The following is a 50,453-nucleotide window of genomic DNA, read 5'->3' as shown; positions in this document are numbered from 1 at the left end:
GACGCCGCCAACGTCGTGCTCTCAGCAGTCGGCCACAACTTCCGCCGTATCCTCGCCTGGCTCAGAGAACTCTTGTGCCTCTTCCTGATCCAGCTATCGCATACGCTTGCCTGTCCGCTCCCGCTCAATTCGGCTTCTTAACGGACGACTACCGAACGACCGATCTTCGCCAAACCACTCCCTGTGGTGATGGGTCCTGGCTTTCGCCAGGACGACACCGAGAGTGCGGCGGATCGCTCCGCCTGCACTGACGTTTCCCTTACGCCGGCGTCAGCTTCGCCACTTCGCCCTTCATGTCGTCGAGTACGCCTGATATCGCCGTAACCAGCTCGTCGATCTGGGCCTTGGTGACGATCAGCGGCGGGCAGATGGCGATGGCGTCGAGCATGTTGCGCGAGATCACGCCGCGCTCCTGCAGCATGCGGCTGGCCATGCCGCCGGCGGCGCCCGGCGTTGTCGCTGCGGTCTTGCGCGCCTTGTCGAGTACCAGTTCGATCGCTGCGATCATGCCGACGCCTCGGACTTCGCCGACCAGCGGATGGCTGGTGAGTTCACGCAGCTTGCCTTGCATGTAGCCACCGAGTTCGGCGGCGTGCGCAACCAGGTCCCGCTCCTCGATGATCTTCAAATTCTCCAGCGCAATCGCCGAGCCGACCGGATGGCCGCCCGCGGTGAAACCATGGCCGAGCACGCCGATCTTGTTGCTCTCATCGGCGATCGGTTCGAACATGCGATCGTTCATCATGATGGCCGACAGCGGGAAATAGCTCGAGGTGATCTGCTTGGAGACCACGATCGCGTCGGGCTTGATGCCGTAGGTTTCGCAGCCGAACATCTTGCCGGTGCGGCCGAAGCCGCAGATGACCTCGTCGGCGACCAACAGGATGTCGTACTTGTTCAAAACCTTCTGGATCTTGTCCCAATAGGTTGCCGGCGGCACGATGACGCCGCCCGCGCCCATCACCGGCTCGCCGAAGAACGCCGCGATCGTGTCGGGGCCTTCCTTTTGGATCAGCGCATCGAGCTCCTCGGCTCGCCGCGTCGCGAAGGCTTCCTCGCTCTCGCCGGGCGCGCCGTCCTTGTAGAAATGCGGCGAGCCCGTGTGCAGGATGTTCGGGAGCGGCAAGTCGAAAGAGCGGTGGTTGTTCGGCAGGCCGGTGAGGCTGGCGGACGCAATGGTGACGCCGTGATAGGCGCGCATCCGGCTGATCACCTTCTTGCGCTGTGGTTGGCCGAGCGCATTGGAGCGATAGGCAATCAACTTCAGAACGGTGTCATTGGCCTCCGAGCCCGAGTTGGTGAAGAACACCTTGCTCATCGCAACCGGCGCGAGCGCGACCAGCTTCTCGGCGAGATCGATCGAGGGCCCGTGCGATTTGGCGGAGAACGTGTGATAGAACGGCAGCGCCTGCATCTGCTTGTGCGCAGCCTCGACCAGCCGCTTCTCGTTGAAGCCGAGCCCGACGCTCCACAGGCCTGCCATCGCCTCGAAATAGCGCTTGCCCGAGGCGTCGAACACGTAAGGGCCCTCGCCGCGTTCGATCACGAGGGGACCGGCCTGCTGATGGGCGCGCGCGTTGGTATAGGGATGGAGCTGATAGGCCACATCCCGGGCCTCTTGCGAATTGGGTAGCATGGACATTTGCAGGCATCCTTGAAAGCGTCACGTCGCCGGCGCGGCCGGCGTCATCACTCGATGATCCAGCTCCTTGGCTATTGCCACCGCGCAAAACTTGCAACGTCAATCCGTGGGCGGCAAGCGCTCAGCAGCGTTGCACAAAGCCGCACATCGGGAAGCCGTCACGCCGCGCCGTCGTCATTCCCCTCGTTATCGGCGGCAGCGGCCTCCCGCACCTCCACCAGTGCCATCGAGAGCAGATACACCGTCGTGGGCAGACCAAGACGGCGCGCCGCCTCGGCGGCATGCGACAGGTCGCTTGCCAGCTCCTCGAGCTGATCTCCCCGTGACAATGTCCCACTCCATCCGTCGATCGCGGCCGCCTACACCGCAACGGCGCCGCTGGTTCTGATCAGTTCGGCGCTGGACTGGATTGTAGCAAAATTCCCGATCACATTCACTACCGCATGCTTGTAGGCGGCAGCATCGCCTGTCCCCGGCTGCCGGCAGGCCACCGCGTCGGCCACTATCTGGTAGCGATGGCTGCGGTGAAACCCGTCGATAGCGGTGGCCAGAATGGTTTCATCCAGGGAAAAGCCCGCGAGCACGCAACGGACATTGCGGATATTGGACATGTAGTCCACAAACCGCGACGAGCTGTAGGCCGACGGCAGCGGGTGCTCGAACGTCATTTCTCCCGGCCGCGGCTTCGCCTCCGCGATCCAATCGGTCAGCCTGGATGCCGGATTGAACCAGGCCGCCTGCGCGATGCGCTTCAGGTGCATCACCGGCCAGAGATTGACGCGCCACAGCGTCAGCATTTCCACGCAGCGCGCCGTGGCGTCATCGCCGTCGAGGATGACGTGGCGACGTCCTGGGGTCAGGTATTCGACCTGGAGATCCGCGCAGACCAGGATCGGCGGATCGTCGGTGATGGAAACCAGCATGGTTTTGCGCGCAGCTGCACCAGTTTCAACGGCCGGCGAGCGCGACGTCCCGCAGCGGCGACGTCACGGCCCGTCCTGCCGAGGCGTCGAGCACGCCCGGCCGGTCCCAATCGCCCTCGGGGCGGATGATCACGTACGGATCGCTGTCCAGCGTAATGGCATCCGGGCCCGGTTCGATCTCCAGCAGCATTTCCGTGTAGGAGAAGTCGGAGAAAGTGATCTTGCGATTGTGGCCAAGCGGCTTGGCGCCGAAATGGGCCCAGAAATCGACCAGACGGTCCTGCGCCTGGCCGTAGATCTTGCGAAAGCCCTTGCGCTTCACATAGTCGACGCTCGCCTGTACCAGCTTGAACGAGACGCGCGAGCGCCGATATTGGTGCCGCACCGCAAGCCGTTCCACCTTGGCGAAATCGCCGAAGAACCGCACCCTCAGACAGCCCGCAGGCTCGTTGCCGACATAGCCGATGAAATGCGCGGCGACCATGTCGTTGCCGTCGAACTCCTCATCGAACGGGCAATCCTGCTCGGCGAGATAGACGGCTGAGCGGATCGAGGTGACCAGCATGAGATCGCTGAGATCGCGTGCGAGGCGAACGGTGATGGCGCGGGAATCGGGCTTCGCGAGAGGAATCCTAGTACCGTGCATCTGCAAAACTCCTTGCTTGAATGATCGCGCCGGGCATGCGCATCGGCTGCCGATGCCAAGGCCGCTCGTAGCACCACAGATCGGGTTGGAAGCTTGGAACAGGCTCGAAGCCTGTCGCCTTCATGATGTCGCGTCCGGCCACGGTTGACGGCTGCGCATAGCAATCCGAGTTGCGAAACCTTAGCTGTCTCAGATGAGCCGCGGCTTTGCCGAGACCGGCGACGCCGCGCCCCGTCGCCGCGATCGCCCAGATGTAGATGGCGGAAACGTCCTCGTTCGCGGACGCGAGATGGCGCGTCTCCGGCGCGGTGAGGCAGATCTCGTCGAGCAGCAGCGCATCATGCCCGCGATCATTGAGAAACAGGAAAGCCATTCCGCCGACGAGGTTGCCCTTCCGGCTGAAAGTCAGGATGCTGTCGGGATCGAAGGCGAAATATTTTGCAAGCTCAGCCGCCCCGATCCGAACGCCCGGCACCAGCCGGTGCGCCAACTGCGAAAGCGCGGCTATTTCGGAAAATTGGGCGCGACGGACGTCGACATCCGGACTGAGCGGCAGCGCGTCGAAATCATGCCTTGCGGCAAACGAGCCCCTTTCCATACCCATGTCACCCCTCTATCGTTCGCGGCTTTCGTGCCCCGCTATGACAAAGAGCTTAGCGGCTGGGGATCAGGCGTATGCAGCAGTTATTGCACCGGGGTGCTGCGATGATGCAGCACCGTGAAGAAGCCCTGGACATGTCCTGGGACGATTTGAAACTGTTTTTAGCTTGCGCAAAATATAAAAGTTTCCGCAACGCCGCCGAAGAGCTCGGGCTCACCTCCACCACCCTGATGCGCAGGATCGACCGGCTCGAAGAGAGCATCGATTGCAAGCTGTTCCTGCGCGACCAGAGCGGGCTCACGCTCAGCGACGAAGGCAGCGCGATGATCGCCGACGTCGCGCACATGGAGCGTCATGCCTTCAACGTGTTCCGGCGTGCCTCGCGATCGTCCAATGACATGTCAGGCACCGTACGCGTCGCGGTGACGGAAGGCCCCGGCAATTTCTGGATCCTGCCGCGACTGATCGACTTCCAGAAGACCTATCGCAAGATCACCGTCGACCTGCGCTGCGCGATGGAACAGGCCGATGTCGCGCGGCTCGAATCCGATATCGCGATCCAGCTCGAGCCACCGACCAATCCCGATCTGATCGTCGCCAAGCTCGGCCGGCTGCACATCTATCCGTTCGTCTCCAAGGAGTACGAAAACCTCTACGGCGTGCCCGCGAGCCTGGCCGAGCTGAAGAACCACCGCATCATCAAGCAGAGCGCCCCGCAGGTCGACGACGGCGCTTATGCCCGCGTACTCGGACTTAAGTCGCTCGAGGGCATCGTCGGGATCAAGACCAATTCCTCGGTCGGCGTGCTCTACGCAGTGGAGCGCGGCGCCGGCATCGGATTCCTGCCGACGGTCTCGATCGCGCTCGGCGCCCCGCTCATTGCCGTCGATCTCGGCGTCAGCCACCACGCCGATCTCTGGCTCACCTATCACAAGGAGTTCCGCACCTCCGAGCGCCACAAGATCGTGGTCGACTGGCTGAAGAAAATCTTCGATCCCAAGAACCATCCCTGTTTCCGCGACGAGTTCATCCACCCGAACGCGCTTGCGCCGATGATGACGGCCGCGCGCGAGGGCTTTGGATTGACGGGATATGTCGCGGCAATGCCGACGTAAAGCTTGAGCGTGATTTTTTCGGAAAACCGCTTCGCGGTTTTCCGGATCCTACTCTGGGCGGACGTGGGCAGGCTTCGCCTCACCAACGATATTCGAAGCCGACCGTGCCCTGATGCGACATCAGTTCGTTGCGGAACTTGCCGTCGTAATTGACGTAGAGCCGCGCCGTGTTGGTCAGGCTGAGCGAGGCCGAGGCGCCGGCATCCATGCCGTAGCGGCTCTCGCCGATGCCGGGCACGACGATGCTCTGGGTCCCGAGGCTGACCTGCACCGATCCCAGGTCCTGATGGAAATTGTCGACGAACTTGCCATAGGCGGACAGGTCCAGGATCTTCTGGTCGAAGATGAAGTAGCGCCCGATCTCGGCTCCGATCATGACACGCGCGCGCGAGAGCGCCGTCGAGCCGACATTGAGTGGATCGAGGCCGCCAACCTCCTGGAATGCGACGCTGGTGGCGCGGACATATTCCAGTGCGCCCTTGGGCACGATGCGCATCTGGTCCTTGGTCCAGTAATAGCTGATCTCGGTCAGCGCGCCGTCAACTGCGGCGCGATAACCCGCGGTCGCCAGTCCCAGGCCGGTGTCCCGGCTGGAGCGGACCTTGCCGAAGCCGTGCACCACCGCGAACGCCCAGGTCCAGGGACCCTTGTCGACCGAGCCGCTGAAGCCGAGTTGCGTCAGGTCCAGCGTCGCGGACTGAAGTGCGAGCGGCACGTTGATGTCGGTGTGGCTCTGGTCGACGGAGAAGCCGAGATTGACACCCGGCGCGAGCCGCGCGCCAAGACCTGCGACACCGCCAAACGTCTTCCGCTTGTCGCCGACAAAGTCTCCTTGCGCATCCGTCCGAACCGTGATGCCGTAACCCTCGAACCAGGTGCGGTAGCGCGGGTCTTCCGTGCTCGCCGACGCGCCGCCGCCGCCGGGATTGGTCCGGAACGCCCGGTTGACGCCGCCAGATGCCTGGTTTCCGAGCCGCTCCAGGAAATTCGAGCCGAGATTGAGCGAGCTGTTGCCGGCCGACTGGTCGTAATTGGTCGCGGTCGGCATCGGCGTCGGTGACGGCGTGGGTGTCGGGGTCGGCGTGGGCGTCGGGCTTTGCGCAAAGCCTGATGTCGTCGACAGCACCATGATGAGCGCAAACGCCACGGCAGCCGCGATCCGGCGGACGCGGTTCAGCCTGATCGCCTGCCGTGTCTCTGAGGGCTGCGACGTGCAGCACATGGCGACAAATCCCGAAGCAAAGGGCGGCGCGCAAAAATGCAACAGGAGCGGCGCACGCGTGCCGCGATTTGTGCCGAACTGTTACTGAGGGTCAACCGGCTGGCGCGTCAAGGCAAAGGCATTGCTTTCGATTGTGGTTCCGCGGCCACAGGTCGCAAATTGCGGACGGGCAGTCCGGTCGGACTCTTGAAATTCGCGCGCGGCTTGCTAACGGGCGATTTTCATGTTGCAATATCGGACACAATCGGAATTGGCCGCTCGACTGTGCGTTTCGCGACATTGAGACTCAAGACTCGAACAGACTACCGGATGCCCGTTTGTGGCGTGGCACGCGAAAAGCGGCCGCGTCGTTTTTGTATCTAGCGGAGGAGACTGAGGATGCCGCAAAAGGGCACCGTCAAATGGTTCAACCCGACCAAGGGCTATGGGTTCATCAAGCCAAACGGCAGTGACAAGGACGTCTTCGTCCATATCTCCGCCGTCGAGCGCGCCGGACTCTCGACCCTCAATGAAAATCAGGTGGTTGAATACGACCTCGTGGAGAACCGCGGCAAAGCATCCGCGGAGAACCTCAAGGTCTCCTGATTTCTCTCGCGGTCTGCGCAAGAGATCATGACGTTGCCCCCGGCTCTGCCGGGGGTTTTTGTTTGGGATGAGACGTATTCCGAGTGCGATGGCGCTTCACCGCACCAACGGCGCTATCAGAAAATTCTCCGACGGCCCGCCGCCCGCGGTCTTGCAGACATCGCCCTCGATCTGGACCTTGCCGGTCGCGAGCAGGCTCAGTGCTGCGGGATAGATGCGGTGCTCGACTTCGAGGATGCGCTCCGACAGCGTGTCCGCCGTGTCGTGGTCGCTGACGGGAACCGCGCCCTGCATCACGATTGGGCCGGCGTCGGTCTCGGGGATCACGAAGTGCACCGTCGCGCCGGAGAGCTTGACGCCGGCGCGCAACGCCTGGCCGTGTGGGTCGAGACCGGGGAACGACGGCAGCAGCGAGGGATGGATGTTGAGCATCCGCCCGTACCAGGCCCTGGTGAACTCGGCCGTGAACAGCCGCATGAAGCCGCCGAGGCAGATCAGCTCGATACCGTGCTGATCGAGCGCTGCTTGCAGCACCTTCTCGAAGCCGGCGCGGTCCTTGCCGAATGGCTTGCTTTCGATCACCAGTGTCTTCACGCCGCTCGCTTTGGCCCTTTCCAGCCCCAGTGCGTCGGCCTTGTTCGAGATGACGAGCGAAATCTCCGCCGGAAAATCCGGCGCGGTCGCGCCCTTGATCAGCGCAGCCATGTTGGAGCCGCGGCCGGAAATCAGGATGGCGACGCGGCGTTTCATCACAGCGCCGGTCATTACAGCGCCAAATCGAGATGGCCGTTATAGACGACGCGGTGCTCGCCCTCGGCCGGGATCACGGTACCGAGCTGGGCCACGGTCTCACCGGCATCGGCGAAGACCTCCACGACCTCGTCGACCTTGTCCGGTTCGACGATCGCGATCATGCCGATCCCGCAATTGAAGGTCCGCAGCATTTCGAGTTCGGCGATGCCGGCCTGCGCGGCCAGCCATTTGAACACCGGCAGCACTGGCAGACGCGCCAGATCGATACCCACGCCGAGATGCTTCGGCAGCACGCGCGGAATGTTGTCGGTGAAGCCGCCGCCGGTGATATGGGCAAGCCCCTTCACCGCGCCGGTCTCGCGGATCGCGCGCAGGCAGGATTTGACGTAGAGCCGCGTCGGCGTCAGCAGCGCGCCGCCGAGCGTCATGACGGGCGCAAACGGCGCCTGCGCTCCGAAGCCGAGGCCCGATTGTTCCACGATCTTGCGCACCAGCGAGAAACCGTTGGAGTGCACCCCCGACGAAGCCAGCCCGATCACGGCATCGCCGGCGGTGATGTCCTTGCGCGGCAAGAGCGTGCCCCGCTCCGCGGCACCGACGGCAAAGCCGCCGAGGTCGTAGTCGCCGTCCTTGTAGAGGCCGGGCATCTCGGCCGTCTCGCCGCCGATCAGGGCGCAACCGGATTCGCGGCAGCCTTCGGCGACACCGGCGACGATCGACGCGGTCGCCTCCGGATCGAGCTTGCCGCAGGCAAAATAGTCCAGGAAGAACAGCGGCTCGGCGCCCTGCACCACGAGGTCGTTGACACTCATGGCGACGAGGTCGATGCCGATCCCGCCATGCAGGCCGGTCTCGATCGCGATCTTGACCTTGGTGCCGACGCCATCGGTCGCGGCCACCAGGATGGGGTCCTTGAAGCCGGCGGCCTTGAGGTCAAACAGGCCGCCAAAACCGCCGATTTCGGCGTCGGCGCCAGCACGCGCGGTGGCGCGCACCATCGGTTTGATCAGGTCGACCAGGCGGTTGCCCGCGTCGATATCGACGCCTGAATCGGCGTAAGTGAGGCCGTTTTTGCGGTCGGTCATGCCCGATTTCCAGTGGGTTTGCGGCTGGTTACGTCGAATTCCGGGGACACGCAATGGCTCGCATGGCGCGCCTCCGTATACTATGTAGAGATATCAACCGGTTCAGCCTCCAAAGGGCCGAATTCGAGGTCAGGCCGGGTGCCGGGAAGCGCCGTGTGAGTATACCGAACATCATCACTCTGGGCCGCATCATGCTGGTCCCGATCATCGTCTGGGCCATCGTGTCGAGCCAAATGGAGGTGGCGTTCGCCGTCTTCCTGATCGCCGGTATCAGCGACGCGGTCGACGGCTTCCTTGCCAAGCGCTTCAACATGACCAGCGAGCTCGGCGCCCTGCTCGACCCGCTCGCCGACAAGGCGCTGCTGGTCTCGATCTACATGGCCTTGGGCATCTGGGGCGCGATTCCGCGCTGGATCGTCATCCTGGTGGTCTCGCGCGATATCATGATCGTCGCTGCCGTGATCATATCTTGGCTGTTCGACCGCCCTGTGGAGATGAAGCCCTCGAAGGTATCCAAGCTCAACACTGTGGCCCAGGTGGCGTTCGCGGCGCTGGTGCTGGCCGCCCTCGCCTTCGGCTTCAAAGCCGGTCCTTATGATATCATCCTGATGGGCCTCGTCACGGTCTTCACGCTTTCCTCCGTATCGCTCTATCTCGTCGAGTGGTTGCGGCACATGAGCACGATCGAGGCCAAATGAGTTGGGAAGCGGCCCCGCAAAGGACCAACTCCCGCTCGATTAAGTCGCATCTCTTGAAACGAAGCCGGCCCCGCCGGCACGGAGCAAAGCAAGCGTGCCAGGCCGCGTTCATCCCCGACAATTGGCGTTTTCGCTTCCGCATGCGGAGAGCCTGAGCCGGGACAATTTCCTCGAAGGCCCCGTCAATGCCGCCGGTCTTGCCCTCATCGACGCCTGGCCGGAATGGCCGAACCGGATCATGTGGCTGGCCGGCCCGGAAGGAAGCGGCAAGAGCCATCTCGCCGCGATCTGGGCCGAGGCCTCAGGCGCCCGCTCGACCACGGCCAATGGGCTGACCGCCGAAGCCGTCCCGGCTGCGCTCGCCACCGGCGCGCTGGTGGTCGAGGATCCCAAGGCCGGGGAATTCGACGAGCGCGCCCTGTTCCATCTGATGAATCTGGCCCGCGAGGACGGCGCCTACGTCCTCTTCATCGGACGCGAGGTGCCCGCATCTCTCGAGATCGAGCTCCCTGACCTGCGCTCGCGGCTCCGCGCCGTCCCCGTTATCTCGCTGTTGCCGCCTGACGACCAGCTCTTCCGCGGCCTGATCGTCAAATTCTGCGCCGACCGCCAGCTCGCGGTGGACGAGAGCGTGGTCAGCTACCTCGCCACTCGCCTGGAGCGGTCCTCGGCCGCCGCCCGACGGGCTGTGGACCTGCTGGACAGCGAGGCCCTGCGCCTCGGCCGCCCCGTCACCCGGGCCTTGGCCGCCGAGCTGCTCCGGGATGTCTGACAAGGCGGCTTGACGCGGCCGGACGGCGGAACATCAATGTCATCGAAACGTCATCGCTCTAACACATGCTCCCGCGGGTTTTGCGCGTAAGTCGCAAATTGGGGCGAACTGGATGGACCGACTTCTGATGGATTCTGCGCAAGCTGTTGAAGTTAAAGAAAAAGCTCCGGAAGCCGAAGGCCCGCCGGCGATCGCCTCGAACCCCGAGCGGTTCATCAATCGCGAGCTCTCCTGGCTGCACTTCAACCGCCGCGTCCTGGAGGAATCGGTCAATCCCAGCCACCCCATGCTGGAGCGGGTGCGATTCTTGTCGATTTCAGCGAATAATCTCGACGAGTTCTTCATGGTCCGCGTCGCCGGCATCAAGGCCCAGGTCCGCGAGGGCATTGCCGAGCGCAGCCCCGACGGTCTGACGCCATCCGAGCAGCTCGCGCTTATCAACCGAACCGTCTCGCAGCTTGCCTCCGACCAGCAGGCAATCTGGCGCGACCTGCGCGGCACGCTCGCCGACGAGGGCATCGTGCTGGTCGAGGGCAAGGAGGTCACCAAGGCGGAACGAACCTGGGTCGAGGACTACTTCCTCAGCAACGTGTTCCCGTTGCTGACACCGCTCGCGATCGACCCCGCCCACCCCTTCCCGTTCATTCCGAGCCTCGGCTTCACCATCGCGCTCCAGCTCACGCGCGCCGCCGACGGCAAGCAGATGAACGCGCTGATCCGCATGCCCGGCAAGATCGACCGCTTCATCCGTCTGCCAGCTGACGGCAAGGTCGTCCGGCTGATCTCGCTGGAGCAGGCCACCGCGCTGTTCATCAACCGCCTGTTCCCCGGCTACAATCTGCACGGCCAGGGCGCCTTCCGTGTCATCCGCGACTCCGAACTCGAAATCGAGGAAGAGGCCGAGGATCTCGTCCGACTGTTCGAGACCGCGCTGAAGCGCCGCCGCCGCGGCTCGGTGATCCGGCTCGAGATCGACGCCAAGATGCCGGAGCAGCTGCGCAACTTCGTGCAGCACGCGCTGTCGACCGCCGACGACGAGGTGTTCCTGGTCGACGGCGTGCTCGCCATGAACGAGCTCTCGCAGCTCACCCGCCTCGACCGGCCCGATCTGGAATTCACCCCTTATGTGCCGCGCCATCCCGAGCGCGTGCGCGAGCAAGGCGGCGACATCTTCGCCGCGATCCGGCAGAAGGATCTCGTCGTCCATCACCCCTACGAATCCTTCGACGTCGTGGTGCAGTTTCTCCAGCAGGCGACGCGCGACCCCGACGTCGTCGCCATCAAGCAGACGCTCTACCGCACCTCCAGCAACTCGCCGATCGTGCGCGCGCTCGTGGAAGCCGCCGAAGCCGGCAAATCGGTCACCGCGCTGATTGAGCTGAAGGCGCGCTTCGACGAAGAGGCCAACATCCGCTGGGCACGCGACCTCGAACGCGCCGGCGTGCAGGTCGTCTACGGCTTCCTCGAATTGAAGACGCACGCGAAACTCTCGATGGTGGTGCGGCGCGAGGGCGGAAGCCTCACGACCTACGTCCACACCGGCACCGGCAACTACCACCCGGTGACCGCGCGCATCTACACCGACCTCTCCTACTTCACCTCGGATCCGACCATCGGCCGCGACGCCGCGCGCGTGTTCAACTTCATCACCGGCTACGCCGCGCCGAGCGACCTGGAAAAGATGGCGGTCTCGCCGCTGACCTTGCGCAAGCGCATCATCGAGCACATCCAGGGCGAGACCGCGCATGCGCGGCACGGCCGGCCCGGTGCGGTCTGGATGAAGATGAACGCGCTGGTCGACCCCGACATCATCGACGCGCTCTACGAGGCCTCACAGGCCGGCGTGCAGGTCGAGCTCGTGGTGCGCGGTATCTGCTGCCTGCGACCTGGCATTCCCGGATTGTCTGAGAACATTCGCGTCAAGTCGATCATCGGACGCTTCCTCGAACACGGCCGAATCTACTGCTTCGGCATGGGCCAGGGCCTGCCGAGCGCGAAAGCGGCTGTGTATATCTCCTCAGCCGACATGATGCCGCGCAACCTCGACCGCCGCGTCGAGGTGCTGTGTCCGCTGCAAAATCCCACGGTGCATCAGCAGGTTCTCGAACAGATCATGGTCGCCAACCTCAAGGACAACGAGCAGAGCTGGCAATTGTTGCCGGACGGGTCCTCAACGCGTATGAAGACCGCGAAGGGCGAGGAGCCTTTCAACGTCCACAACTACTTCATGACAAATCCGAGTCTGTCTGGCCGTGGTAAGTCGCTCAAGGAATCCTCGCCGCGCCGCCTCACGCGCCGTAATGAACGTCATCAATCCTGATCCGGGATCGTCGACGTGAAGCGGCCGCGCAAGCGCGGCTCGAGCGTCGCGGTCATCGACATCGGCTCCAACTCGGTCCGTCTCGTCGTCTACGAGGGACTGACGCGGAGCCTGATTCCGATCTTCAACGAGAAGACGCTGTGCGGGCTCGGGCGCGAGGTGCAGAGCACGGGCCTGCTCGCGCCTGACGCCGTCGACAAGGCGCTGACCTCGCTCAAGCGCTTCCGTGCGCTGTGTCGAGTCATGCAGGTCGGACGGGTGTTTGCGATTGCGACCGCCGCCTGCCGCGACGCCTCGAACGGCCCCGACTTCATCGCGAAAGCCGAGCGCATCTGCGCGGTGAAGATCGAGATCCTGTCGGGCCCGCGCGAGGCGCGGCTGTCGGCGCTTGGCGTGATCTCCGGCATCCATCATCCCGACGGCATCGTCGGCGACCTCGGCGGCGGCTCGCTCGAACTGATCGACGTGCGCAAAAACACCGTGCGCAGCGGCGTGACGCTGCCACTCGGCGGCCTCGCGCTGCAGGACCTCGCGCATAAATCCCTGAAACGCGCCGACCGCATCGTGCGCGAAGCGCTCGACGGGGTGCCGCAGCTCAAGGCTGGGAGCGGCCGCAGCTTCTACGCGGTCGGCGGCACCTGGCGCGCGCTTGCGCGCATCCACATCATCCAGAGTGGCTATCCGCTCCAGGTGATGCACGGCTATTCGATTTCGGCTGCCGAGGCGCTCGACTTCTCGCGTCGTCTTCGCCGGCTTGCGGCCGCCGGCATGCTCGCCGACATCGAGATCGTCGCCGATGCCCGGCGCCCGCTCCTCACTTATGCCGCACTGGTGCTCGAGCACATCATCCGGGTGGCGAAGCCGAAGACCATCGTGTTCTCGACCTTCGGCGTGCGCGAGGGCCTGCTGCACGAGAAGCTGCCGGAGTCCGAACGCAACAAGGACGGACTGATCTGCGCGGCCGAGGAGCTGAACCAGCTGCTGTCGCGTTCGGCAAAGCATGCACGCGAACTGATCGCCTGGACCGACCGCCTCGCGCGCGTGGTGAAGCTGCGCGAGACCGAGGAGGACCGCCGCCTCCGCCACGCCGCGTGCCTGCTGTCCGACATCGGCTGGCGCGTGCATCCCGACCATCGCGGCGAGCAGACGCTGAGCCTCGTCGTCAACGGCAATTTCGGCGCGATCACCCACACCGAGCGCGCCTTCGTCGGGTTGTCCGTGTTCTATCGCTATGCGGGCCTCAGCGAGGAAAACCAGCCGCCGGTCGCCATGCAGGAGCTGCTGACGCCGGCGCAGCTCGAACGCGCCCGCCTGCTGGGCGCGGCCTTCCGCGTCGCGCATCTGATCTCGGCGGCGCGTCCCGGCGTCTTGCCCGCGACGCATTTCCGCAGCCTGGGCCGCAAGCTGTTGCTGGTGTTCGAGCACCGCCTCGGCGACCTCGTCGCGGATCGTGTCGGCAGCCGCTTCCGCGCGCTCGCCCGGCTGATCAACCGCGCCGGCTCGATCGTCCGGCGGTAGATCAGCTAGCCTAGCCTGATCCTGCCCGGACGTTTCTTGAGCCACATGATCCCGCCGCTGATGAACAGAACGAGGGGAGCGAAGCCGGCTGCGAAGACGAACAGACGCCCGACGAGTCCGAACGTCGCACCGTTGTGGATCCAGAGCTGTTCGGCCAGATAGCGATCGCCCATCGACGTGGCGCCCGAAGTGCGATCGTGCACCACCGCGCCGCTCCATGGATCGAGCCAGATCGCCCCCCGCGCACGTACCGCGGGATCAGCGCCTTCGGCCCGGAACTGCACGCGCCAGGTATTGCGCGTTTCGGTTGGCGGATTGAACATGGCAATCGTCGTATCCGGCCTGGCCGCTTGCACGCTTCGCACGATCGCATCGGCTGAGAGCAGCGGCGTCCCTGCAGCCGGCAGTTCGATCCGCGGCGAAGGATCAGGTGTCGGTTGCGACACGAGCCCAACAATGGGACGCACTACGCCGGGAAAAATGATCCCTACACCGGTGATCGAGATCATCGTGAGCGCGAGCAGCGCCCAAAAACCAGCCATGCCGTGGACGTCGAAAACAAATCGAAAAAGAGAAACGTCCTTGCGCACCGATACTGACCGCCAGAACCGCCCCGGTCTTGGCCACCACAGGAACAGGCCTGACATGGCTAGGCCGAGCAGCACGAACCCGACAATGCCGACCAGTTCTCTGCCCCACCACTCAGAGAGCAGCAGCGTATAGTGGAGACGGTAAACCTTGAGGGCGAACGCGTTGATGTAGTCACGCCGTCCGAGGACCTTCCCGTTCGACGGATCGACCATGGTCGTCCAGCGATTGGGGTATCGACCTGTAGTGGTTTCGTGTGCGTGTATCACGACCCAGACCGGCCAAGTCCGGTCCGGAGCCAGGATTGTGGAAATCGGCGCAGTATCCGCCGCCGCGGCGGCGCGCATCACCTCGCTCAAGGTGACCTTTTGTTCGGGGCCGGCGGGGACGTAGAGCGCGGAATTCAGAGCGGCGTCGATTTCCCGATAGAAAACGATGAAGCTTCCCGTAAGGCCTATCAGCACCACGACGATGCCGCCGGTCAACCCGAGCCATCGGTGAGCCCAGAGAAGCGTGCGCCTTGCGCGTCCGGGCCGCTTCAACTCAGAAATCCGTGGACATCGACAACAGCAGGGTCCGCGGAGCTCCCTGCGAGAGCGCGGAGAAGCTTGCCACGCCCGACCAGTAATTTTTATCGAACACGTTCTGGACCAGCGCCCGCAGCGTGACAGGCCGGTTGTTGATGCGCGTGTTGTAGCGGGCACCGAGGTCGAGCCTCGTCCACGCCGGAACGACCTGCGTGTTTGCCGCATCCAGATACTGGTACCCCGTATAGATGGTGCTTGCGACCAGCGTCAGCCCGGGCGCGAATGGGGTGTCCCATTCGGCGGACAAATTGGCTTGCACCTGAGGCACACCGATCGGCGTCTTGCCGAGATTGGAAGGCGTGCTCGTCTTCGTCAGCTCCGGGTCGACCAGCGTCACGCCGCCAAGCACGCGAAGGCCTGTCTGCACCTCTCCGAATACCGTGAACTCCAGGCCGCGATTGCGCTGTTCGGCGTCGGCCCGGAAGACTTTGTCGACACCCAACTGCCCCGATGGCTTGGTGATCTCGAACAGGCTGATCGTGGTGGCCAGCATGCCGAAATCGATCTTGACGCCGGCTTCGTGTTGCTTGCTGAAATAAGGTGCAAGAACTTCTCCGGAATTGCTCGCCGTCGTTGGTGCGACATCCCCTTTGCTGAGTCCTTCGATGTAGTTTGCGTACAGGGAGACGTGGCTCCAGGGCTTGACGACCAGGCCGACCATCGGCGTGAGCGCCGTTTGATCGTAAGAAGCGCTAACGGCACCCGTGGCGGTGTTGTAGTTGTTCGACTTCACGCCCTGTTGCCGGACGCCGACGGTCAGTTGAATGCGCTCCTGAAAGACCGACAAGATGTCGGCCAGCGCGAGGCCGGTCAATTCGGTATCGGAAAGCTTTGGAACAGTCGCGGGAGCCGGAACGAACTGCTCCGGACGGGCGATCGGGGCATAGATATTAGACAGCACCGGCGTGCCGGAAACAGAACCTCGCGACAATTGATCGGTGTAGTAGCTCCCTTGGAAGCTCACGGCATGATGGATCGCACCGGTCTCAAACCGGGCGCGCACGCCGGCGTCGGCGACGTTCCTGTCGATATCGAATTTGAAGCGGCCGGGTGTCGAACTGGTATTGCCGACCGAGTTCAGGATCGTCGGCGTACCAAACAGACGATCGACCTGGGTCCTGCCGCCACCGCCGTCGGCGAACACCGTCACGGAATCGGTCACGTCGTATTCGGCGCGTGCTAGCAGCGAGTTGTCATGGACCTTGGCGAACTCCCAGGCCTGCGTGACATTGCGCCTCCCGACCGGAGCGGTCGGGACAGCGACGCCTGTCGCGACCAGAAACGGCCTTGCGGGCGCGTCGAACTTTTCTTCCTGGTCGATGAAGTCGAGCGAAGCCCTGAACTTCTCGCCGCGATAGTCGAACGCCGCAGAGCCGACATGCGCCTCGCGGCTCTGGTTGTCGAGCGGCGTATCGCCGTTGTGATAACTGCCATTGACGCGAATTCCGAATTCGCGGTTCTCGCCGAACCGTCGGCTCACGTCGAGATGCGTGCCGAACTGGGAGTTCGTCGCGTAGTCGGTGGTAACCCGCGTGAGATCGACGTCACCTGCGCGTTTCGGAACGATGTTGATGGCGCCGCCGACGCTGCTGTTCGGAGCCATGCCGTAAAGGAGCGCGGTCGGGCCTTTGATGATTTCGATGCGTTTGACGTAGTCGGTGAACACACGGTAGTTTGGTGCAACACCATAGACGCCATTGAAGGCAATTTCTCCGACATTCCCCTCGCCGATCGGAAAGCCGCGGATGAAGAAGGAGTCGAGAATGCCACCGGTCTGGCCCGTGAAACGGACCGAAGGATCGTTGCTGACGACGTCGGCGACCGTGGTGGCCTGTTGATCTTCGATCTTCTTCGCCGTGTAACTGGTGATGTTGAACGGGGTGTCCATGAAGTCCCTGTTGCCCAGCAAGCCAATCTGCCCTCCGCGGGCCACCTGCCCGCTTGAATAGGCCGGCGGCAGCGTGCCGGCCTTCGGCGCAGCGGGAGTTCCTTCCGCTTGCGTCGTGACCCGCCCAACTACAGGCGAGCTTCCGCGGGCTGCTCTTCGGCCGGGATTCGAACGTGCGCGTGCGCGCTGCTTCGGCACGTCTGCCGTAACGGTCACCGCCGGCAACGTTGTCGCCCGCTCCGTCTCCGGCACAGCGCCCTGCGCGTTGCTGCCGTGAAGGAAGCCGTCGCTGAACAAGGCGATGGAAATCACAGAGGCCGCGAAAGCTGTCGGTCTGGAGATCCTCGGTCGGGATCTGAAGGCAACAGCAAGAACAGCAACAGGGCGGCAAGTGACTCTCGGCGGCATCTCTTAACAGCTTCCGGTTTGATTAAATGAATACCGGAGCGACGTGCAGCGGGAACAGTCACCGAGTCAACGAAAACGGTTTTGTTTTCAGTACTTTAGAATAAGACAACGTCTAATTATGGAAGGATCGCCATGGCAATGCTGCGCCGTTCCAGTCCGGCGCGGCTTCCGTAGGCGACAACAGGCTTGGTGCGGACGGAGGCTGCCGCAGAGATCACTCCGCCGATGCCTTGGCGTGGCGTTCGGAGGACTCCAGAGCGGCCGCGCTCATGCTGCGGCGGCGCCAGATGGAGCCGACGACCAGCACGACGACGACGCCGAGAGCTGCGCAGAGATATTCGCCGCCTCCGCCGCCATGGGCGAATTGCGGCGGGATGCGCAGGGCGCCGAGCATGTTGTCGAGCGAGGCGCCGAACGGACCGTCGAACAGCGTGTGCAGCCTCGGCGCGATGCCGGGATCGGTCGCGATCACCTCGCCCGCGATCCAGCCGAGCAGCGCCGCGCCGGCCCACACCAGAACCGGCAACTTCGCAAGCAGCGCCATGATCAGCGCCGCACCGGCGACGATCAAGGGCACGCTGATGGCAAGACCGAGCACCAGCAAGGGCGCGCTGCCATTGGCGGCCGCGGCCACCGCAATGACGTTGTCCAGGCTCATGACGATGTCGGCAACGACGACGATCTGCACGGCCTGCCACAGATGCGAAGCCGACTCGACGCCGTCCTCGTCCTCCTGTTCCGGCACCAGCAGCTTTGCCGCAATCACGATCAGTGCAAGACCGCCGACCAGCTTGAGGTACGGCAGCTCCATCAGGCTCGCGACGATGCCCGTGAAGATGATCCGCAGCAGCACCGCGGCGCCGGCACCGAAGATCATGCCCCACAGCCGATGCCGCGGCTTGAGGCCGCGGCAGGCGAGCGCGATCACCAGCGCATTGTCGCCGGACAAGAGGATGTTGATCCAGATGATCTTGCCGACCGCGACCCAGAAGGTCGGTTCGGCCATCTCAACGCGGAACTGGGTGAAGAATGCCCCGATCGTAGCGGGATCGAAGATCTGCCAGAGCCAGTTCACACTACGTCCTTTCGCCGCGTCTCGTTAACTAATCGGCTGACGGATCAGCCGACGATCTCGTTGCCCGAAAAGAACTGCGCGATCTCGATCGCGGCAGTTTCCGGGGCATCCGAACCGTGCGCGGAGTTCTCGCCGATCGACTTTGCGTAGAGCTTGCGGATGGTGCCGTCAGCTGCCTTGGACGGATCGGTCGCACCCATCACGTCGCGATACTTGGAGACGGCACCCTCGCCCTCCAGCACCTGGACCACCACGGGGCCCGACGTCATGAAGTCCACGAGCTCGCCAAAGAAGGGGCGCGCCTTGTGGACCGAATAGAAGGTCTCGGCCTGTTCCTTGGTCATGCGGATGCGCTTCTGCGCGACGATGCGCAGGCCCGCCTTCTCGATCACGGCGTTAACCGCACCGGTGAGGTTACGCGCGGTGGCGTCGGGCTTGATGATCGAGAAGGTGCGTTCGATGGCCATGATCATGTCCTTGAAGAGAAAACGGTGGTTCGGAGTTGCCGGGCTTATATCGGCGCCTTCGCCATACGGCAAGCGACCGCCAAAACCGACTCGGGGGCGCTTCGCCGCAGGCCAGGCGCCCGAATTCCAGCATGGATTACAACGATTCCACCCAGATGAACCCAATCTGAAGGCCTCGTCAGGGTTTGGTTCAGCCTCGCTCGGATAACCTCAGGTCCATCGAAACCAAAGCCTCTGCCCGAGGCGGACCGTTTCGGCGGCCTTTCCATCGACGCGATAGCCCCGCGCCGGCAGTTTTGAGGAGATCACCATGTTGAGGAAACTTTCGCTCGCCGCGGTCGCCGTGGTCGCGCTCGGTGCCGCGCTGGCGCCGACCTCCGCCTCCGCGCACTGGCATGGCGGCGGCTGGCATGGCGGCGGTGGCTGGCACCACGGCCACAGTTGGGGTGGACCGCGCTTTTATGCCCGCGGCCCCGTCGTCTCTTACGGCTATGGCGGCTGCTATGTGCGCCGGCTGGTCCCGACCCCCTGGGGACCCCGCTGGCGGATGATCAACCGCTGCTACTGAGCCCGACAGCACCTTTCCAAGAGCACCAACCAAGGGTACCTGTGCCCCCCAAGGTACCTTCCGAGCGAAGCCCCGGCGTCCCCCAGCGCCGGGGCTTTGTATTCGGAGCGGAATATTGCACGGCTTCACACAATTTTTGCTAGAATGCCGCGCAATCGCCGCGAGTGGCGAAACCATTTGGGGGCCAAGGACTTGGTACCGTGTCGCTTCTATGAGAACACGGAACCCTGCGATGGTTAGCCTTTTCGCCGATGACAGCGAGCAAATCGACCGGCGCACCAGCCGCTCGATCCGCGATGCGGTGGGTGAACGGCTCCAGCAGAGCCTGCGGCCCGAAGCCAGGCTGCCGACGCACCTCGAGCAACTCCTCAATGAGCTGAAGCAGCGCGACCGCGATTCGCACTGACTTCGCAAGAACCGGCTTGCGGACACGGAAAAACGGGTTGCGTTTGATCGCGGGTGCGGTGACAAGGCCGCATGCTCTCCATCACCGACCTCTCCATCCGCCTCGCCGGACGCCTTCTGATTGACCAGAGTTCCGTGCAGATCACGCCCGGATCCCGCGTCGGCATGGTCGGTCGCAACGGCACCGGCAAATCGACCCTGTTCAAGGTGATCCGCGGCGAGCTTGCGGCTGAGCACGGCACGGTGACCCTGCCGCCCCGCTGGCGCGTCGGCAGCCTCGCGCAGGAAGCGCCGAACGGCCCAGAGAGCCTGATCTCGGTCGTGCTCAAGGCCGACCTCGAACGCGACGCACTGCTCACCGAAGCCGAGAGCGCGACCGACCCGCACCGGATCGCCGAGATCCAGACCCGGCTGGTCGACATCGACGCACATTCGGCACCAAGCCGTGCCGCAGCCATCCTCTCCGGCCTCGGCTTCTCGGCCACCGACCAGCTCCGCCCCTGCGCCGAATTCTCCGGCGGCTGGCGCATGCGCGTTGCGCTCGCCGCAACGCTGTTCGCGGCTCCCGACCTGTTGCTGCTCGACGAGCCCACCAACTATCTCGACCTCGAAGGCACGCTGTGGCTCGAGGATCACCTCGCGCATTATCCGCGCACCGTAATCGTGATCAGCCATGACCGCGACCTGCTGGAAAGCTCGGTCGACCAGATCCTGCATCTGGAACGCGGCAAGCTCACGCTTTACAAGGGCACCTACTCCTCCTTCGAGGAGCAACGCGCCATGCGCGAGATGCTCGACGCCAAAGCGGTCAAGCGGCAGGAAGCCGAACGCGCCCGCCTGCAGGCCTTCGTCGACCGCTTCAAGGCCAAGGCCTCGAAAGCCCGCCAGGCCCAATCACGCGTCAAAATGCTGGAGCGGCTGAAGCCGATCACGGCGCTGGTCACCCAGGATGTGCGCGAGATCAGCTTTCCCGCGCCCGAGAAAATCCTGTCGCCGCCGATCATCGCCACCGACAACGTCGTGGTCGGCTACGATCCGAACACGCCCGTCCTCAACCGCGTCACCTTGCGCGTCGACAATGACGACCGCATCGCGCTGCTCGGCTCCAATGGCAACGGCAAGTCGACCCTTGTGAAGCTGCTCGCCGGCCGTCTCGCGCCGTTCTCGGGCAAGGTGACCCGCGCGGACAAGCTGTCGATTGCCTATTTCGCCCAGCACCAGCTCGACGAATTGAACGAGGATGCCTCGACCTACGACCACGTCCGCAAGCTGATGGGTGAAGCGCCTGAGGCCAAGGTGCGCGCACGCGCCGGCGCCATCGGATTCTCCGGCAAGGCGGCCGACACCAAGGTCGGAAAATTGTCGGGCGGCGAGAAGGCACGGCTCCTGCTGGGGCTTGCGACCTTCTTCGGCCCCAACATGATCATCCTGGACGAGCCGACCAACCATCTCGACATCGACAGCCGCGCCGCGCTCGCGGAAGCCATCAACGAATTCCCCGGCGCCGTCATCATGGTTTCGCACGACCGCTATCTGATCGAGTCCTGCGCCGACCAACTCTGGATCGTCGCCGACCGCACCGTGACCAATTACGATGGCGACCTCGACGAATATCGCCGCCTGGTGCTGTCCGCCCGCAATGGCGAGCCCGCCCCGCGCGAGCGCAGCGCGGTGAGCGAGAAGCCGCAGCGCCCGAGATCGGACAATCGCGGCTCGCTGAAGAAACGTATCGCGGAAGCCGAAACCGAGATCGCCCGCGTCAGCGAGATCATCAGCAAGATCGACACCGCGCTCGCCCTGCCCGACATCTTCACCCGCGATCCCAAGCAGGCCGCGCAACTGTCGAAAGCACGCGCGAACGCAGCCGACGCGCTCGCGCGCGCCGAGGAGCAGTGGCTCCAGGCGAGCACGCAGTTCGACGCGGCGGCGGGTTGAAGCTCCACGACCGGGCCGACATTAAAAATCGCGAAAACAACCCCATGCACAGTACCGGTATTTTGCTACCTGGTCATTAGCTCTTGAATAGACAGTTCTTTACCGTGTTGGCTTAGCGCGTTCACGGAGCGATGTCGGCTCGAATTGCGCAGGAACGGCTCAGTCCGCAAACTGGCCGGCGGCCTTGATCATCGGAGCCCAACGGTCGACTTCACTCGCCAGCGTCGCGGCCAGCGCCTCCGGCGTCGCCTTCTCCTGCGGGACCGGCTCCGTGTTGATGTCGTTGAACCGGGCGATCAGCGCGGGATCCCTAAGCGCGGACTGGAGCGCCGCCGTCAGCTTCTGAACGACCGCCGGCGGTGTGCCCTTCGGCGCGTAGATGCCGTGCCACACGCCAAGTTCGAACCCCTTGAGGCCGGCCTCATCAGCCGTCGGCAGATCGGGCAAGCTCTTCAACCGCTCCTTGGTGGTGATCGCATAGGCCTTGACCTGCTTCGACATGATCGGGCCGGTCGTGTTCGTCGCCTGGTCGCAGGTGAGATCGATCTGCTTGCCGAGAAGATCGTTCATGATGGGGCCGTTGCCCTTGTAAGGCACCGCGGTGAGCTGCTTCTGGATCGCCGTCATGAACAGCATCCCGCAGAGATGCGAGGCCGCTCCGAGTCCAGCGTTGGCGTAGGTCAACTTGTCGCCCTGCTGTTGGGCGTAGGCGACCAATTCCTTCAGTGTGTCGGCCGGGAAATCCGCACGCGCGATGATGGTCATCGGCGCATTGGTCACAAGCCCGATCGGCGCGAAGGCGGTCTTCGTGTCATAGCTGAGGTTGCGGTACAATGTTGCGGCGGTCGAGAGGCCGACATGATGGATCAGCAGCGTGTATCCGTCGGGCTGGGCTCGCGAGGCGCGGGTCGTCGCGATGGTGCCACCGGCGCCAGGCGCGTTCTCCACGATGACCTGTTGGCCGAGCGATTTCGCCATGCCTGCCGCCGTCAGGCGAGCAATGGTGTCCGTAGGTCCGCCGGCGGCGAACGGCACCAGCATGGTGACGGGCCTGACTGGATAGTCCTGGGCGAGCGCCGCGCCAAACGGCAAGAGCAGAGCCGACACGAGGGCAATGAGCCGCATAGTTTCCTCCAAATTTTTGCTTGCTCCTATGTACGCATTCCGGGCTGCGCGGCCACACGAAAACGACTTCGTCGAGAGTGGAGCGCCCGCGGCATGGTGTAGCTGCCGAAAAGCCCGATCGGTTCTCAGGGCGCCTCGCGAAGCTTCGTCGGCAACAGGCGGGAACTAGCGCTCCCGCATGATCTCGTGCCGGTAGCGCTGCAGCGGCGATAGCAGGTAGCTCAGGATGGTGCGCGAACCGGTCCTGATCTCGACGGTCACCGCCATTCCCGGCGACAGGTTGACGAGGCGGTCGTCCACCTGCATCTGGGTGCGATCGAGCGAGATACGGGCGCTGTAACTCAACTCCTGCCCGCTGGGCTCGCTGCTGTCGCGTTGCGTCCCGGGCGCACGGTCGCTCCCGCGCTCCTGCGGCCGGTCACGGACGATGGCATCCTGCGAGACGCTCAGGACCCGACCTGCGAGAAGCCCGTAGCGGGTGAAATTGAAAGTGTCGATCTTGATCGCGGCGCCCTGCCCGGCCCCGACAAATCCGATATCGCGGTTGGAGATCATCGCCTCGATCTCGAGCCGCGTATCGGTCGGCACGATCACCAGCAGCGACTGTGCGGGCGTGACCACGCCGCCGACAGTGTGGACCGCGAGCTGCTGCACGACGCCGTCGACCGGCGACGTCAGTTGCTGAAGCCTCGTCCTCTGCTGCGCCTTGATCAGATCGCGTGCGACGCCATTGGCTTTCTGTTCGCTCTTGGCAAGCTCATCGGACAGACTTTTCCTGTACTCGGCCAAGGCCTGGATGCGGGTCTCCCGGATCGCAGCGACGGCCGCCTCGGCCTCCTTCAAGCGGCTACTCTGGACGCGAAGCTCCTCCTGCTGCTCGATCTGGAGCTGGAGGGTCTCATAATAGGTCAGCTTCGAGCCGATCTCCTTCTCCATCAGCGTCTTGCGGATCTCGACACGCTGCTGGGTGACCGGCAGCAACGCATCAAGCTTGTGAATCGTCGCAGCAATCGTCTGATGTTCGGCCTCCTTCTGCGCTTCTTGACGTGCGAGCGCCGCGAGCTTGGCCCTGTTCTCGCTGACCTGATTGGCGAGGAGCTGCCGTTGCGTCGCGACCAGCATGGGATCGGCGTCCTCTGGTACGACGAGATCGGCGGATACCCCTTCGCCGCCCGCCAATGCGGCGCGGAGGCGCGCAACGTTGAGCCGCTCGGCCATGAGATCGTCGTGCAGACGATCGCGCTCTGCGGCGTTCACGGTCGGATCAAGCTCGATCAGCAGGTCGCCCGATTTGACCGATTGCCCGTCCTGCACGTGAATGGCACGCACCACGCCGGTCTCGAACGGCTGGACCACCTTGCTTCGCCCGCTCGACACGACCTTGCCGGTTGCGGACGCCACGATGTCGATCGTGCCCCAGGCCGACCAGGCCAGCGCCGCGCAGACAAGCAGCATCAGGGCCATGGCGATGGCGCGGCCGATCGGCGACGGCGGTGTTTCCGTGATTTCCAGCGCCGCCGGCAGGAAGGCGACTTCTTCGGCGCGCCGACCCTTTCCATTCCGGAACGGGATCACGGTCTGCTCCGGCCGAGCGGCCGGCACAGTGCTAGCCGACCTCATAAATGCCTCCCTGGAGACGATGCAGGGCGGCGTAGCGGCCGCCGGTCTTGATCAGCGCATCATGCGTGCCGTCCTCGACCAGGCGGCCGCGTTCCAGGGTGAAGATGCGATCGGCGCCGCGGACGGTGGACAGACGGTGCGCGATGATCAGGACGGTGCGGCCTTTCGCGATCTCCTTCATGTTGTCATGGATGATCCGCTCGCTTTCATAGTCGAGCGCGCTGGTGGCTTCGTCGAAGATCAGGATCCGGGGATTGCCCACCAGTGCGCGGGCAATCGCGATGCGCTGGCGCTGCCCGCCCGAGAGCGTCGAGCCGCGCTCGCCGACCACCGTATCGTAGCCCTCGGGGAGCTCCAGAATGAAACCATGCGCGCCCGCGAGCTTCGCCGCGTCGATGATGCGATCCATCGGCAGGCTCGGATCGGCCAGCGCGATGTTGTCGCGCACCGACCGGTTGAACAGCATGTTGTCCTGGAGCACGATTCCAATCTGCCGACGGAGCCCTGCCGGATCGGTCGTCATCAGATCCATTCCGTCGACCAGCACGCGGCCGCCTTGCGGAACGTAGAGCCGCTGCACCAGCTTGGCGAAGGTGCTTTTGCCCGAACCGGACGATCCGACGATGCCGACGGTTTGTCCGGCTGGAATGTCGAACGAGACATCGTGCAGGATCTCCGGCCCATCGAGGCGGTAGCGGAAAGAGACGTGCTCGAAGCGGATGTTGCCCCGGATCGGCGGTAGCCCCGCGCGGGCGGCGGAGTAAGCCGGCTCCGCCGCGCTGTTGAGGATGTCGCCGAGCCGCGCGATCGACAGCCGCGCCTGATGAAAATCCTGCCAGACCTGCGCGAGCCGCAGCACCGGGGCCGACACCCGCCCCGCGAAGATGTTGAAGGCCACGAGCTCGCCGACGGTCAGGGCGTCACCGATCACCAGTCTGGCTCCGACATAGAGAATGGCGGCGGTGACGACCTTGCTGACGAGCTGCACCAGCTGGCTTGCCGTGTTGCCGAGGCTCGTGACACCGAAGCTCGCGGAGACATAACCGGCGAGCTGCTCTTCCCAGCGGCGCTGCATCTGCGGCTCGACCGCCATCGCCTTCAGCGTTTCGATGCCGCTGACGCTCTCGACCAGGAAAGCCTGGTTCTCGGCGCCACGGCGGAATTTCTCGTCCAGCCTGTGGCGAAACAGCGGCGTCGCCACGGCCGAGATCGCGATGTAGAACGGGAATGATGCCAGCACGATGAAGCTCATCTGCGCCGAATAGGCGAACATCACCGCCAGGAACACCGAGGTGAAGACCAGGTCGATGAGAAGCGTCAGCGACGAGCTGGTGATGAAATTGCGAATGTTCTCGAGCTCACGGACCCGGGCCACGGAATCTCCGACGCGCCTGGCCTGAAACCAGGCCATCGGCAGCGCCAGCAGATGGTGAAACAGGCGTGCCCCGAGCTCGACGTCGATGCGGTTGGTCGTGTGCGCAAACAGGTAGTTGCGCAGGATCCCGAGCACGGTGTCGAACAGGGAGACGACGACGAGGCCGATGACGAGAACGTCGAGCGTGGACAGCGAGCGGTGCACCAGCACCTTGTCGATCACGACCTGGAAGAACAGCGGCGAGACCAGCGCAAAAAGCTGGAGGAAGAACGAAGCCGCCAGCACCTCGCCCAGCAGCCGCCGGTATTTGCCGATCGCGCCGATGAACCAGGTGATGTCGAAGTGCCGCCCGAGGTCGGACCGGCCGGCGCGCCGGACCATCAGGATCAAGCCGCCGTCCCAGATCGCGCACAGCTCGTCGCGATCCATCAGCACCGGGCGCTGCGCCTCCGGAGACTGCACCAGCACCTTGTCGGCGGAGGCCTTTGCGATGACCATGAAGCCGCCGTCCCGCAGCATTGCGATTGCAGGCAGCGGGGTGTCCGACAGACGGCTCCACTGCGTTCGATAGGTTCGCGCTTTAAGTCCGAGAGACCTGGCGCAGCGGGCAATATACGCTGCGCCGAAGCTTGCCGCGCCCCGCCCGTGCCAGAGCTGCGCGCGATCGGCCGCGCCACCATGCAGATGCAGCAGCGTCAGCAACGCATCGAGCCCCGTATCGGAGGAGACCGCGTTGGTCATCATGAGCGTTCTCCGGGCCGATGCCGCCGGCTTCAGGCGTGCTGCGGCGATGCGAGCACCTGGCTTTGCGTCGCGTGCGGATCGGGCAGCGGCATCTCGCCGTTGCCCTCACCTGCCGGGACGAAGCTGGCCGCCATGGCCTGGTTGAGCAGCATCGCGGCCGCGAACGCTCCGCCCTGGATGACGACGTTGTTGCCGGTGCCGCCGTCCAGGATGTCGAGGCCGCCGCCGCCGATCAGCACGTCATCACCGGCACCACCTGCCAGCGTGTCGTTGCCGGGGCTGCCGATCAGCACGTCGTCGCCGTTGCCGCCATTGGCGACGAGCTGGATGCCGCCGTGCAAGCCGGAAGCCGTGATGACGTCGTCGCCATCGAGGCCATTGATGACGATCCTGTCGCCCGCGCCGGCATCGGTGATGTTGATGTCCTGGCCAAGCCCCGACACCGTGATGATGCCGTCGTGCTCGGTCACCGTGATGACGTCGTTGCCGCCGGTTGCGCTGATGGTCACGGTATCCGCGGCGCCGTCATTGGCGCCGAGATCGAGGTCGACCTGGCTCACGCCAGTGCCGGAGAGGTCGCCGACCGTAATGTCGTCGGCACCGCCGAGGGCATTGAAGTCGACATGTTCGACCCCGTTCAGGTCCATCGCAATGGCGGCGACATCTCGGGTGAACAGCACCCGGCCGCCATTGGCCGAGATGTTGATGGTCTCGCTGATATTGGCGCCGTTGAATGCCAGCGTGTCGGTGCCCTTGCCGCCTTCGACGGTGTCGCTGCCGTCGCCGGGATTCCAGACGAAAGTGTCGTCGCCCGCACCGAGATTGGCGAAATCGTTGCCGCGTCCGCCGTTCACAATGTCATTGCCGGCACTGCCGGTGATGGTGTCGTTGCCGTCGCCGCCGTTGATGTTGAGGCTGAACGACTGTCCCGCCTTGATGGAAGACGCATTGATGACGTCATTGCCTTGTCCGCCGTTGATGCCGAGCACATCACCGGCGTCCGCGTGCGCAATCGTCACCTGCGCAGCGAGGCCGTTGACCACGATTGATCCGCCGGAGGTCACGACCGATATGTTGTCGTCACCGGTCGTGCCGTTCACGGTCACGCGGTCCGCCGCTCCATCGCCGCTCTGGCTGCCGGGGCCGGCACTGAGATCGATGGCAACCTGCGTGATTCCTATCCCGGTCAGATCGTTGACGGTGATGTTGTCGGCGCCGCCTGCTGCCGCGATCTGCACGTGCTCGACGCCAGCGAGGTCCATGACGATTGCACCGACGTCACGGGTGAGTAGCGCACGGCTTCCGTTCGCCGAGATCGACATGGTCTCGGCCACATTGGCGCCGTTGAACACCAGCGTATCGGTTTCCGTGCCACCTTCGACAGTGTCGCTGCCGTCACCGGGATTCCACGTGAAGATGTCGTCGCCTGCGCCGAGAAGCGCGACGTCATTGCCGCGGCCGCCAGTGACCTTGTCGTTGCCGTCGCCGCCGATCAGGGTATCGGCTCCCTGGCTGCCGGTGATGGTGTCGTTGCCCGCACCGCCGTCGATGGTCAGCCCGATCGCCGCGCCGAGCGTGGATGCATCGATCGCGTCGTTGCCGCCGAGCGCCTGCACGACCAACCGGTCGTTGCCGGCCTCTGCATTTGCGATCGTCACGACCTCCGGCAGCCCCGTGACCGTGACCGTCGTGCCCGTGGCTGTGACCTCGATGTGCTGATTGCCGTTGCTGCCGTTGACGGTCACCGTATCAGCTGCGCCGTCGCCTTGCGTCCCTCCCGGAACGGCTCCGAGATCAACCAGCACCTGCTTGACGCCGGTCCCGGTGAGGTCACCGACGGTGATGTTGTCGGCGCCACCCCGCGCATCGAATTCGATCTGCTCGACGCTATTGAGATCCATCGTGATGTTGGCGACATCGCGGGTGAAGCGCACCCGGCCGCCATTGGCCGAGATGTTGATGGTCTCGTTGATGTTGGCGCCATTGAAAAGCAGCTTGTCGCTGCCCGATCCGCCTTCGACCGTGTCGCTGCCGTCGCCGGGATTCCAGATGAAAGTGTCGTCGCCACTCCCGAGCTGGGCGACGTCGTTGCCGCGTCCGCCGCTGACGAGGTCGTCGCCGCTGCCGCCGATGATGAGGTCGTTGCCGTCGCCGCCGATGATCCTGTCGTTGCCGGCGCCGCCATCGAGCGTCAGCGAGATCAGGCTGCCGAGCCCGTTGCCCGCGGTGATGACATCGTCGCCGCCGCCGCCGTGCAGGACGAGATTTTCCGTCGTGCCTATGTCGAGCGAGAACGGCGCCGCGCCCGCCCCGTCGAGCCGCACGCGGGTGCCGTTCGCCGTGATCGTGAACGTCTCGGCGCCGTTGTTGCCGTTGACCTGAGCCGTATCGTTGCCCTCACCACCCTCGAACAGGTTGGTGCCGCCGCCGGGATTCCAGATCATGACATCGTCGCCGGCCTGACCGAACAGCTGGTTGTCGCCGCTGCCGCCATCCAGGACGTCGTTACCCGCTCCGCCGAACAGCAAATCGTTGCCGCCGGCGCCCTTGATCAAATCGTTGCCGGCCTGACCAAACAGAAGGTCGGCTCCCGAGCCGCCCGTGATCCTGTCATTGCCGTCGCCGCCGAAGATGTGCACCGCGGGCATCGGTCCGTGGCACTCGTCGACGGTGATCGTGTCGTCACCGCCTTGACCGAAGATGTCGATCGCCGTGGTGTTGTCGACCGTGGGTTCGCCACCAACCGTTTTCACGTGCCCGTTATTGACCAGGATGCGCCCGGACTTGTCGCGACTTATCACGAGGCCGTTATTCGCGCTGTCGCCGAAAATGGTGAGCTGCCCCGTAACCGGGGAAAACACAGAGGTAATGGACATCCAAATGATCCTTCCGACCTAGCCCCTCCCCTCGGTGCGTAGCATTCGCGCACATGACGTTCTTGAACCGTTGCTTGAGACGCGCGTGATTATTCTGGAGATTTCCTCCAGTTTTGCTTCGGGGCAGTTTTCGACAGCGGACGTGAAGGCTCGCTGATCACGGATCACGCGTAACGCCCCCGTGATTTTCAACGCGCGCGGAAGAACGCGGCCCGAGGCAATGAAGGCGCTTTGGGCGAAGGTCGGCATCCCGCGATGTCGAAACTCGCGAACGAGATCGCCGGCGGGTGCGAGCGGAGAGATAACGGTTCACGCCTCCGCCATCGCAATCAAGGGATGCAAAGCCGCTTGACGATGGGGACGAGCATGCGCGGCTGATCGCATCGATAGCCGCAACCACCTTCAGGGCAGAAGGCGACCCGTGTTACGCCGCCGACTTCTTCTTCGGCTTTGGCTTGGTCGCCTTCGGCATGACCGGCGCCTCCGGCGTGCCCTCGATCGAGGACAGGCGGCCGGACGTGAAGGTATAGATGCCGGCGCGCGGACCGGTCGTCCACGTCACGACCGCAACGCGTCTGCCCGCGGCATCACCGGAGAGGTTGACGCTCGAGGGCGCGCCGATGCCGCGCACCACATCGCATTCGGTGTGACCGAGCGCGACGGTGCCGCCCATGGGCGCCGGCGCGGTTGTCGACGCATTGGCATCGGCCGGTCCGGGCGGCGGCGCCATGCCGGCACAGCCCCCGTCGGCGCTGACCAGATCCTCGGCGCGAACCGGCTTGTCGGGTGTCAGCGGCGGCGACTCGATCGAGATGCTTTTGATGAACAGGCGGCTGGGCGTGTTGAACCACTGGGCATCCCTGGACAACAGATCGGTCCCCGAACAGCCCGCGACCAGCGGTGCTACGGCCATCAACGCAACTATGAGCGAGCTGGGAAGCTTTTGATGTCGCACGATAAACTAAATTCCCCGAGTGAAGGATCGGCCCTAAGCAATTGTACCAACACCACTTTGCGGCACGAAGGTGACAAAAGCCATCATCACCCGAAAAGTGCAAATTATCATTAATTGCGAGCGACCGCTAATTCCGCTTCTGCCACCGGCCCCGCTCGTCGGCCTGCCAGTAGGTGACATCAAATCCCCGCGCCTTGCAATCCGTCCAGGCGCTGCGGGCGAAAGCAAGCGCGTCCGGATCGTCGCCATCGAACAGCAGCACCATGCGCTCATAGCCCTGCGCGTCCTGCGGCAGCGCGGCGTTGTCGACGAGGAAACGGACATTGGCACCGTTCGGATTGTCCTCCTCGACCGCCAGCACGATCGGCTGATCGGCAGCGTCGCTCACCCGCCATGTCGCGTGCGGCAGGAAGGAATCGTCGCGATAGGTCCACAAATGGGCGTCGAGCGCATCGGCGCGCTCCGGCGAATTCGACTGCACCACGACGCGCCAGCCGCGCTCGAGCGATTTCTCGAGAAGCGGCGGCAACACGTTCTCCACCGTCATGTTTTGCAGATGGTAGAAAAGGACTTCAGTCATCTCGGGTCATTTGCGCTCGTAATGGTCAGCGACCAGACGGTCCAGCAAGCGAACGCCATAGCCGCTTCCCCAGCTGTGGTTGATGTCGGTCTTCGGCGCTCCCATGGCGGTACCGGCGATGTCGAGATGCGCCCAGGGCGTGCCGTCCACGAAGCGCTGGAGGAACTGCGCCGCGGTGATCGAGCCGCCATGGCGTCCGCCGGTGTTCTTCATGTCCGCGAACTGGGAATCGATCAGCTTGTCGTATTCGGGGCCAAGCGGCAGGCGCCAGACCTTCTCGCCGCTCTCGATGCCGGCCGCCAGAAGCCGCTCGGCAAGCTCGTCATTGTTGGAGAACATGCCGGCATGCTCGGTGCCGAGCGCGACCACGATGGCGCCGGTCAACGTCGCCAGGTCCACCATGAATTTCGGCTTGGTTTTCTTGGCGACGTACCAGAGCACATCGGCAAGCACCAGACGGCCTTCCGCGTCGGTGTTGATGATCTCGATGGTCTGGCCCGACATCGAGGTGACGATGTCGCCCGGGCGCTGCGCGTTGCCGTCCGGCATGTTCTCGACGAGGCCGATGGCGCCGACGACGTTGACCTTGGCCTTGCGTGCCGCGAGCGCATGCATCAGGCCGACGACGCAGGCAGCGCCCCCCATGTCACCCTTCATGTCCTCCATGCTGCCGGCCGGCTTGATCGAAATGCCGCCGGTGTCGAAGCAGACGCCCTTGCCGACGAAGGCAACCGGTGCCTCACCCTTCTTGCCGCCGTCCCAACGCATGATCACGGTACGGCTCGGCCGCGCCGAGCCCTGGCCGACGCCGAGCAGCGCGCCCATGCCGAGCTTGTCCATCGCCTTGACGTCGAGCACCTCGATCTTGACGCCGAGCTTGCGGAGCAGGCCTGCGCGGCGCGCGAACTCCTCGGGAAAAAGCACGTTCGGCGGCTCGTTGACGAGGTCGCGCGCGATGATCACGCCGTCCACGATCGCGCCGGCCGATGCGAACGCCTTCTTCGCGGCGACGACATCGCCGACCGCAAGCGAGATGTCGGCGCGCAAGCCGCCCTCCTCGCCGTCCTTCTTCTTGGTCTTGTAGCGGTCGAACTTGTAGGTGCGCAGCCGCAGGCCCGAGGCGATCGCGACCGCCTGCTCGCTCGTCATGGCGCCATTGGGCAGTTCCGCCATAATGGTCATGGCCGCCGTCCCGACCGGAAGCTTGCTCGCCGCCACGCCGCCGAACTTGAGGAGGTCGTTAGCCTTCAGGCCGGTTGCCTTCCCGGCGCCGATCACGATCAGGCGGGTGGCCTTCACGCCCTCGGGTGCAAGGATGTCGAGCGCGGCGCCGCTTTTGCCTTTGAAGGCGGCGGCGGCCGCCGCCCGCTTCACGAGTTCGGTGGCGCCGCCGAGCGCCTTTGCGCTCGCCGGGCCGAGCTTCAGAGCGTCGTCGCAGAACACGACCATGATGCCACGGACGGCGGCAGATAATGGAACGAAGCCGACCTTGATGGCATCGGACATGAGTAACTCCTCAAAAACATTGCGCTTTTACCGATCGGCGGTCCCGGTCACGGGGGCAGAGCTGAACGGCGATTCACTGAGCGTGCCGCACTATGGGCCACCGGCCCGGCAGATGCCAAGCACCCCCCGTTGCCGGGGCGCCACAACGAGGGAAATATTAACCATATATTGAGGGTGCCACGGGGCAGCCATTTTGTTGACGGATCAAAGGGATGGTACTGAGAGAGTAAGCCGGCGGATGAGATGGTTGGCCGACCTTGGGGATCCCCTTGCGGGTATTGGTTGGACAGCCGGAATTCCGGCCGGCATTGGGGACTTGGTGGGATTCGTGCGGTAGCGCATGGGGTCAATCGATAGGTATATCTTCCGCACGACGCTCGCGTCGTTTGCGCTGGTCTTGGTCAGCCTCACGGGCGTGATCTGGATTACGCAGGCGTTGCGCGGCATCGACCTGATGACGAGCCAGGGTCAGACCATCCTGACCTTTCTCGGCATCACCAGCCTCGTCGTGCCCGCGCTGGTCCTGATCATCTCGCCGATCGCGCTGATGATCGCGATCTCGCATACGCTGAACAAGCTCGCGACCGATTCCGAGATCATCGTGATGAATGCCGCCGGCTTCTCGCCGTTCCGGCTGTTCTATCCGTTCTTCTACGCCACCTGCGTCGTGGCGCTGCTGGTCGCCTTCATCGCCGCCTATCTCGCTCCCGACGGCATGCGGCGGATCAAGCAGTGGGACGCCGAGATCACCGCCGACGTGCTCACCAACATCCTGCAGCCCAGCCGCTTCGCCCAGCTCGACAAGAACCTGACGATCCGGATTCGCGAACGCCAGCCCGGCGGCATCCTCGCCGGCATCTTCATCGACGACCGCCGCGATCCGAACGAGCGGGTCTCGATCGTCGCCGAGCATGGCGAAGTCGTGAAGAACGAGACCGGATCGTTCCTGGTGCTGGAGACCGGCAATCTCCAGCGCTTCGAGGCCGGCAAGCGCGATCCCGCGCTGGTGGCGTTCGGCCGCTACGGCTTCGACATGTCGAAGTTCTCGGGCCAGGGCCGCGACGTCACCCTCGGCATCCGGGAGCGTTATCTCTGGGAGCTGCTCTCGCCGTCCGAGGACGATCCCGTCTACAAGCAGATTCCCGGCCAGTTCCGCTCGGCCCTGCATGACAGCCTGCTGGCGCCGATCTATCCGTTCGCCTTTGCCGTGCTGACCTTCGCGTTTCTGGGTGCGCCTCGCACCACGCGCCAGAGCCGCAATTTCTCGATCGGCTCCTCGATCCTCGCCGTGTTCGGCCTGCGCATGGCCGGCTTCGCCTGCTCGGTGATGGCGGTGAAATCGCCGGGCGCGGTGCTGGTTCAATATGCGATGGTTATTGGTGCCATCGGCATCGGGCTGGCGATCATCATTGGTGGCCTCGTGGTCGAACCGCCACCGCGCCTCATGGAGGCCATCAACAGGTCGAACGCGCGCATCGCGCGGCTGTTCGGACGGCCGGCCACCGCATGAGCATGCTCACCAACACACTCGGGCGGTATTTCGCCGGCCGTTTCGTGGTCGCGGCGCTCGGCGTGTTCGCCAGCATTTTCCTGCTGCTGGTGCTGGTCGATTACATCGAGATGGTGCGCAAGACCTCAGGGCTCGCATCCGCCTCCGCGGTCATGGTGGCCGAGACCTCGCTGTTCCGCGTACCGCAGCTGTTGGAGAAGCTGACACCGTTCTGCATGCTGATCGGCGCCATGACCTGCTATCTCGCCCTCTCCCGCCGGCTCGAACTCGTGGTCGCGCGCGCCGCCGGCGTCTCCGCATGGCAATTCATCTCGCCGGCGCTCGGAAGCGCGCTCCTGATCGGCGTGATCGCGACCGTCGCCTACAATCCGATGTCGGCCAATCTGCGCGAGCTCTCCAAGCGCATGGAAGCCGAGCTGTTTGGCTCGGCGCCCGGCGGCGGCATTCAGGACGCCTCCGGCTTCTGGCTCAACCAAGTCACCAATGACGGCCAGACCATCATCAACGCAGCTCGAAGCGAACAGCAGGGCGTCCGGCTCACGGGGCTCACCCTGTTCCGGTTTGACACAGAACAGCACTTCAAGGAACGGGTCGAGGCGCGCGAGGCGACGCTCGAGGCCGGTCGTTGGCTGTTCAAGAACGTCCGCCGCTTCTCGCTGGATTCGCCGCCGGTCGATCAGGCCAGCCTGGAGATTCCGACGACGCTGACGGAGGCGCAGGTCCGCAACAGCTTTTCCACACCCGAGACTGTGTCCTTTTGGCAACTACCGAGCTACATCCGCTCTTCCGAAAGCTCGGGCTTCGCGACAGCCGGATACCGACTCCAGTATCAGAAGCTTCTGGCACAGCCGTTTTTGCTTGCGGCGATGGTGATGCTCGCGGCCTCCGTGTCGTTGCGCTTCTTCCGGATGGGCGGCGTGCAGAAGATGGTTTTGAGTGGCGTGGGCGCAGGCTTTCTGCTCTACGTTCTGTCGAAAGTGACTGAAGATTTGAGCAAGGCTGAGTTGATGCATCCGATCGCTGCGGCGTGGTTGCCCGTGGTGGTGGGCGGCCTCACCGGCTTTTTGGCCTTGCTGTATCAGGAGGACGGATAGTGACGGCCGTCCACCGAGGGCCCGTGTCTCGTTTGACGCGGCGCACATTGGTGCGCGCGAACGGGTGTGGCTTGTTCATTCGCAGGTTCCTGCTTGCTGTTGCCGCCGTGGCATCGCTCGGTGGCCTGATGGACGTTGCCGCCGTGGCACCGGCCTCCGCCCAGAGCTTCACCTACAATCCGCTGCCGCCGCGTGCGAAGCCGCCGAAGGCCGTCAACGACAACCAGATGCTGGTTCAGGCGACCGAGGTCGACTACGACTACAACAATTCGCGCGTCTCCGCGGTCGGTAACGTCCAGCTGTTCTACAACGGCACCAGCGTCGAGGCCGACAAGGTCATCTACGACCAGAAGACCAAGCGGCTCCATGCCGAAGGCAACATCCGCATGACGGATGCCGACGGCAAGATCACCTATGCCGAGATCCTGGACCTTTCCGACGACTACCGTGACGGTTTCGTCGATTCGCTGCGCGTCGACACGGCCGATCAGACCCGCATGGCGGCGAGCCGCTCCGATCGCTCCAGCGGCAACTACACGGTGTTCGAGAACGGCGTCTACACGGCCTGCGCGCCGTGCAAGGACGATCCGAAGAAGCCGCCGCTATGGCAGGTCAAGGGTGCGCGCATCATCCACGACCAGCAGGAGAAGATGCTGTATTTCGAGACGGCGCAGCTCGAATTCTTCGGCGTGCCGATCGCCTATATGCCCTATTTCTCGACGCCCGATCCGACCGTGAAGCGCAAGACCGGCTTTCTGATGCCGGGCTTCACCTCGAATACGCCGTTCGGCTATGGCGTCGAGGTTCCGTTCTACTGGGCGATCGCGCCCGACATGGACGCGACCTTCAACCCGCGCATCACGTCCAAGCAGGGCGTGCTGTTCCAGGCCGAATTCCGCCAGCGCCTGATGGACGGCGCCTATCAGATCCGCGTCTACGGCATCGACCAGCTCGATCGGAGCGCGCTCGCCGGCCAGCCCGGCGACAAGCAGTTCCGCGGCGCCGTCGACACCAAGGGTCAGTTCGCGCTGAACGACAAATGGGTCTGGGGTTGGGACGGCGTCCTGATGTCCGACTATTATTTCTTCTCGGATTATCGGTTGTCGCAATATCGCGATCCGCTGGGCTCGTTCCTGTATCTGCCGACGGATGCGCTCTCGCAGCTTTACCTGACCGGTGTCGGCAATCGCAGCTTCTTCGACGCGCGCACGATGTACTGGCTGAGTTACTCCGGCAACCAGAGCCAGGTGCCGATCGTCTACCCCGTGATCGACTACTCGAACGTGCTGAACTATCCGGTCTTCGGCGGCGAGTTCAGCTACAAGACCAATTTCGTGAACCTGTCGCGTGACACCGCGGTGTTCGATCCGATCACGACGCTCGCCAACACCAATGGCCTGTGCACGACGGTGTCGGCCGATCCGCTCGCGCGCACGCCGTCGCAGTGCCTGCTGCGCGGCTTCCCGGGCACCTACACCCGCCTGACGGCCGAAGCGCAGTGGCGCAAATCCTTCACCGATCCATTCGGTGAAATCTGGACCCCCTTCGCCATTCTCCGCGCCGACGCGATCAACTCCTCGGTCTCCAACCAGCCGGGCGTGTCGAACTATCTTCCTGCCGGGGACACCCAGGCGCTCCGCCTGATGCCGACCGTGGGCCTCGAATACCGCTACCCCTTCATCAACGTTCAGCCCTGGGGCTCGACCACCATCGAGCCGATCGCGCAGATCATCATCCGGCCAAACGAGACCTATGCCGGCAAGCTCCCCAACGAGGACGCGCAGAGCATGGTGTTCGACGCCTCGAATCTGTTCAGCGTCGACAAGTTCTCCGGCTACGACCGTGTCGAGGGCGGCGGCCGCGCCAATGTCGGCGTGCAGTCCACCACGCAGTTCGACAGGGGCGGCGCGATCAAGACGCTGTTCGGACAGTCCTACCAGCTGTTCGGCATGAACTCCTTCGCGGTCCAGGACTCCATCAATACCGGCGTGGATTCCGGCCTGCAAAGGCCGCGCTCCGACTACGTGGCGAGCGCCGCCTACTCGCCCAACAGCACCTATACGTTCAGCGTTCGCTCCCGCATGGACGAGCAGACCTGGAACATCCAGCGCTTCGAGGCGGAAGGCCGCGCCAACTTCAACCGCTGGTCCGTCAGCATGCTGTACGGCAATTACGCGGCACAGCCGGAACTCGGCTATCTGACCCGCCGCGAGGGCATCCTGACGTCGGGCTCGATCAAGGTCGCGGCCAATTGGGTGGTCACGGGCTCGGCGCGCTGGGACCTGGAGGCCAACAAGATCAACCAGTATGTGCTCGGTGCCGGCTACGTCGACGATTGTTTTGTGCTCGGCTTGAACTATGTAACCGCGTATAGCTATTCCGCAGGCGCGACGCCGCCCACCCTGAACCACGCGATCATGTTCCAGATCGGCCTGCGCACGCTGGCGAACACAGCGACGACCAGCAGTTCCGGCGGCGGCCTCCAGTGAACGGTTTGAAGGTGCCGGCCGCGTGTTCCCGATCGCAGGTTCACCGCGGCTGACATGCGAGCGACAAATATGACGATCCCATTGCCAGTCTTCCGACTCCTCCTCGTACTCGCCGCCCTGCTCCTGGCCGGCACGCCGTTGCGCGCGCAGAACATCGTCGTGATGGTCAACGGCGATCCCATCACCGACTTCGACATCGAGCAGCGCTCCAAGCTCGACCAGTTGACGACGCAGAAGACACCGTCCCGTCAGGAGGTCATCAATGAGCTGATCGACGACCGGGTGAAGATGAAGGAAGGCAAGAAATACGGGGTCGACCCCGGCGTCTCCGACATCAACCAGTCCTACGATGGCATGGCGCAGCGCATGCGCATCTCGTCGGACCAGCTCACCAAGACGCTCGAGGTCAAGGGCGTCCGCCCCGAAACCCTGAAGAGCCGTATGAAGGCCGAGATGGTCTGGACCAGCCTCGTGCGCGGCCGCTTCAAGGAGAAGCTGCTGGTCGGCGAGAAGGACGTCGCGCAGGCCGTACAGGCCCAGACCGGCGACAAACTGCAGATCGAGGGCACCGAATACAAGATGCAGCCGATCGTGCTGATCGTGCCGCGCGGATCGTCGCAGGCGTTCCTGGAGACGCGGCATAAGGAAGCCGAGCAATATCGCTCGCGCGTCGGAAGCTGCGAAGAAGCCAATTCGTTGTTCCGCTCGACGCCGAACGCCACCATCCGCGACATCGTCACCAAGACCACGGCGGAATTACCCGAGGCGCTGCGCAAGGTCCTCGACGACACGCCGATCGGCCACCTGACCGCGCCCGAGATGACCAAGGCGGGCATCGAGATGGTGGTGCTGTGTTCGCGCAAGCCGACCATGATCGACACGCCGAAGAAGCGCGAGGTTCGCGAGAAGATGTATCAGGAGAAGTACGAGAAGACCCAGAAGGCCTATCTCGAAGACCTCCGAAAGGCGGCGATGATCGAGTATCGCAACCGCTGATGGCCCAGCAGCCTGCCAAGCCCCTCGCCCTGACGCTGGGAGAGCCTGCCGGCATCGGTCCCGACATCACCATCGCAGCCTGGCTCAAGCGCCGCGAACTGGACCTGCCCGCCTTCTATCTGCTCGGCGACGAGGCACTGATCGCCCGCCGCGCCAAGGCGCTCGGCGCCGAAATCAGGATCGCTTCGGTGAGCGCCGGCGAGGCCGCGGCCGCCTTCCCCGAGGCCCTGCCCGTGGTCGCGACCGGCGAGCCCGCGAGCGCCGAGCCCGGCAAGCCCGACGCATCGAGCGCCCCGGCCGCGCTCGCCTCGATCCGCCAGGCGGTCACGGATGTCCGCGAGGGCCGCGCCGGCGCCGTCGTCACCAATCCGATCGCCAAGAGCGTGCTCTATCGCGCCGGCTTCCGCCATCCCGGCCATACCGAATTCCTCGCCGAGCTCGCCGCGGACGACGGCCGCGCGCCGCAGCCGGTGATGATGCTGTGGTCGCCGCGGCTGGCCGTGGTGCCCGTGACCATCCACGTCTCCTTGCGCGATGCACTGGCCCAGCTCACCAGCGAGCTGATCGTCTCGACCGTGCGCATTGTCGCGAGCGAACTCAAATCCCGCTTCGGCATCGCCAATCCGCGCATCGCGATTTCCGGCCTCAATCCGCACGCGGGCGAGGACGGCTCGCTCGGCCACGAGGAGCAGACCGTGATCGCGCCGGCGATCAAGACGTTGCGCAGCGACGGCATCGAGGCGAAGGGGCCGCTCCCCGCCGACACCATGTTCCACGAAGCCGCGCGCAACAGCTATGACTGCGCCGTCTGCATGTACCACGACCAGGCGCTGATCCCGATCAAGACGGTGGCCTTCGACGACGCGGTCAACGTGACGCTCGGCCTGCCCTTCATCCGCACCTCGCCCGACCACGGCACCGCCTTCGACATCGCCGGCACCGGCAAGGCCAATCCGGCAAGCCTGATCGCCGCGTTGAGGCTTGCGAGCCGGATGGCGGCTGCGAAAACCCGATGAGCGCGATCGACGACCTCCCGCCGCTTCGCGAGGTCATTCGCCAGCACGCCTTGTCGGCCCGCAAATCACTCGGCCAGAACTTCCTCCTCGACCTCAATCTTACCGCGCGCATTGCGCGTGCGGCGGCTCCACTCGAGGACTCCACCATCATCGAGATCGGCCCCGGCCCGGGCGGGCTGACCCGCGCCTTGCTCGCGCTCGGCGCCAGACGCGTCATCGCCATCGAGCATGACGAGCGTGCGATCCCTGCCTTGCAGGATATTTCCGCGCGCTATCCCGGCCGTCTCGAGATCGTGCATGGCGACGCCATGACCTTCGATCCACGCCCGCTGCTATCGGGCGAGAGAGCAAAAATCGTCGCGAACCTGCCCTACAACATCGCGACCCACCTTTTCGTCGGCTGGCTCACCACCGAGCCCTGGCCGCCCTGGTACGACATGATGGTCCTGATGTTCCAGCGCGAGGTCGGCGAGCGCATCGTGGCGCGCGAGGACGAGGAGGCCTTCGGGCGGCTCGGCGTGCTCGCCAACTGGCGCTGCGAGACCAAGATCCTGTTCGACATTGCGCCGTCTGCCTTCGTGCCGCCGCCGAAGGTCACGTCGTCCGTTGTGCGACTGATCCCGCGCGAAAATCCTCTCGCCTGCGATCGCAAGCTGCTCGAACAGGTCGCCGCCGCCGCCTTCGGCCAGCGCCGCAAGATGCTGCGGCAAAGCCTGAAGGCGCTGGGGGCCGATCCCGCGCGGCTCGCCGCGGCTGCCGGCGTCGATGCGACGCGGCGCGCCGAGACCGTTCCGATTTCCGGCTTTGTTGCCATGGCGCGTGAATTGGCCAATATACGCGGCGAAACAGAGAGATAATTTCGGAGGAAGAAATATGGCGTTGATGCGTCGGCAGTCCCTGGTCAAGTTCGATGCGCCGCTGTGCGAGACCATCGTCGACACGCCGAAGCCGCAAGGGCGAGAGGTGCTGGTGCGCATCGAGCGCTGCGGCCTCTGCCACTCCGATCTGCACATCCAGGACGGCTACGCCGATCTCGGCGGCGGCAAGAAGCTCGACACCACGCGCGGCATGACGCTGCCCTTCACGCTCGGCCACGAGATCGCGGGCGTGGTCGATGAAGTCGGTCCCGACGTGTTCGCCGGTCTCGTCGGCAGCAAGAAGGCGGTGTTTCCGTGGATCGGTTGCGGCCAGTGCCGCGACTGCGCCAATGGCGACGAGAACCTCTGCGCCAGGCAGCGCTTTCTCGGCGTCTCCATCGACGGCGGCTTCGCCACCCACGTGCTGGTGCCCGACGCGAAATATCTGCTCGACTACGATCCGCTGCCCGTCAACCAGGCCGCGACCCTGATGTGCTCCGGGGTCACCGCCTATGGCGCGCTCAAGCGCCTGGTCGATCGGCCGCGCCAGCGCAATCTCCTGCTGATCGGCCTCGGCGGCGTCGGCATGATGGGTCTTTCCTTCGCGGCGGCCATGTTCAAGCAACCGATCACGGTCGCCGATCTCAGCGCTGCCGCGCGCGAGACCGCGCTGAAGAACGGCGCGGCGGTGGCCTACGATCCGGCCGAGCCCGACGTGATCAAGCGCATCCTCAAGGAAACCGATGGCGGCTTCGACGAGATCGTCGATTTCGCGGGTAACGAGAAGTCCATGGCCTTCGCGGTCGCCGTCGCCGCGCGCGGCGGCAAGATCGTGGTCTCCGGCCTGATGGGCGGCCAGTTCACGCTGCCGATGGTGCAATGGGTCTACAAGCGCATGACCATCGAGGGCTTCATGGTCGGCACGCTCACCGAGGCCCACGAACTGATGGCACTCGCCCGCGCCGGCAAGATCAAGCCGACGCCGATGCGCGAGGAGCCGATGGGCGACGTCCAGACCTGGATCGACGAGCTTCGCGCCGGCAAGGTCGTCGGCCGCATCGTGCTCAAGAACTAGGATGCGCGAGAAGCCCGAGGCGGCGGGTCGGGATCTCGCCGCCGGCTTCAATGTTCGCGATTAACTCGAAATTGACGCAAGCCGGTGTTCCAAATTGGGGAACACGCTCTCTGCGGACTATGGTCCTCGCCAGCTCTCTTTTGGAATTCTGGTAAGGCCATGCAGACCATCCGCCGCTTCCTCGCCGACGAGTCCGGCGCCACCGCGATCGAGTACGGCCTGATCGCCGCCGGCATTGCGCTGGCGATCATCGCCGTCGTCAACAACCTCGGCGCGACGCTGAACAAGAAGTTCACCTCGATCAGCAGCTCGCTGAAGTAACGCGGGCACGCGCGCTAATTCACGGCATTCGTCTGTCCCGCGGAACGGCAACGGCCGCCCCGCGTTGGCAGCCATGTCCATTCGCTGCACCGTCGAGAACGCATTCTTCATCGCCTGGAGCTTCCTGGAGCAGAGCGGAGAGCTCGGCTCTCCGGACGAGACGGCGAACGTCCTGCTCGACGCCATTGAGGCCCAGCTCAGGACCGGTGAACGCCGGCAACTGATGCTCGCCAACAGGGCGATCGATGCCTATCGCGCCCACGCGGAAAAAAGCCGGCCCGCGCACGATTGCGAAGCACGCTTCGGGTGACGAACTTCGGGTGATGATCATCCTTGCCGCCCTCGGGCCCGCCGGCCGGGCGGCGTTTGAGGTATAGGCCGGCGGTCCGTCGGGCAGAGCGCACGGGGTGCGGCGCTCCGCGACGAGGACGCTACGCCGATCCGCGCCCTTGCTGTGTGCACTCCTGCACAGAGCTCGTGAAGTTGAAGGCCGCTGGGTTCGGCCGCGCCATGTGCCTCGCGTGCCATGCGCCTCGCCAGTAACTTCCGGGTTTCCGCAAGCGGGAGGCCACTTTTTCAACGTCTGAAAAACGCCTTGTGTGCACTTTGGAACCGTCGGCTCCGCCACGGAAACGTAGGGTTCTGGCCGGTGCCGATTCCCGGCCAGAGCAAGACATGTGACCGGTCGGCCCCAGAACGATCTTCTCCAGCGGCTCAGCCGCCCGGATTTCGAACTGCTCGCGCCGCACCTACAGCCGGTCGAACTCGAGGCGAGCCACATCCTGTATCACGCCGGCGACGAGGTCGCGGCGGTCCATTTTCCCTGCCGCTCCACGCTCGTGTCGTTCGCCGTGCCGGTCGAGGACGATCGCGAGGTCGAAAGCCTGCTGGTCGGGCGCGAGGGCGCGGTGGGCATTGCCGCCGGCCGCAGCGTCTCGCTGGCCTATTCGCGCATCGTGGTGAAGCTGGGCGGGACCCTGGTGCGGCTGCCGCTGCGCGCGCTCGAGCAGGCCCAGCAGAGGTCGGCCACGCTCCAGCAGGTGCTCTCGCGCTATGGCGACTGCCAGTTCGCGCAGCTGCTCCAGACCGCGGCCTGCAACGCCGCGCATTCGATCGAGCAGCGCGCCGCCAAGTGGATCATCTCCGCACAGGAGCATGTCGGCGGCCCCGAGATCCCCCTCACCCACGAGCAGCTTGCCGGCATGCTCGGCGTGTCCCGCAGCTATGCCAGCCGCGTCATCCAGATGTTCAAGGCGAGGCGGATCCTCGCGACGCGCCGTGGCGCCATCCTGATCCTCGACGCCCCGGCGCTCGAAGCCAGAGCCTGCCGTTGCAACGATTGGGTGAAGAAGCATTTCGAGGAAGTGCTGGGCGCGCGGCATCTGCCAGCGGCTGACGCTTTGCGGCCTCACGCGCGCGGCGGCGACTGACGCTTGAGGTGCAGATAGCTCGGACTGAAGTTTCCGAGCCGCTGCAGATCGCGCCATTTCAGGACGATCAGCTCGCCCTCGCGCATATCCATGGTCCCGCTCCGTCTGAGGTCGGCGAGCGTCCGGTTCACCGTCGCGATCGCCATGCCCAGCGTTTCGCCGAGCTGCGCCAAGCTGATCGGCAGACGGCAGCGATTGCCGCGGACAAGCTGCGCTGCGCGGGCGCGGTAGAACAGCTCGCAGAACAGGTGTGCCATGCGCGCGTGCATCGGCCGGGCGCTGTTGTTGGTGATGGCCTCGCGAAAGATCGCGGCATCGAGCAGCGTCTCGCGCCAGACCGACAGTGCGAAGGCCGGCCGTCGCCGGAAGGCAATAAACAATTCGCGATGCGGGATGAACGCCACGGAAGCGGGCCCGAGCGCGCAGAGGCCATGGTCCATCTGGTCTATGAACAGTCCCTGGGAGTCCGGCAGGTCTCCAGACAGATGGAACGCGAGATATTGCCGCCGGCCGCTGTCGAGCAAATGGTAGCGCGCGACCATGCCGGAGACGACCAGCGCGGAATGCTCGGGTTCGTCCCCCTGACGGATGAAATCCTCGTTCGGCGCGAACTCGCGCTGCACAAAGGTCAGCCCGCGAATTTCGGCGACATCCTCGTGTGCGAGTGCGGTGTGCTCGCCCAGGTTCCGAATCAGCACATCATGCGCTTTTTCCATGTGACCCGTTCCATGTGTCCCGCCAAAAATCCTGCCGGTTGGATCAAATGATACATCTGGCCCGCATCCAGCGGACTAGAACGCTGGTCGGAAGCACAGGTTGCTACCGGTCTGCGACATTGCTGGGTCGCGGCCCCCGTCCCTCGATCGCGGACTGCGCCCGCCATTCGCATGAGCCCTACGACGATCCTGAAACGCATCCGCCACCTGTTCGCATCGGATTCGGGCGAGCACCTGGACAGTATCCGCGCTGCCTTCCTGCATGGCACGTTGAAGGAGCCGACGCGGCCGATGTCGGATCAGGAGCTTGCGCGCGCCATCCGCGAGTTCCAGGCGGTTCCCGTCTCCGATTGGACCACCGCAAAACTCTCACGACGCCTGCTCGAGCCGGCGATGCCGCGTGACGACTGAAACACCTCTTCCTCTCCATGCCACACCCGAAGTTCATCGCACATCTCCAGGCGATCGAAGGCCTCTCCGAAGACGAACGACGCCAGATCGCGGGTTTGCCGTCCACGCTGCGCCAGGTTTCGGATGGCGAGATCGTGCTGCGCCAGGGTGAGGATCCCTCCCGCTGCGTTTTCGTCGTCAGCGGATTCCTCTACCAGGCTCGCATCGTCGGCGATCGCAGCCAGATCCTCGCCTTCCACGTTCCCGGCGACATGCCATGCCTGCACACGCTGCTGGTCTCGCCGATGGATGCGGACCTCGTCGGTCTCGGACCCTCCATCGTCGGCTACGTTGCACACAGCCATCTCAAGCAGCTGCTTGACGGCTCCATTCATCTGACCCGCGCGTTCTGGCGCGAGACGCTGATCGACGCGGCGATCTCGCGACAATGGATCGCGCGCCTGGGCGCACAGGCGGCGCTGCCGAAGGTGGCGCATCTGATCTGCGAGCTCGCCGCAAGGCTGGAGGTCGTGGGCCTCGTCAAGAACGGCCGCTTCCAGATGCCGATGACGCAGCGGCATGTTGCCGATGCATGCGGACTGTCGATCGTTCATGTCAATCGCACCATCCAGGAGCTGAGAGGGCGCCGATTGATTGCCTGGGAGGGAAGCGAGATCGAGCTGCTGCAACCCGACGAGCTCCGCGCACTCGCGGATTTCACGCCGGACTATCTGACCTGACAAAGACCGGTGAATGTGCCCCCTAGTCGGGGCGCCGGACGCGCTACCCGCTCCGTCGAATCTCCTCCCGCTGCGTCTCGACCTCTTCGGCGTCCTCGTCATCGACGTTCATCTGATGGGCACGGCCGCTCGCCTTGAGCAGTTCGTCGAGCTTGGCGTGAATCGCCTGAGTATCGCGATGCTCGGCGCGCTGGATCACCAGCGTCATGCCCCATGTCGCCAGCGTGGCGAACGAGTGCCATTCGAGCCCGTTGCCCAACGTGACCCAGGCAACGGCATAGGCCGCGAACACGGCAAACGCGGCGGGCCGCGACGTGGCAACGCCAATCTCGGTGAGCCAGCCTTTTGATTTGGGAAGGGACATGCGCGGCAACTCGCGCCATGGGGCGGCGTTCCAATGGAAGACGCTCGAAACCGGCACAGCGAAGGCGATCCCCGCGCGTCACGATCGCGATGACTTTATCCGCCATGATTTGAGCAACGGGCCGCCGGCACCCAGCACCGGATCTGTCTTCGGCTTGCGGGCCTTGGCGATGCGTTTGCTGGCGTCAGGACGCTCTCGCGCGTCGGTGCACTCGTCGTACGTCCCCTCCTGCGGATACGCTCCGACGACCAGGAAGTCCCGGCTGGACTCGATCAGACGGTGTCCGGTGCCTGCGGGAAGGACCAGAACGTCTCCGGCCTTCACGCTCAAGATTCGCCCCTTGATCCCGCCGCACTCAATCCTGGCCGTGCCGCGTGCCACGCCCATTACTTCGTGGATCTGCGAATGATAGTGGACAAAGTCATAGACCGTATCGCGCCAAGAGCGGCCCCAGCCATGACTATCGAACAGCGTGTCGACGATGACCTCTGGAGCAAAACGCCGGGTCTTCAGGTTCACCGCGCCGCGATAGAGCAACACGGGAAAATGCGGGTTATTCGGCACGATGCCGTCGTCCCGGAAACGGATGGCTGTCGGTTTCCGAGCCCGCACAAGCGCCCGCAGCGTTGCCGCATCGGGATGATCCTCCACGAGCTTCTTGGCGAGATTCTTGATCTGGTCCTTGATTGGCATGGCGTCTCCTCAGCCGCAATGAAACGTCTGGCGCCTGAGGAAGTTTCCGGACTCGGGATCGGCCGGCGATGAGCCGCGGAGATGTCGGCCAGCCCGACACAGGGCGTCGGGCAAACACCTAGTCAACCCCTGCTCGCAAAAACTTTTCGTTTTTCGGAATTTCGGATTTGTGGCACACAGCGCGCATCCTGGCCCTGCCAAAGGGGCGTTCGCGACCGTCACGACATGCGGGCCGGGTGGCGGTGGACGCGGCAGCGACGGCGCGGGCGGCGTGATGACAGGGCGGGAAACCGTGAGTCCTCACGCGACGCGTACGACACGGCGCTGGAGAGCGGGCTTGTCGGTCATCGGGGGTGAGCACACGCAAGCCCTCGACGATTTGGGCGAGACCGTCCGCGGACGGAGAAGTCGTGTGGTCCTGACGCCCGGGGGCTGTGCGTCAAGCCTCGCGGTGATGTAGCGGCCCAACCGGGCGCGGGCATCTGGTCTCCTCAGGCAAGGTCATAGGCCAAGGCGTCACGGGTACCGTCAGCGCGAGCGGCGCGGTCAGCACGTTCGGTCAAGGCGACGGCGTGACCTTCACCGGCTCCGGCCGCCTCGGTGGACGCAGCGGCTCCGGATCCTTCCGCCGCTCGGACGGCTGCGGCGGAACCTGGACTTCGACCAAGCAATAGCAGCGAAAAAGTCTGATTCCGCGGCGGAACGAACGCCGCGCAGGCCCGATTCAGGCCACATCCTCTCCGGATTTGCGGCTCATTGCCACCCAAGTCTTTGACGAGAAAGGGAAGGTAACGAGTTGCGTCGCGCGTAATCGGGAGACCAGGATGGGCAACCGCACCGCAAAGTTCTTATCCGCCCTTGTGGGCAGCATCATTGCCGGCGCGCCGCTGGCCGCCGTGTCGCAGAATGCACCGGCGGCACCGAGCACGGCAAATGCCGCGAGCGACTGCCTTGCCTCGCCAAAGGGCGCCGCGCCGCAGGGACAGCATTGGCATTATCGTCTCGAGCGCGCGACCAAGCGGCAGTGCTGGTATCTGCGCGCCGAAGGCGGCAAGGCCACTCAAACCGCACAGGCTGCGCCCGACACGCCTGCAGCGGATTCAGCCGTGCCGCAGCAGCACTCGGTCCAGGACGCGCGCGCCGAATATCTGACGCCGCAGAGCACCGCCACGGTGAAGACGCCTGCACAGGCGGGACCGGCGCCGACGCAACAAGCTGCGAGCCCCGCCGCCGACGCCAACGCGCAGCAGCCTGCCGTCGCCGGGCGCTGGCCCGACGCCTCCACGGCGTCCGCCGCGCCCACGGAGCAGCCGTCGCCTGCACCTGTCCCGGCCGCCGCGCAGCCGACCGCGAAACCGGCGAAGTCCCCTGCTCCGTTGGCTCTGGCTTCGGCGGACAGCACCGCCGACAAGCAGACCGGCTCGCTCCAGATGCTGCTGCTCGTGATCGGCGGTGCGCTGGCGCTTGCCGGCATCCTCGCCAGCCTCGTCTACCGCTTCGCCGGTGGACGCGTCCGCGTCCAGGGTGCCGACCAGCGCCGCGTCAACTGGGACAGTTTTGAGCCGCACGATCACGACGATGGCCGTGCGCCGTGGCTCAACGCAGCGCCGGCCGGCGCGCCGCACGCTCAGCAGCCGCGCCCGGTGGATTTCGATGCCGTGCGTCCGCAGCCAGCCAAGACCGCGCAGCTCGCCGCGATCGATCGCGAGATTGATGTGATCGACGAGCGGGCCCCGCAAGCGCACCAAGATGCCGCAAAGCTCGACGATGCCGATATCTTCAACGGAGAATTCCAGATCGAGGCCGCGCCGCGGCTTGCGGCCAACGACGTCAATGACGAAGAGGCGGCCGATCGAGATAAAGATGCGGGAGTCGAGGACGCCATCGACATCGACGTGATCACGACGATGCTGGAACGGCTGGCGAAGGACGGGCCGCGGCTGACGCAGCCTAACCTTGAAGCTGACCTTGCAGACCTCGCACGAAGCCCACGAGGCCGGTCTGCCGCTCGCGCTTGAGGCGTTCGGCCTTCAGGATCGACTGCACCTCGGCGAAGGCCTCGTCAACGTCGTGGTTGATGACGATGTAGTCGTACTCGGCCCAGTGGCTCATCTCGTGGCTGGCGCGGCTCATGCGCTTGCGGATCACCTCGTCGGAATCCTGCGCGCGCGAATGCAGCCGTTTCTCGAGATCGGCAGCCGAGGGCGGCAGGATGAACACGCTGACGACGTCGGCGCGTGCTTTCTCTCGAAGCTGCTGCGTGCCCTGCCAGTCGATGTCGAACAGCACGTCCTGCCCAGCTGACAGCGCCGCTTCAACCGGCGCACGCGGCGTGCCGTAGCTGTTGTCGAACACGGTCGCCCATTCCAGCAGTTGGTCGGCCTTCACCATCGCGTCGAAGGTGGCCTTGTCGACGAACGAATAATCCCTGCCGTCGACCTCGCCCGGCCGCATCGCCCGCGTGGTCGCCGACACCGACATTCGGAGGCCGGGCATACGGTCGATCAACATGCGCGACAGCGTCGTCTTGCCCGCGCCCGACGGCGAGGACAGCACGAACATCAATCCGCGCCGCTCGACACCGTCAGTTCCGTGACCGCCAATCGTCATCGATCACTCCAGATTCTGGACCTGCTCGCGGAACTGCTCGACCACGTTCTTCATGGCGAGCCCCGTATTGGTCAGCTCGATGTCGTTCGACTTCGAGCAACAGGTATTGACCTCGCGGTGAAACTCCTGCGCCAGGAAGTCGAGCTTGCGCCCGACCGGGCCGCCCTTGCCGATCAGCTCGCGCGCCTGCGCGATGTGCGAGGCGATGCGGTCGAGCTCCTCGCGGATGTCGGCCCTGGTCGCAATCAGGATCGCTTCCTGCATCAGGCGGTCGGAATCGAAACGGTCGGAGGTGTCGAGCAGGCTCGCGATCTGCTCGGCGAGTCTCGCCTTGATCGCCTCGGGCTTGCGGCCGGGCGCGGCCTCGGCCTTCTTCGCCAGCTGCTCGACCTCGTCGACGCGCTGGATCAGGATCTGCCCGAGCGAGGTCCCCTCACGCTTGCGCATCTCGACGAGTTCGGCGAGCGCCTTGTCGAAGGCGTCCGCGGCGGCGGCGCGCGCGGACTTGTCCTCCTCCTCGTCGCCCTCGGGCTCGGCGACCTCGATGACACCCTTGATGGCCAGAAGCCCGTCGACGCTCGGCGCGACCGCATCGACCTTGCCGGCGATCACGGCGGCGGCCTTGAGGACGGCGTTGAGCACGTCCTCGTTGACGCGGACGCTGGTGGCGGCATTGGCGCGCTTGACGGTCAGATTGGCGTAGACAGTGCCCCGCGAGAGCAGCTCGGCGGCGCGCTTCTTGGCATGAGCCTCGAGCTCGTCGAACCCCTGCGGCAGCCGCACCCTGAGATCAAAGCCCTTGGCGTTGACCGACTTCAATTCCCATTCGAACGTATACGGCCCGCTCGCGCCGTGGCTTCGGGCAAAGCCCGTCATGGACGACAACGCCATCAAGTCAATTTCTCCAGAAGCACGGGATTCGCGCGGCCATCAAGCCACGCGAATCTTAAGACTATTTTGCAGGAAAATGTAATCCGCAAAGTCCCGCGGGGCAGCTCTGCGCGCAGCCTAGCGTTGCACCACCGGGGGCGAGGCCTGCACGGCACCTTGCCGGGCCGGCGGCGGACCCGCGGGGCGAGCCGCCGGCGGCTTTTTCTGCTGGCTGGGCCGCGCCGGCGTGGTCGCCGTCGGCGTATCGGCGGCACCCGGCGCGGCGGCGGCCGGTGGCTGCGCGTCCTCGGCCGGCTCGACCGTGTCGTTCTGGATCTGCTTTTCCATCGCGCGCAGCTTGGCGACGTTCTTCTGGTGCGCGTCGTAGGTCTCGGTGAAGGAATGCCCGCCGGTACCATCCGCGACGAAATAGAGGTCACGGGTGCGGGCCGGGTTGGCGGCAGCCTCGAGCGAGGCGCGGCCGGGGTTGGAGATCGGGCCCGGCGGCAGGCCCTCGATGACATAGGTGTTGTAGGGCGAGGGCTGCGTGATCTCGCTGCGCTTGATCGGACGGCCGAGCGTGCCCTTGCCGCCGACGAGGCCATAGATGATCGTGGGATCGGACTGCAGCTTGATCCTCTGCTTCAGACGGTTGACGAACACGGCGGCGACACGGCTGCGCTCGTCCGGCTTGCCGGTC

General features: G+C 64.6%; 47 protein-coding genes and 1 pseudogene (1 of these 48 running past the window's edge). 23 read left to right on the top strand and 25 right to left on the bottom strand.

Annotated elements, in window-relative coordinates:
* A pseudogene (locus tag AC0L3P_RS18070) lies at nt 1-141 on the top strand (IS5/IS1182 family transposase); the annotation flags it as partial.
* A 118-nt stretch (nt 142-259) separates the two neighbouring features.
* On the opposite strand, the gene AC0L3P_RS18065 reads toward AC0L3P_RS18070, so the two are convergent.
* The 5 genes from AC0L3P_RS18065 to AC0L3P_RS18045 form a co-directional block, all read right to left on the bottom strand.
* Entirely contained in the window at nt 260-1,642 is a 1,383-nt protein-coding gene (locus AC0L3P_RS18065) for an aspartate aminotransferase family protein (protein WP_473303479.1), read from the bottom strand.
* Between the two features lie 158 nt (nt 1,643-1,800).
* On the bottom strand, nt 1,801-1,971 hold the full coding sequence (locus AC0L3P_RS18060) for a hypothetical protein (RefSeq protein WP_473303477.1): 171 nt from the start codon (nt 1,969-1,971) through the stop codon (nt 1,801-1,803).
* Nucleotides 1,972-2,001: 30 nt separating this feature from the next.
* Nucleotides 2,002-2,565 carry an isochorismatase family protein gene (locus tag AC0L3P_RS18055; RefSeq protein ID WP_275167174.1) on the bottom strand — a complete coding sequence of 188 codons (564 nt, stop codon included), beginning with the start codon at nt 2,563-2,565 and terminating at the stop codon, nt 2,002-2,004.
* A gap of 25 nt (nt 2,566-2,590) precedes the next feature.
* The gene (locus AC0L3P_RS18050; protein WP_275167175.1) at nt 2,591-3,211 is read right to left on the bottom strand and encodes a GNAT family N-acetyltransferase; all 621 of its coding nucleotides are present in this window, start codon (nt 3,209-3,211) and stop codon (nt 2,591-2,593) included.
* A complete protein-coding gene (locus tag AC0L3P_RS18045; protein ID WP_275167176.1) occupies nt 3,198-3,815 on the bottom strand; it encodes a hypothetical protein in 618 nt (205 codons plus the stop codon). The genes AC0L3P_RS18050 and AC0L3P_RS18045 overlap by 14 nt, the downstream gene beginning before the upstream one ends.
* A 71-nt stretch (nt 3,816-3,886) precedes the next feature.
* On the opposite strand from AC0L3P_RS18045, the gene AC0L3P_RS18040 reads away from it, so the two are divergent.
* Nucleotides 3,887-4,927, top strand: a complete 1,041-nt coding sequence (locus AC0L3P_RS18040) for a LysR family transcriptional regulator (protein ID WP_473303472.1) — start codon at nt 3,887-3,889, stop codon at nt 4,925-4,927.
* A gap of 79 nt (nt 4,928-5,006) precedes the next feature.
* On the opposite strand, the gene AC0L3P_RS18035 is transcribed toward AC0L3P_RS18040, so the two are convergent.
* Nucleotides 5,007-6,149 (bottom strand): autotransporter outer membrane beta-barrel domain-containing protein, encoded by a 1,143-nt coding sequence (locus AC0L3P_RS18035; protein WP_354055079.1) that lies wholly within the window; start codon nt 6,147-6,149, stop codon nt 5,007-5,009.
* Nucleotides 6,150-6,527: 378 nt separating this feature from the next.
* On the opposite strand from AC0L3P_RS18035, the gene AC0L3P_RS18030 reads away from it, so the two are divergent.
* Nucleotides 6,528-6,734: a cold-shock protein gene (locus AC0L3P_RS18030; protein WP_007591938.1), complete on the top strand. Its 207-nt coding sequence runs from the start codon at nt 6,528-6,530 to the stop codon at nt 6,732-6,734.
* A gap of 96 nt (nt 6,735-6,830) precedes the next feature.
* On the opposite strand, the gene purN is transcribed toward AC0L3P_RS18030, so the two are convergent.
* Nucleotides 6,831-7,484: a phosphoribosylglycinamide formyltransferase gene (purN, locus tag AC0L3P_RS18025; RefSeq protein ID WP_275167179.1), complete on the bottom strand. Its 654-nt coding sequence runs from the start codon at nt 7,482-7,484 to the stop codon at nt 6,831-6,833.
* Nucleotides 7,485-7,498: 14 nt separating this feature from the next.
* Nucleotides 7,499-8,572 (bottom strand): phosphoribosylformylglycinamidine cyclo-ligase, encoded by a 1,074-nt coding sequence (purM, locus tag AC0L3P_RS18020; RefSeq protein ID WP_275167180.1) that lies wholly within the window; start codon nt 8,570-8,572, stop codon nt 7,499-7,501.
* A 155-nt stretch (nt 8,573-8,727) separates the two neighbouring features.
* Between purM and AC0L3P_RS18015 the strand changes: the two genes are divergently transcribed.
* The 4 genes from AC0L3P_RS18015 (at nt 8,728) to ppx (ending at nt 13,880) form a co-directional block, all read left to right on the top strand.
* Nucleotides 8,728-9,270: a CDP-alcohol phosphatidyltransferase family protein gene (locus tag AC0L3P_RS18015; protein ID WP_027569696.1), complete on the top strand. Its 543-nt coding sequence runs from the start codon at nt 8,728-8,730 to the stop codon at nt 9,268-9,270.
* A 94-nt stretch (nt 9,271-9,364) separates the two neighbouring features.
* Nucleotides 9,365-10,042, top strand: coding sequence for a P-loop NTPase family protein (locus AC0L3P_RS18010; protein ID WP_354055085.1), 678 nt, complete (start codon nt 9,365-9,367; stop codon nt 10,040-10,042).
* Nucleotides 10,043-10,169: 127 nt separating this feature from the next.
* The gene (locus AC0L3P_RS18005; RefSeq protein WP_354204551.1) at nt 10,170-12,362 is read left to right on the top strand and encodes an RNA degradosome polyphosphate kinase; all 2,193 of its coding nucleotides are present in this window, start codon (nt 10,170-10,172) and stop codon (nt 12,360-12,362) included.
* A 15-nt stretch (nt 12,363-12,377) separates the two neighbouring features.
* Nucleotides 12,378-13,880, top strand: coding sequence for an exopolyphosphatase (gene ppx / locus AC0L3P_RS18000; RefSeq protein ID WP_473303464.1), 1,503 nt, complete (start codon nt 12,378-12,380; stop codon nt 13,878-13,880).
* A 5-nt stretch (nt 13,881-13,885) separates the two neighbouring features.
* Here ppx and AC0L3P_RS17995 read toward each other — a convergent pair whose 3' ends face one another.
* From AC0L3P_RS17995 to ndk, 4 genes are all read right to left on the bottom strand, one after another.
* Nucleotides 13,886-15,010 carry a PepSY-associated TM helix domain-containing protein gene (locus AC0L3P_RS17995; protein WP_473303462.1) on the bottom strand — a complete coding sequence of 375 codons (1,125 nt, stop codon included), beginning with the start codon at nt 15,008-15,010 and terminating at the stop codon, nt 13,886-13,888.
* A gap of 1 nt (nt 15,011) precedes the next feature.
* Entirely contained in the window at nt 15,012-16,943 is a 1,932-nt protein-coding gene (locus tag AC0L3P_RS17990) for a TonB-dependent receptor (RefSeq protein ID WP_473303500.1), read from the bottom strand.
* 622 nt (nt 16,944-17,565) lie between these two features.
* Entirely contained in the window at nt 17,566-18,426 is an 861-nt protein-coding gene (locus AC0L3P_RS17985; RefSeq protein WP_275167185.1) for a TerC family protein, read from the bottom strand.
* 44 nt (nt 18,427-18,470) lie between these two features.
* Nucleotides 18,471-18,893 (bottom strand): nucleoside-diphosphate kinase, encoded by a 423-nt coding sequence (gene ndk, locus AC0L3P_RS17980; protein ID WP_275167186.1) that lies wholly within the window; start codon nt 18,891-18,893, stop codon nt 18,471-18,473.
* Nucleotides 18,894-19,203: 310 nt separating this feature from the next.
* Here ndk and AC0L3P_RS17975 point away from each other — a divergent pair, with 310 nt between their 5' ends.
* The 3 genes from AC0L3P_RS17975 to AC0L3P_RS17965 all read left to right on the top strand — a co-directional run bounded on the left by AC0L3P_RS17975 (nt 19,204) and on the right by AC0L3P_RS17965 (nt 21,801).
* Nucleotides 19,204-19,461, top strand: coding sequence for a sulfur globule protein precursor (locus tag AC0L3P_RS17975; RefSeq protein ID WP_275167188.1), 258 nt, complete (start codon nt 19,204-19,206; stop codon nt 19,459-19,461).
* 232 nt (nt 19,462-19,693) lie between these two features.
* A complete protein-coding gene (locus tag AC0L3P_RS17970; protein WP_247434138.1) occupies nt 19,694-19,867 on the top strand; it encodes a hypothetical protein in 174 nt (57 codons plus the stop codon).
* Nucleotides 19,868-19,938: 71 nt separating this feature from the next.
* A complete protein-coding gene (locus AC0L3P_RS17965; protein WP_473303456.1) occupies nt 19,939-21,801 on the top strand; it encodes an ABC-F family ATP-binding cassette domain-containing protein in 1,863 nt (620 codons plus the stop codon).
* A 159-nt stretch (nt 21,802-21,960) separates the two neighbouring features.
* On the opposite strand, the gene AC0L3P_RS17960 is transcribed toward AC0L3P_RS17965, so the two are convergent.
* The 7 genes from AC0L3P_RS17960 to AC0L3P_RS17930 all read right to left on the bottom strand — a co-directional run bounded on the left by AC0L3P_RS17960 (nt 21,961) and on the right by AC0L3P_RS17930 (nt 32,582).
* Entirely contained in the window at nt 21,961-22,926 is a 966-nt protein-coding gene (locus tag AC0L3P_RS17960) for a tripartite tricarboxylate transporter substrate-binding protein (protein WP_354055099.1), read from the bottom strand.
* Nucleotides 22,927-23,091: 165 nt separating this feature from the next.
* Nucleotides 23,092-24,546, bottom strand: coding sequence for an HlyD family type I secretion periplasmic adaptor subunit (locus AC0L3P_RS17955; protein ID WP_354055101.1), 1,455 nt, complete (start codon nt 24,544-24,546; stop codon nt 23,092-23,094).
* Entirely contained in the window at nt 24,533-26,665 is a 2,133-nt protein-coding gene (locus AC0L3P_RS17950) for a type I secretion system permease/ATPase (protein ID WP_473303453.1), read from the bottom strand. Before AC0L3P_RS17950 ends, AC0L3P_RS17955 begins: the two co-directional genes overlap by 14 nt.
* A gap of 29 nt (nt 26,666-26,694) precedes the next feature.
* Nucleotides 26,695-29,541, bottom strand: coding sequence for a beta strand repeat-containing protein (locus AC0L3P_RS17945; protein ID WP_473303450.1), 2,847 nt, complete (start codon nt 29,539-29,541; stop codon nt 26,695-26,697).
* Nucleotides 29,542-29,965: 424 nt separating this feature from the next.
* Nucleotides 29,966-30,457 (bottom strand): hypothetical protein, encoded by a 492-nt coding sequence (locus AC0L3P_RS17940; protein ID WP_473303496.1) that lies wholly within the window; start codon nt 30,455-30,457, stop codon nt 29,966-29,968.
* Nucleotides 30,458-30,623: 166 nt separating this feature from the next.
* Nucleotides 30,624-31,076, bottom strand: coding sequence for a DNA polymerase III subunit chi (locus AC0L3P_RS17935; RefSeq protein ID WP_275167194.1), 453 nt, complete (start codon nt 31,074-31,076; stop codon nt 30,624-30,626).
* Nucleotides 31,077-31,082: 6 nt separating this feature from the next.
* Nucleotides 31,083-32,582, bottom strand: coding sequence for a leucyl aminopeptidase (locus tag AC0L3P_RS17930; protein ID WP_473303448.1), 1,500 nt, complete (start codon nt 32,580-32,582; stop codon nt 31,083-31,085).
* Between the two features lie 340 nt (nt 32,583-32,922).
* Here AC0L3P_RS17930 and lptF point away from each other — a divergent pair, with 340 nt between their 5' ends.
* From lptF to AC0L3P_RS17880, 10 genes are all read left to right on the top strand, one after another.
* On the top strand, nt 32,923-34,092 hold the full coding sequence (gene lptF, locus AC0L3P_RS17925) for an LPS export ABC transporter permease LptF (protein ID WP_473303446.1): 1,170 nt from the start codon (nt 32,923-32,925) through the stop codon (nt 34,090-34,092).
* On the top strand, nt 34,089-35,186 hold the full coding sequence (lptG, locus tag AC0L3P_RS17920; protein WP_275167197.1) for an LPS export ABC transporter permease LptG: 1,098 nt from the start codon (nt 34,089-34,091) through the stop codon (nt 35,184-35,186). Before lptF ends, lptG begins: the two co-directional genes overlap by 4 nt.
* A complete protein-coding gene (locus AC0L3P_RS17915; RefSeq protein WP_473303443.1) occupies nt 35,186-37,675 on the top strand; it encodes an LPS-assembly protein LptD in 2,490 nt (829 codons plus the stop codon). The genes lptG and AC0L3P_RS17915 overlap by 1 nt, the downstream gene beginning before the upstream one ends.
* Before the next feature lie 69 nt (nt 37,676-37,744).
* Entirely contained in the window at nt 37,745-38,671 is a 927-nt protein-coding gene (locus AC0L3P_RS17910) for a peptidylprolyl isomerase family protein (protein WP_354055115.1), read from the top strand.
* Nucleotides 38,671-39,687 carry a 4-hydroxythreonine-4-phosphate dehydrogenase PdxA gene (gene pdxA / locus AC0L3P_RS17905; RefSeq protein ID WP_354055117.1) on the top strand — a complete coding sequence of 339 codons (1,017 nt, stop codon included), beginning with the start codon at nt 38,671-38,673 and terminating at the stop codon, nt 39,685-39,687. Before AC0L3P_RS17910 ends, pdxA begins: the two co-directional genes overlap by 1 nt.
* Nucleotides 39,684-40,544: a 16S rRNA (adenine(1518)-N(6)/adenine(1519)-N(6))-dimethyltransferase RsmA gene (gene rsmA / locus AC0L3P_RS17900; RefSeq protein WP_473303436.1), complete on the top strand. Its 861-nt coding sequence runs from the start codon at nt 39,684-39,686 to the stop codon at nt 40,542-40,544. The genes pdxA and rsmA overlap by 4 nt, the downstream gene beginning before the upstream one ends.
* 16 nt (nt 40,545-40,560) lie before the next feature.
* Nucleotides 40,561-41,619: an alcohol dehydrogenase gene (locus AC0L3P_RS17895; RefSeq protein WP_473303434.1), complete on the top strand. Its 1,059-nt coding sequence runs from the start codon at nt 40,561-40,563 to the stop codon at nt 41,617-41,619.
* A gap of 159 nt (nt 41,620-41,778) precedes the next feature.
* Nucleotides 41,779-41,940, top strand: a complete 162-nt coding sequence (locus tag AC0L3P_RS17890) for a Flp family type IVb pilin (protein WP_007609340.1) — start codon at nt 41,779-41,781, stop codon at nt 41,938-41,940.
* 73 nt (nt 41,941-42,013) lie between these two features.
* Nucleotides 42,014-42,250, top strand: coding sequence for a hypothetical protein (locus tag AC0L3P_RS17885; protein WP_007609339.1), 237 nt, complete (start codon nt 42,014-42,016; stop codon nt 42,248-42,250).
* 367 nt (nt 42,251-42,617) lie between these two features.
* Nucleotides 42,618-43,370 (top strand): Crp/Fnr family transcriptional regulator, encoded by a 753-nt coding sequence (locus AC0L3P_RS17880; RefSeq protein ID WP_473303431.1) that lies wholly within the window; start codon nt 42,618-42,620, stop codon nt 43,368-43,370.
* On the opposite strand, the gene AC0L3P_RS17875 is transcribed toward AC0L3P_RS17880, so the two are convergent.
* Nucleotides 43,349-44,086 (bottom strand): Crp/Fnr family transcriptional regulator, encoded by a 738-nt coding sequence (locus AC0L3P_RS17875; RefSeq protein ID WP_275167203.1) that lies wholly within the window; start codon nt 44,084-44,086, stop codon nt 43,349-43,351. The genes AC0L3P_RS17880 and AC0L3P_RS17875 overlap by 22 nt on opposite strands.
* 171 nt (nt 44,087-44,257) lie before the next feature.
* Here AC0L3P_RS17875 and AC0L3P_RS17870 point away from each other — a divergent pair, with 171 nt between their 5' ends.
* Both AC0L3P_RS17870 and AC0L3P_RS17865 read left to right on the top strand, forming a co-directional pair.
* Nucleotides 44,258-44,497: a hypothetical protein gene (locus AC0L3P_RS17870; RefSeq protein ID WP_473303428.1), complete on the top strand. Its 240-nt coding sequence runs from the start codon at nt 44,258-44,260 to the stop codon at nt 44,495-44,497.
* A gap of 17 nt (nt 44,498-44,514) precedes the next feature.
* Nucleotides 44,515-45,216, top strand: a complete 702-nt coding sequence (locus AC0L3P_RS17865) for a Crp/Fnr family transcriptional regulator (protein WP_473303426.1) — start codon at nt 44,515-44,517, stop codon at nt 45,214-45,216.
* 43 nt (nt 45,217-45,259) lie between these two features.
* Here AC0L3P_RS17865 and AC0L3P_RS17860 read toward each other — a convergent pair whose 3' ends face one another.
* Complete coding sequence (locus AC0L3P_RS17860) at nt 45,260-45,580, bottom strand: low affinity iron permease family protein (protein ID WP_275167206.1); 321 nt, start codon at nt 45,578-45,580, stop codon at nt 45,260-45,262.
* A gap of 78 nt (nt 45,581-45,658) precedes the next feature.
* Entirely contained in the window at nt 45,659-46,273 is a 615-nt protein-coding gene (locus AC0L3P_RS17855; protein WP_473303423.1) for a cupin, read from the bottom strand.
* An 824-nt stretch (nt 46,274-47,097) separates the two neighbouring features.
* On the opposite strand from AC0L3P_RS17855, the gene AC0L3P_RS17850 reads away from it, so the two are divergent.
* Nucleotides 47,098-48,291, top strand: a complete 1,194-nt coding sequence (locus AC0L3P_RS17850; protein ID WP_473303421.1) for a hypothetical protein — start codon at nt 47,098-47,100, stop codon at nt 48,289-48,291.
* On the opposite strand, the gene gmk is transcribed toward AC0L3P_RS17850, so the two are convergent.
* The 3 genes from gmk to mltG all read right to left on the bottom strand — a co-directional run.
* Nucleotides 48,224-48,883: a guanylate kinase gene (gmk, locus tag AC0L3P_RS17845; protein WP_354055135.1), complete on the bottom strand. Its 660-nt coding sequence runs from the start codon at nt 48,881-48,883 to the stop codon at nt 48,224-48,226. The two genes, AC0L3P_RS17850 and gmk, sit on opposite strands and share 68 nt — an antisense overlap.
* A gap of 3 nt (nt 48,884-48,886) precedes the next feature.
* Nucleotides 48,887-49,774: a YicC/YloC family endoribonuclease gene (locus AC0L3P_RS17840; protein ID WP_354055137.1), complete on the bottom strand. Its 888-nt coding sequence runs from the start codon at nt 49,772-49,774 to the stop codon at nt 48,887-48,889.
* Nucleotides 49,775-49,891: 117 nt separating this feature from the next.
* Nucleotides 49,892-50,453 carry the 3' end of an endolytic transglycosylase MltG gene (gene mltG / locus AC0L3P_RS17835; protein WP_473303418.1) on the bottom strand. The gene runs 713 nt beyond the window's last position, so the window shows 562 of its 1,275 coding nt (coding positions 714-1,275); the start codon falls outside the window, past its right edge — the gene reads right to left on this strand; its stop codon occupies nt 49,892-49,894.

The sequence above is a fragment of the Bradyrhizobium sp. WSM4874 genome (assembly GCF_055811835.1).
Note: the sequence above shows the minus strand (reverse complement) of the source record. Positions and strands in the feature narration are given on the sequence as shown.

Coding starts and splice junctions, on each gene's coding strand:
- AC0L3P_RS18065 (WP_473303479.1), bottom strand. CDS start 1,642: ATGTCCATGCTACCCAATTCGCAAGAGGCCCGGGATGTGGCCTATCAG.
- AC0L3P_RS18055 (WP_275167174.1), bottom strand. CDS start 2,565: ATGCTGGTTTCCATCACCGACGATCCGCCGATCCTGGTCTGCGCGGAT.
- AC0L3P_RS18050 (WP_275167175.1), bottom strand. CDS start 3,211: ATGCACGGTACTAGGATTCCTCTCGCGAAGCCCGATTCCCGCGCCATC.
- AC0L3P_RS18045 (WP_275167176.1), bottom strand. CDS start 3,815: ATGGGTATGGAAAGGGGCTCGTTTGCCGCAAGGCATGATTTCGACGCG.
- AC0L3P_RS18040 (WP_473303472.1), top strand. CDS start 3,887: ATGCAGCAGTTATTGCACCGGGGTGCTGCGATGATGCAGCACCGTGAA.
- AC0L3P_RS18035 (WP_354055079.1), bottom strand. CDS start 6,149: ATGTGCTGCACGTCGCAGCCCTCAGAGACACGGCAGGCGATCAGGCTG.
- AC0L3P_RS18030 (WP_007591938.1), top strand. CDS start 6,528: ATGCCGCAAAAGGGCACCGTCAAATGGTTCAACCCGACCAAGGGCTAT.
- purN (WP_275167179.1), bottom strand. CDS start 7,484: ATGAAACGCCGCGTCGCCATCCTGATTTCCGGCCGCGGCTCCAACATG.
- purM (WP_275167180.1), bottom strand. CDS start 8,572: ATGACCGACCGCAAAAACGGCCTCACTTACGCCGATTCAGGCGTCGAT.
- AC0L3P_RS18005 (WP_354204551.1), top strand. CDS start 10,170: ATGGATTCTGCGCAAGCTGTTGAAGTTAAAGAAAAAGCTCCGGAAGCC.
- AC0L3P_RS17990 (WP_473303500.1), bottom strand. CDS start 16,943: ATGGACACCCCGTTCAACATCACCAGTTACACGGCGAAGAAGATCGAA.
- ndk (WP_275167186.1), bottom strand. CDS start 18,893: ATGGCCATCGAACGCACCTTCTCGATCATCAAGCCCGACGCCACCGCG.
- AC0L3P_RS17975 (WP_275167188.1), top strand. CDS start 19,204: ATGTTGAGGAAACTTTCGCTCGCCGCGGTCGCCGTGGTCGCGCTCGGT.
- AC0L3P_RS17970 (WP_247434138.1), top strand. CDS start 19,694: ATGGTTAGCCTTTTCGCCGATGACAGCGAGCAAATCGACCGGCGCACC.
- AC0L3P_RS17965 (WP_473303456.1), top strand. CDS start 19,939: ATGCTCTCCATCACCGACCTCTCCATCCGCCTCGCCGGACGCCTTCTG.
- AC0L3P_RS17960 (WP_354055099.1), bottom strand. CDS start 22,926: ATGCGGCTCATTGCCCTCGTGTCGGCTCTGCTCTTGCCGTTTGGCGCG.
- AC0L3P_RS17955 (WP_354055101.1), bottom strand. CDS start 24,546: ATGAGGTCGGCTAGCACTGTGCCGGCCGCTCGGCCGGAGCAGACCGTG.
- AC0L3P_RS17950 (WP_473303453.1), bottom strand. CDS start 26,665: ATGATGACCAACGCGGTCTCCTCCGATACGGGGCTCGATGCGTTGCTG.
- AC0L3P_RS17945 (WP_473303450.1), bottom strand. CDS start 29,541: ATGTCCATTACCTCTGTGTTTTCCCCGGTTACGGGGCAGCTCACCATT.
- AC0L3P_RS17935 (WP_275167194.1), bottom strand. CDS start 31,076: ATGACTGAAGTCCTTTTCTACCATCTGCAAAACATGACGGTGGAGAAC.
- AC0L3P_RS17930 (WP_473303448.1), bottom strand. CDS start 32,582: ATGTCCGATGCCATCAAGGTCGGCTTCGTTCCATTATCTGCCGCCGTC.
- lptF (WP_473303446.1), top strand. CDS start 32,923: ATGGGGTCAATCGATAGGTATATCTTCCGCACGACGCTCGCGTCGTTT.
- lptG (WP_275167197.1), top strand. CDS start 34,089: ATGAGCATGCTCACCAACACACTCGGGCGGTATTTCGCCGGCCGTTTC.
- AC0L3P_RS17910 (WP_354055115.1), top strand. CDS start 37,745: ATGACGATCCCATTGCCAGTCTTCCGACTCCTCCTCGTACTCGCCGCC.
- pdxA (WP_354055117.1), top strand. CDS start 38,671: ATGGCCCAGCAGCCTGCCAAGCCCCTCGCCCTGACGCTGGGAGAGCCT.
- rsmA (WP_473303436.1), top strand. CDS start 39,684: ATGAGCGCGATCGACGACCTCCCGCCGCTTCGCGAGGTCATTCGCCAG.
- AC0L3P_RS17895 (WP_473303434.1), top strand. CDS start 40,561: ATGGCGTTGATGCGTCGGCAGTCCCTGGTCAAGTTCGATGCGCCGCTG.
- AC0L3P_RS17890 (WP_007609340.1), top strand. CDS start 41,779: ATGCAGACCATCCGCCGCTTCCTCGCCGACGAGTCCGGCGCCACCGCG.
- AC0L3P_RS17885 (WP_007609339.1), top strand. CDS start 42,014: ATGTCCATTCGCTGCACCGTCGAGAACGCATTCTTCATCGCCTGGAGC.
- AC0L3P_RS17875 (WP_275167203.1), bottom strand. CDS start 44,086: ATGGAAAAAGCGCATGATGTGCTGATTCGGAACCTGGGCGAGCACACC.
- AC0L3P_RS17870 (WP_473303428.1), top strand. CDS start 44,258: ATGAGCCCTACGACGATCCTGAAACGCATCCGCCACCTGTTCGCATCG.
- AC0L3P_RS17865 (WP_473303426.1), top strand. CDS start 44,515: ATGCCACACCCGAAGTTCATCGCACATCTCCAGGCGATCGAAGGCCTC.
- AC0L3P_RS17860 (WP_275167206.1), bottom strand. CDS start 45,580: ATGTCCCTTCCCAAATCAAAAGGCTGGCTCACCGAGATTGGCGTTGCC.
- AC0L3P_RS17855 (WP_473303423.1), bottom strand. CDS start 46,273: ATGCCAATCAAGGACCAGATCAAGAATCTCGCCAAGAAGCTCGTGGAG.
- AC0L3P_RS17850 (WP_473303421.1), top strand. CDS start 47,098: ATGGGCAACCGCACCGCAAAGTTCTTATCCGCCCTTGTGGGCAGCATC.
- gmk (WP_354055135.1), bottom strand. CDS start 48,883: ATGACGATTGGCGGTCACGGAACTGACGGTGTCGAGCGGCGCGGATTG.
- AC0L3P_RS17840 (WP_354055137.1), bottom strand. CDS start 49,774: ATGGCGTTGTCGTCCATGACGGGCTTTGCCCGAAGCCACGGCGCGAGC.